Raw genomic sequence first — 57671 nt, 5'->3', positions numbered from 1 at the left:
CCGTGCCCAAAAGCTCATGCGCGGCGGAAAAGGAAACGAGCCTTGTAGAGCCATCGACAAGCTCTGCGAACTGGAATCCCGGCAATTCGCCGGTGCCAAGGTCCGGCTGCGCCCAGCGGATATCGGCGCGCACGTCAGAAAAAGCGGAATACAGCGTGGGAGGATCCAGCTTGGACAGCACCACCGAGGAATTGCTGCCCAATAGTGGGCGTGCCGCACGCGACAGGGATTGGTACAGCACGGGCAGGGATGGGCCAAGGACCACACGGTCTGCCTTGGAAGCGGTGAGATCCGCAATGGCCATGCGCGCTGCTGCATAGTTGCCATCGCCTGCCAACCGGCCCGGCTCGGGCGCGGCCGAGTGGGCGCCGCCTGGTCCCTCTTGCGTCGCTACCGCCGTCGCCATCCGGAAAGACCGGGCAACGCCGGAGGTCACGCGCTCCGAAATTTGGGGCACCGCGTGCGCATTGAGGTATGTCCAGCCATCAGATAGTCCGGTGTACAAACCTCGCGCACTAAAGACGTCATAGTGTGCCGAAGCTGCTGGCATTAGGTCCCCTTCTTCATCGCACTGAACAACTGCCACCACGTGGCGGTCGATTCCCTACTGTATACGCGTTTGCTCTCAGTTTCCCAAATCTGAATTTTCCCTGGGCATCACTGTTTTCCCAGGCTAGCGGCGTGTAGTTCCCGTTTGCCCAGCACGCGCGCTAGGGTGTTGGGCGTGCAAGATAACAATCAACTGCGCGCTGATATCGCCCGCATGACCTCCCAGCCAGAAGGCGAGGCTATCCCAGCGTCCCAGTCCATGACCCTCAAAGCTGCTTTCGCAGACCTTATGCGGGGTGCACAGCAGCGTGAGCTGTGGTTCAAGCTGGGCCTGCAAGATATCAAGCAGCGCTACCGCCGCTCCGTCCTCGGCCCATTCTGGATCACCATCGCCACCGGTGTGATGGCGCTTGCCTTGGGCCTCTTGTATTCCATGCTTTTTCAGATTCCCGTCGCGGAATTCCTTCCCCACGTCACCGTGGGCCTTATTATGTGGACCTTTATTTCGGGCTGCATTAAGGAAGGGTCCACGGTCTTTATTGATAATGAGGGACTGATTAAGCAGCTTCCCGCCCCGCTTTCGGTGCACGTGTACCGGCTGGTGTGGCGCCAAACCCTGTTTTTGGGCCATAACCTCATCATCTGGCTCTTGCTAATCATGATCTTCCCGCGCAACTTGGGCTGGGAATTCTTCCTCTTTATCCCCGGGCTACTGCTCCTGCTCATTAACGGCGTGTGGGTCACCATGTTCTTTGGCATCATCGCCACGCGCTTCCGCGATGTCGCCCCGCTGCTTGATGCCCTGACGCAGCTACTGTTCTACGTCACCCCAATCGTCTGGATGACCAATACGCTCAAGGACCAAGGCGGTGCGGTGGCGGACCGCGCCCGCATCGCGGAAATCAACCCGCTGTATCACTACTTGGAAATCGTGCGCGCCCCAATGATTGGTGAGCCCGTTGCCGCCTACCACTGGTGGATCGTCATCGGCTGCACCGCAATCGGCTTGTTCATCGCTGGGCTAGTCATGCGCAAGTGGCGCTTCCGCGTGAGCTACTGGGTATAGCTTCCCTTCCTTTACTCCCACCCCACCATGAGGCTCGTTGAAAGGATAAAAACTGATGGTCTCAATTGATACGTATAACGCGTGCGTGGACTTTCCCATCTTTGATGCCAAATCCCGCTCCCTAAAAAAGGCCATGCTTTCTACCGCGGGTGGTGCCATTGGGAAAAATGACCACAACACCGTGGTGGTTGAGGCGCTGCGAGATATTAACCTGCACCTGCGGGAAGGCGATCGCGTCGGGCTCGTTGGCCACAATGGCGCCGGCAAGTCCACGCTGTTGCGCCTGCTCTCCGGTATCTACGAGCCCACGCGCGGTACCGCCGATGTCCGCGGGCGCGTCGCCCCCGTCTTTGACTTGGGCGTGGGCATGGACCCGGAGGTATCCGGCTACGACAACATCATCATCCGCGGGCTTTTTTTGGGCCAATCCATCAAGCAGATGAAGAAAAAGATGGATGAAATCGCGGAGTTCTCCGAGCTGGGCGATTACTTGTCCATGCCCCTGCGCACCTACTCCACCGGTATGCGCGTGCGCCTAGCACTTGGCGTGGTGACCTCCATTGAGCCGGAAATCCTGCTGCTGGATGAGGGCATCGGCGCCGTCGACGCAGCCTTTATGGCCAAGGCCCGCGTGCGCCTGCAAGAGCTGGTCAAGCGCTCCGGCATCTTGGTCTTTGCCTCCCACTCCAATGACTTTTTGGCGCAGCTGTGCAATACCGCGCTGTGGATCGACCACGGCGAAATCCGCTCCGTGGGCGAGGTATCTGAAGTCGTGGGCCAGTACGAGGGCCCAGAAGTAGGCGAATACGTCCGCGATCTGCGCCAGCGCTTTGAGGGCGAAGAGGCGGCTGGGTAGAAGCTAGCGCAGCATCCCCAGCAGCTGCTGGCTCAGCCCGGAAACCTCCACGTGCAGGTCATCCGGGCGCTTGTAATTGGGGGCCTCCACGCGCGCAGTCACGTGCCGCTGCGGACTATTCTCCGGCCCCGCCTTTTCTTCTCCTTCAGAAACCACCTGGTAGCCCAGCTTCTGGCTCACCCGCGCCGAGGCCTCATTCTGTGCCACCCAGCTCGTGGTCATCGCCTGCGCGCCTAGGTAATCCAGCCCAAAGGCCACTACCGCGTGCCGGATGAGCGTGCCCACACCCTGGCCTTGGAACCGGTGAAAGACCCAGGAGCCCGTCGCAATTTCTCGCGTTGCAGCAAAGTCCTCCGCCCGCGCATCGATGGTGCCCAGGATTTCTCCCGAATCTGCGTCGCGCACGATGAAATCCAAGGACCATTTCTCTGGGCGCAGCTGCGCCCGGTTGCTCCACCGGAACTGGGCCGCCGCTGACGGAGTATTCATCCTGGGATTAAAGAGCCACGGAAAGGCGTAATCCGGAATGTCTGCGCCGTAGATATCCTCTGCCGCCACACCGGCGATTGCCGCAATATCCTCATCGCGCATTACGCGCAACTCCACGCCAGGGTGGGTTGTATTGCCCGCGCGTATCGTCAGCCCGAACGGTGGCCACATGCTTTCCATAGGCAGTCAGCTTAGCCCACGCGGAGTGTTTATCCGCGGCAGATCCATTCCCCGGTGGCAAGATGGAACGCATGACTGCCACCCTTGATTCCACCGGTACCACCGCTGCCGTCATTGTCACCCACCAGCGCGCGGACTTGCTGCGTGCCTCGCTCGAAAAGGTAGTCAACCAAACCCACCCCGTGCAGTGGGTCATCGTAGTGGATAATGGCGCCGAGGATGCGGTCCGTGACGCGGTGGAATCCCTGGCAGGCGATCGCGCGGTCTACGTGCCGTCCAAGACCAACCTAGGTGGTGCGGGCGGATTCGCCCTCGGTTTCCTTACCGCGCTATCACTCGGCGCCGACGCCGTGTGGTGCGCCGATGATGATGGCCGCCCCGCCGATTACGGCGTATTAGAAGAGCTCTACCGCGTGGCAGGGAATAATAACCTGCACGAGGTCTCACCTGCCGTGTGCAATATCGACGATCCCGGCAGCTTGGCCTTCCCGCTGCGCCAAGGGCTGGTGTGGCGCCGCCGCATGGAGGAACTCGAGGGAGACTTCCTGCCCGGCATCGCTTCTTTGTTTAATGGCGCTCTGATTTCCGCCGCGGCGATGCAGACCATTGGCGTTCCGGATTATCGCCTCTTCATCCGCGGCGATGAGGTGGAATACCACCGCCGCCTGGTCAATTCCGGGCTGTCTTTCGGCACCGCCTTGACCACCAGCTACCTGCACCCGGACGGTTCGGATGAGTTCAAGCCCATCCTGGGCGGCAAGATGCATACCCAGTACCCGGAAGGCGAGTTCAAGCGCTTTTTTACCTACCGCAACCGCGGCTACCTGCTGTGGCAGCGCGGCATGCGCAAGCTTTTGCCCCAGGAATTTGCTCGCTTTGGCTGGTTCTTCTTGGTCCAACGCCACGATCCGGCCGGCTTCCTGGAGTGGCTCAGGCTGCACAACCGCGGGCGCCGCGAGGATTTCCGCCGCCCCCGGTAATCGCTCCTAAGGCGTGCCGCTGGCCTATTTTTCCTTAAAGATAAAGACCCGCTGGATGGCAAAGTTGGTCACCGTCGCCACGCCTTGGGCAATGACGAAGGCGATGGTGTCTTTCACCGCGCCCTCAAAGCCTAGGGAAATCAGCGGCTCATTGAGTACCCAGTACAAGAAATTCTGCACGGCAAAGGTGGATACGTATAACACGCCCACCGTTGCGGCCGTGCGTCCGGACACCTTTGTGCCAAAGGTCCAGCGCGCATTGGCCAGATAGGCAGCGATGGTGCCAAAGACCCAACCAATCGCCTTCGCCCCAGAGCGGTGCAGACCTAAGTGGGTCAATAGCAGCGTCAACCCATAGTCAATGACGGCGGCAAAAACACCCACCGCAATAAATCGCACCAGCTGCTGCTTCAAAGAGCTGGAGGGGCGCTTTACTTCTGCAGCATCTTCAAGTGGATTAGTCACAGGCAGTTAGCTTACCCGCGCAGCAGCGCTCGGTACATGTCTAGGCGGTACACCGGCGCGGCGGCGTCCTTGCCGTAGGCACCAATCTGGGATAGCTGGTGCAAGGAGGCATCGCACAGCGCGCGAATCTCCGCACCTTTCAAGGTGTTGCCATCATCGTTGACCCAGCCCAAGGCATCCATGGTGGTTTCCACCACGGAATCGGTCAGCTCGTCACCGCCCATGCAGGATAGCGCCAAGGCCATGGACCAAAAGGCATCTTTTCCCTCATTGGTGACTTCACGCGGCAGGCTAGCCAGCGCCTCAGCCGTGGCCGCCGGCAGATCACTTCCGCGGTTTAAGTCCATGGCCTGTAAGAGCGGAACAAAGTCATAGAGCTTGGTGCGCTCGATGAGCGCCCTTACCTGGGGTTTAACCTGTGCCAGAACTTCATCGGTGATTTTTTCACCGGTCAATTCCCGGTTCACCGCAGTAAGTTCAAAGGGCGCGAAGAGGTTGCCCGAGCCGCCCACGCACAGCGCGCTGGGGGTGCCATTATCGCGGGGATAGATTTCTGCGACCACCAGCTCAAAGTCCCAGAGGCCCCACACAAAATCGATCTGGTCGCCCTCGCGCCAAAGGAATTCGGAGGCTTGACGCTCTGGGTCAAGGCGCGGGCCGCGGGCATCACTGTGCTCGTAAAAGTGCCACGGGGAGTTTTCATCCGGCAGACCAAAGCAGATGTGTAGTACTTTCTGCAGCTCATGTAAGGTAAGCGCATCGCTAAAGCCGATTTGACGGTGGACTTCCCCATCCGCACGGATATTGGAGGCTTGGCAGATGACGGTGAGCGGTTCCCGCTTTAGCGACAGCAGCGGGTCGGCACGGCGAGCCCGCGCCTGTGCAATATCGGTGACCCCTGCATTCATGGGCCCCACCATACGCAAATTTTAAGAAGCCAGTTTTTCTATATCGCGCGCTTCGAGCTCGCTGATGATAAACGTCGCCGCCGCGCCAATTGCTCCCAACAGCGTCCACGGGCGCTTAACGCCGCGCTTGCGCAGGAAAGACACCACCTTGCGGGATACGGCTACATCGGCCCACAAAGCAAGGCCCACCAAGATGAGCACCGCCGCCAAAATAGCCCAAAGTTTCAGGCCCTTATCCGCAAATTCCTGCGGTGAGCGCGGTTCATCGCCGTCCTCTTCGGCCTGGGCGTTGGTATAGGCCACCAATGCGCCAAAACCAATCGTGGACAAAACGTAGGCGGTAATAAGGCCCTTTGTGGATTTAATCCAGTCCGGGTAAGAGGTGACGATGCCCTGTGCGGCCGCTTGGGTGATGCGACCGGCCAAGGTGTCATCGAGGGCGTAATTATCGCGGGATTCTTCTGCTGCTTCGCGGTTGTTTGTCATAGCGACCACTCTAAGCGGCGGTAAGCTATTGCGCATGTACTCGGAAAAGACAGAGCATATGACACCCGCCCAGCAAGCCGCTCAGGATGAGCGGGCCGAGGACGATAAGCGCAACGGGCATTTTGAGGCAACAGAGCACACCAATCTGCCGCTTAGCCCCTTTATGACGCGCCTGATGGCAGAGGAAATGCCGATTTTGGATTCTACTTCGCGCCGCCGCGTGTACGAGATTTTGGACAGCTATGAAGGGCCCACCATTGAGTCCCAAGCGGACCTGCCGGAAGAAATCCGCGAGATCATGGATCTCTAAAGCGCCGCATTCGGGGCAGTCTGTGTGCCCCAAGCTGTTTTAAATATCACGAACGTCACTCCAGCCACCGCACTATGAGCTAGGTAGGCTGGTACATCGATACAATCCGTCGAGCAAAGAGTAAGAGATGGAACTACATACCACCGAAAAGTCCCTGCACGGCTGGGGCCGCACCGCCCCCACGACCGCCCATGTGCTGTCCACGGAAGACGTGGACGTCATCAAGAATGCAGTGGCACAGGTCGCGGACGATAACTCGGACAAGCCCGCCCACCTGCGCCGCGGCGTCATCGCGCGCGGCATGGGACGCTCCTATGGTGACCCCGCCCAAAATGGCGGCGGCCTGGTCATCGACATGCAAAAGCTGAACAAGATCCACTCCATTGACCCGGAGTCCGCGCTTGTTGATGTCGATGGTGGCGTCACCCTTGACCAGCTCATGAAGGCCGCGCTGCCCTATGGCCTGTGGGTTCCGGTCCTGCCGGGCACCCGCCAGGTCACCATCGGCGGCGCCATCGGCCCCGATATCCACGGCAAGAACCACCACTCCGCCGGTTCCTTTGGCAACCACGTGGTCTCCATCGAGCTGCTGGTTGCTGATGGCCGCGTTCTCCACCTCACCCCAGAGGGCAGCGAGGATGACCCGAGCGGTGACCTCTTCTGGGCCACCATCGGCGGCATGGGCCTTACCGGCATCATCCTGCGCGCTACCATCCGCATGACCAAGACGGAGACCGCCTACTTCATCGCGGATACGGATCGCACCGATAACCTGGAAGAAACCATTGCCTTCCACTCGGATGGTTCGGAGCACAACTACACGTATTCCTCCGCCTGGTTCGATGTCATCTCCCCAGAGCCGAAGCTGGGCCGCTCCACCATTTCCCGCGGCTCCCTGGCCACCTTGGCGCAGCTCGAGGAATTGGCCCCCAAGCTGGCGAAGGATCCGCTCAAGTTCAACGCTCCGCAGCTGATGACCGTGCCGGATATCTTCCCGTCTTGGACGCTGAATAAGCTCAGCCTGTCCGCTGTGGGCTTGGCCTACTACACCATGGGCGCGCCGGCGAAGAACCAGGTAAAGAACTTGACGCAGTTCTACCAGCCGCTCGATCTCATTGGCGAGTGGAACCGCGGCTACGGTTCCAAGGGCTTTTTGCAGTACCAGTTCGTCGTTCCCACGGAGGCCGTGGAGCCATTCAAGGAGATCATCCGCGATATCCAGCGCTCCGGCCACTACTCCGCGCTGAACGTATTCAAGCTCTTCGGCGAAGGAAACCGCGCGCCGCTGTCGTACCCGATGCCTGGCTGGAACGTCTGCGTGGACTTCCCCATCCGCCCGGGCTTGGGCGAGCTTCTCGATGACCTGGATCGCCGCGTCATGGAGTTTGGCGGCCGCCTGTACTTGGCAAAGGAATCGCGCACCTCTGCCGAGAACTTCCACCAGATGTACCCGGGCCTAGAAGGCTGGCTCAAGACCCGCAATGACATCGACCCCACCGGGGTCTTTGCCTCCGATATGTCCCGCCGCCTCGAGCTGCACTAATCACTGGACTCATCACCACCCCTCATGAAGGAGATTTTTTAAACCATGCTTAATGCAGTAGGCCAAGCCCAGCACATCCTGCTTTTGGGCGGTACCTCTGAAATCGGCCTCGGCGTCGTCGCCGAATTCCTCGAGCGCGGACCCGCCAAGGTCACCCTGGCCGCCCGCGCCCAGTCCCCGCGCATCGAGAAGGCACAGGCTGACCTGGAGGCCCGCGGCGCGGAAGTCGAGGTCGTGGACTTTGATGCCACCGACTTTGACTCGCACCCGGCGGTCATCGATAAGACTTGGGAGCGCGGCGATGTCGATATCGCCATCGTGGCCTTTGGCACCCTAGGTGACCAGGAAGAGCTGTGGCAAAACCACGACAAGGCCGTGGCTTCTGCCCAGACCAACTACACCGCGCCCGTCTCCGTCGGCGTGCTGTTGGGTGAAAAGTTCAGGCACCAGGGCCACGGCACCATCGTGGCGATGTCCTCGGTGGCCGGCATGCGCGTGCGCCGCTCCAACTTTGTCTACGGTGCTTCCAAGGCCGGCGTGGATGGCTTCTACATCAACTTGGATGAAGCACTGCGCGGCTCTGGCGCCAACGTGCTCGTCGTCCGCCCGGGCCAGGTTCGCACCAAGATGTCCGCTGAGGCCGGCGATGCCCCGCTGACCGTCAATGTCTCTGACGTGGCCAAGGCCACCGTGCAGGCGGTACTGGATGGCAAGCAGTCCATCTACGTCCACCCGCTGTTCAAGTACGTATCGCTGGCATTCAAGTTCATCCCGCAGCCCATCTTCCGCAAGCTGCCGTTCTAACCAGTTCCTGCGCGCAGGGTATGCCGGGCTCCTCAAGGCCCGCGGCCCTGCGCGCTTTGCTAGTTAATAAGCCAGCTCACACCGCGCCTAATCCCAGAAGAGTGATTAAGGTATGCGAAACTAAAGGGCATGACAAGCCCAGCTACGCCTTCCCAAGCAGTTCCCGTGAGCGAGGAGAAACGCACCACCGCCTACCACGCCGATGCCATGTCGCACCGCAGCACCCTGCTGGGCATTATTTTCGCAGCGCTGGGCGGCGGGGCAATTACGCTTTTCGGCTGGTATGCCTTCAAAACCGTCTCCCTGCCCTCCTTTAATACCTCCATGGTCACCCGCGCGCTGTGTACGGTCGGCGTGATCTTGACGTTGGCCTTGGCAGGTGGCTTTAGCGCGTGGTGGCTCTATGACCACTACAAGGAGAATTTCTCTCGCCCGCGCTGGCGCACGTGGGTGACCTACGCCATCACGTATCTCTCCCCCGCCTTATTGACCCTTGCCACCGTGGGCCTGCCGCTGTCTGCCTCGCGCTTATGGCTCGATGGCGTGCAGGTGGACCAGGCATTCCGCACCCAGTTCCTTACCCGGTCAGTAGATCAAATGGGCTATGCGGACATGAACTACCTAGACATGCCCACGTTTTACCCGCTGGGCTGGTTCTGGCTAGGCGGACGGCTCGGCTCCATATTGGGTATTCCCGGCTGGGAGGTTTATCAGCCGTGGGGCCTGATTTCCATCGCGGTTGCAGGCTGTATCCTCGTTCCCATTTGGCAACACCTCACTAAATCCCTGCCGGTGGGAACAGCTATTGCGCTTACCACCACCGCCATTACCTTGACCATCGCGGCGGAAGAGCCTTATTCCGCGGTCATCGCCATGGGCATGCCCGCCATCGCGGTGTTAAGCGCGCGCGCATTCAAAGGATCGTCGTTGTCTACCGCCGCGGTCGCTATCTACCTCGGAATCTCCGCTACCTTCTATACCTTGTTCACCGGCGCGGCAGCGCTGACCGTGGTCAGTCTGATCGCCGTTTTCACCGCGCTGTACGACCGGGCGTGGCGACCCATCGTGCGCCTAGTCATCATCGCGGTGGGATCGCTGGCCATCGCAGCCATCGCTTGGGCCCCATACCTCTGGCAGGTTCTGCATTCGACCGCACCCCTGCAAGCCACCGCGCAGCACTACTTGCCGGAAGAAGGCACGCAAATTCCGGTGCCGTTCCTTTCCTTGAGCATCGTGGGATTCCTCTGTCTTGCCGGTCTAATCTTTATTATCATCCGGTTGCGAGATGCGGAAGTCCGCGCGCTGGGGTTGTCCATCATAGGCATTTATGTATGGACGGTGCTGTCCATGGTGATGACCTTGGTCGGCACCACCCTACTGAGCTTCCGCCTTGAGGTCATCGTGGTGCTGTTGTTCGCGACGGCGGGTATCCTTGCCCTTGCGGAAGTCCGCACAGCCGGTATTCACCGCCTGTACCCCGCTAGTTTCTCCCACACGGCCAATAAGCGGATTACGGCGGTTTTTGGCATTTTCCTCGCCTTGGCTGGAGTCCATTATGCCCAGCAGATTCCCGAGGCAAACGAAGATGCCATCGACCACGCCTACAGTGATACCGATGGTTACGGCGAGCGCGCGGATCGCTTTACCAGCGATTCCGCTCATTATTATCTGGATATCCACAACTTCATCCAGGATCAGGGCTATACGGCCAACGAAACGGTAGTCCTCACGGATGAAAAAACCTTCATGGCTTACTACCCATACTGGGGCTTTAACGCCTTTACCAGCCACTATGCAAATCCCCTCGGGGAATTCAAACACCGCAATGACCAGATTGAAGCCTGGGCGGATGAGTCATGGGACTCTACTCCTGCAGAGTTCCAAAAATCCCTCGATTCCGCACCGTGGCGCGGGCCGGATGCCATCATCTTCCGCGGCGACCTCGACAATAAAGATGATGGGTTCAAGGTGCACTTGGCTGAGGATATCTATCCTAACCAGCCAAATATTCGCTACCGCGCAGTCTTCTTCAACCCCGAGGTCTTTGCGGAAGGCTGGGAGCTGGAGCAAACGGGTCCATTCGTAACGGCGGTGCGAACCAAGTAAGTTCACCCACACTTCCCCGGGGTTATCGGGGCGTGCACACGGGAACTTGGGCCAGACTGACGTACACTAATCGCCGTGTCAGATAGCCTTAAAACGAAATCGAAAGAAGCACGCCCCTCCGGGCTAAGTATCGCCACAGCCCCTGCCGGGTTGCGCTGGACCGCGATCATCGCCGGGTTAATTGGTTTCCTGTGTTTTATAGCCACCCCGCTATTGCCAGTGAACCAAACCCAGTCTTCCTTTGATTGGCCGCAGAATGATTCGCTGCAATCTATCAATGCACCACTTATCTCCGTGGCGCCGGAAAACTTGGAGGCCACCATCCCCATGTCCGCGGTGGATGAGCTCCGCGATGGCCAAAACATGGTCTACAGCACCGTCCCACCCGAGTCCAAGAAGGCATCGAACCGCGGCCTATTTGTCCGTTCCGGCGATGACGGCTTGTCTGTGGTCTCGCTCGATGAGGTCCTACTGACCTTAAGCGCTAAAGAAGTAGCGCAGCTTTCCGATGACGCCCAGCTGCACATCTCCGCCACCGGTGACGGCACCACCGTCAGCGTCGGCAAACACAAAAAGACCACCGAAGATGACCTGCGCCCGCAGGTCACCGGTGTGTATACCGAGCTTAAAGATGATGCCAATGTGCAGAACTTGGTCGATGACGGGCTGAATATCCACGTCGATATCAACTCGCGGTTTACTTCTTCTCCCTCGCTGATTAAGTCCATCGCGATGTGGCTCGGCGTCGCTATGGTGATTGTCTCGCTGTTCTGCCTGTGGCGCATTGACCGCCTTGATGGGCAAAAGTTGCGCTTCATGCCAGAAACGTGGAAGAAGATTCGCCCCCTCGATGGCGTCGTCGCCGCCGTCTTGGGCCTCTGGTACATCTTCGGTGCCAATACCTCTGACGATGGCTTCATCTTCTCTATGAGCCGCGTCTTCGATAACGCCACGTACATGGCCAACTACTACCGGTGGTACGGCGTGCCCGAGGCACCATTCGGCTCACCGTACTATGACCTCGTCGCGCTACTATCGCAGATTTCCACGGCGTCGGTCTTCGTCCGCCTGCCCGGACTAATTTCGGGGCTCATTATCTGGTTCATTCTTTCGCGGGAAATGCTGCCGCGCTTTGGGGACATCGTCGATGCCCGCCGCGTCAGCCACTGGACCGCCGCACTAATGTTCCTAGCCTTCTGGCTGCCGTATAACAACGGCACCCGCCCAGAACCGATCGTGGCCCTAGGCGTGATGGTGACGTGGGTATCCTTTGAGCGCGCCATTGCCACCCACCGGTTGCTGCCGGCAGCCGTAGGCACCATCGCTGCCACGATTACGCTCGCCGCCGGCCCCACTGGCCTTTTTGCGGTTGGTGTATTCCTCGTGAGCCTGCCGCACCTTTTCCGTGCGATGGCCGCGCGCGTGCCCGCCATGGGCGGTGGCGCTACCGGTTGGCTTAGCTTGGTTGCCCCATTTTTGGCTTCCGGCACTGCCATCATCGTCGCTGCCTTTGGAGATCAGACCTTGGCCAGCGTCGCTGAATCCACCCGGGTGCGCTCGGAGGTCGGCCCGTCGCTGCCGTGGTATGCCGAATACGCCCGTTATTCCACGCTCTTCCAAGAATCCGTGGATGGTTCGCTGACCCGCCGCTTCGCCGTACTCACCATGCTGTTTTGCTTGGTGCTCATCCTGGCTGCGTTTATCAAGGACCGCCGCGTTATTGGTGCCGCAGTCGGCCCCACCCAGCGTCTGCTCATCATCGTGGCGCTGTCGATGTTCTTCCTCATGTTCACCCCGACCAAGTGGACGCACCACTTTGGTATCTATGCCGGTGTCGCCGGGGTGATCGCTGCGCTGGCTGCCGTAGTGCTATCCAGGTTTGCGTTGCGCTCCCCGCGCGCCCGCACCTTTAGCATCGCCGCGGTGCTCTTCTTGCTCTCCATCTCCTTCGCGGGTTGGAATGCTTGGTGGTACGTATCCTCCTTCGGCATCCCATGGTGGGACCGCACGGTGCAGTTCAAGGGTATTGAGGCCAACTCGATCCTGCTCGCCATCTCCTTGGTCGTCCTCGCGGTCGGCGTGGTGCAATCCTTGCGCCACAGCCATCACAAATTGCAGGCCCAAGAGGAAGGCACGGAAAAAGAATTCAAGCAAGAAGCCGCCGCGAAGGTATCGCGCTCGGCCGGCATCATGTCCGCGCCCATCGCGGTAGCCTGCGCCATTGTGGTGGCTTTTTCGATGGCTTCTTTTGCCAAGGCCACCGTCGCCCAGGCGGATTCCTACTCAGTGGGCAAGGGCAACCTAGCATCCTTGCGCGGTGATACCTGCTCGCTAGCCAATGAAACCTTGGTAGAAACCAATACCAATGACTCCTTCCTCACCCCGGTGGATGGGGACTTGGGCGATTCCTTGGTAGACAAGGATGAAACCAGCAACGGATTCGGGCCGAATAATATCCCCGAATCCATCGAGCCTGAGGATCAGGATTCTGCTTCTGTGGGTGCCATTGGAGATAGCTCCCAAGATTCCGACTCCACCAGCCAAGACGATGCCACCGCTGGAACGGATAAGGAATCGGGCGGGGATTCTTCTGATGATTCGCAGGAGACCCGCCGCGCTGGGAAGAAGGCTTCAGAAAGCACCGATACGTCTGAAGGCGGTGTCCGCGGCACGAAGGGCGTCAATGGCTCGACCATGCACCTGCCCTTCAACTTGGACTACACCAGCGTGCCAGTCTTGGGCTCCTACACCGAAAGCCAAGAGTCGCTGTCCCAGGTAACCACGAAGTGGTATCACCTGCCGGAGACTACGGAAAATACCCCGGTTCTGGCTGTCAGCGCCGCGGGCAAGATTTATCACCACGATGTCAATGATGTGGAACAAGAGGGCATGGAGCTCACCTTGGAATACGGCACCATTGATGAGGATGGCAAGGTCACCGATAAGGGAGAAAAAGAGCTTTCCGATGTCGGCGCCACCCCCAAGTGGCGCAACCTGCGCCTGCCCATGGATGAATTGCCGGAAGAAGCCAATGTCGTGCGCCTAGTGGCCGAGGACGATTCCACCGATGAAGATGACTGGCTAGCCTTCACCCCGCCGCGCGTGCCGGAACTAGACAGCATCAATAACCAGTTCCCTGCGGAAAAGCCCGCGCTCTTGGACTGGGCGGTGGCTCTGCAGTTCCCCTGCCAGCGCACCTTTGACCACTACGCCGGCGTAACCGAGATTCCGGAGTATCGCATCCTCCCAGATGCGGCGGCGCAAACCTCCCTGACGGATTTCCAATCCTTCTCCGGCGGCGGTGCCATGTCCACTGCGGAAGCGGTGAACTACTCCTACGAAATCCCGAGCTACCTCAATAACGATTGGGCGCGCGACTGGGGCGCCATTGAAAAGTACGAATTGCGTACCGATTCACAGGGCAATACCCCGGCCAAGGCAGAGATCGATTATGAGGACGTTACTCGTTCTGGACTGTGGAAAGAGTCCGAGATGAAGATCCGGCCAGAGGGCGAGCAATAGCGACCGCCCCTAGCTGTGCAGCCAGCCGCAGCCGGTTTTATTGCGTCAGCTCACCGCGCAAAAATTCGGCTGCATCCTGCACCCGCTGGCGCGCCACGGCCGGGGTGGACACGCGGTGGGTCGAGACATAATCGCGCTCTTTAGCTTGGGGAATGTGGACACGATCGGCTATCTCATCCTCGGTCGCGGTCTGCACGAAGGTCTCAGGGAATTGTTTAGGCAGCTCATAGCCCACGCGGTAGTCCTCCGGCAGGTTGGCTAGGGCGCCGAAGTCGGGGAAGGTGAGCAAGAGGGCATCGGCAGGCGCGAGCGCTGCCAATGCACCGCCGGAAGAATATCCCCACGTGGTGACGTGGGAGGCGCCCTGCTCGCGGGCATAATCAATGGCGCGGTTGACCGCCGCGACCATGTCTTTGACCGTATGCTCCGGCGCGAGCGGATAATCCACGTCAATGATCGTGGTGCCGGAAAGCTGCGCGGCGGCGGCAACCTCGGGGCGCCACTGCATTTCCAGCGCCTTCCCATCGCCGCGCCACCAGCCGCCGGAGTGCAACGATACCGCCCACCGGCCAGTGGGCTCAGAGGGGCGAAAAATGGCGCCGACCTCGGCGGAGTCTACGGTAATGCCGTCCGTAAACGCCGTACCCGGAAGCGCATGATTAACGCCGGTGCCCAACACCATCATGGCGGCGTGGGTGATGCGGTCTGGCAGTAGGGCGCAATACTGGTCCGCCTCCGGCGAGCCACCGCCGACCCAAGGCGGGCGGAAATCCGGCGCCTCATAATGGGCGTCGATATAAGAAACCAGCTGCTCTAGCTGTTCTTCCTCGCTCATCTGGCGGTCTTGCCCGCCGATGCGCCATTGTTGGCCGGGCTCTAGCGGCCGGTGCGGATCTTTATCGTGTGCATCAGTCATATTTCCGAGCCTACGCGTGCACATGATGCGCACAAGGCAGGCTCGGGGAAGAACTAATTTACCAGATGGTGACGCGGTCCGCCGGGGCCAGGTACATCGGGGAGTCTTTGTCTACGTCGAAGGCCTCGTAGAATTCGGCGATATTCGCGGCGATGAGGTTGCAGCGGAACTCCGCGGGCGAGTGCGGATCAATGGCCAGGTACTGGGTCGCCATCTCCGGGCGGATGGCCGTGCGCCAGACGCGGGCCCAGGACAAGAAGAAGCGCTGCAGACCGTTGTAGGTGTGCTCGGCCAATTCCGGCTCGGCGCCGTCGACCACAAATTCTTCTTCTTGGCCCAGCAGGTCAATGCCCTTATCGGCGCAGTAATTCTTGTAGGCCACCACGGAAATGCCCAGTCCGCCTAGGTCACCAATGTTTTCACCCAAGGTGAATTTGCCGTTGACGCCGGAAGATTCGGTGCCAGCATCCTTTAGCACCGTAGGCACCTGGCCATCGAATTGCTCCACCAGCTTTGCCGTGAGCGCCTCAAAGTCCGCGCGGTCTTCATCGGACCACCAGGAGTTCAGGTTGCCCTGGCCATCGAATTGCGAGCCCTGGTCATCAAAGCCATGGCCGATTTCGTGCCCGATGACAGAACCAATGGCGCCGAAGTTCTCAGCGGCATCCGCATCCGGGTTATAGAACGGCGGGCGCAGGATGGCGGCCGGGAAGGTGATGTCATTGACCACCGGGTTATAGAAGGCGTTGACGGTCTGCGGGGTGGTGACCCACTCGTCGCGGTTGGCGGGCTTGCCAATCTTTGTCAGTTCATAGTCGTGGGAAAAGGCGGACCCGGCGCGGGCATTGGCAATCAGTTCCGCGCCCTGGTCAGAAATCTCCAGCCCGGAGTAGTCGCGCCAGGTATCGGGGAAACCAATCTTGGCCTTGAACTGGGAAAGCTTTTCTAGGGCGCGCTCGCGGGTCTGCGGGGTCATCCACTCCAGCTGGGAAATGCGCTCGCGGTAGGCAGCGATGAGATAATCCACCAGCTCATCCATCTCGCGCTTGGAGGATTCTGGGAAGTGCGCGTCCACGAACTCCTTGCCAATTTCCTCTCCTACCAGGCTTTCTGCCAGGCCCACCGCGCGCTTCCAGCGGTCGCGCTGCTGGGGCGCACCAGAGAGCCGGGTGCCGTAGAACTCGAAGTTCTTTGCGCCTACTTCTTCCGGCAAGAGGGCCGCGCGGGAGCGCAGGATGTGCCAGGTGGCCCACAGCTGCCAATCAGCCATGCGGTCAGCGGTAAAGAGCTTTTCCAGGTGCTCCAGGTAGGACGGCATCATATTGACCACGCGGTGCTCCGGCAGCTTTCCGCCGGCGAGCAAGGCTTGGGTGATGGAGGGCAGCTCAGAAAACTCGCACGGGTTATTGGTCTTTACCGCATCGCGGGTAGAAACCACGTCCCAGTGGCCCGCCGCCAGTTCTTTTTCCAAACCGACGATGCGCTCGGCGGCAACTTCGGTGCCGAGGCCAAATAGGCGGGTGGGCTCGATAAAGCCCAGCATCTCCGCCACGTGCTTCTCGTAGGCGGTCAGCGTTTCCGCGTGCGCTTCCTCGCGGTAGTAGGCCTCATCCGGCAGGCCTAGCCCGGATTGCACGATATAGGCAACGGCCTCTTCCGAGCCGGAGTCCTTTTCCACCCAGAACGTCGCCGGCGCCCCCACGCCCTCGCGCTCGAGCTCGCCCAAGCGGTGCGCCAATTCCGTGGGATCGGCGGCGCTCAAGCGGTCAAGGTCCGCATCCAATGGAGCCATGCCGGCATTGTTGACGCCCGCGGTATCCATGAAGGATGCATACAGCTTGCCGGGGCGAGCATCGTTGTCTTTGACGATGTCATGAACCAGTTCTTCTGCTTCATCGCGCAGCGCGTGGAAGGTGCCATCCACACCGCGATCATCTGGGACAACGTGATTTTCTACCCAAGGTCCGTTGACTAATTGATAAAGATCTTTCATGGTTGCCACTGTAGGCCAAACCTTCCAGTTAAGGTATGGACTATGGAAAAATTCCGCTTTCCACCAGCCCGGCCGCGCGTCCTCTTTATCGCCGTCCTTGCCTTCGTGACGGTGGTCCTCGCCTTGCCCGCCATCGTCCACGCGGTGCTACCGCCGCACCCCGCCGATGTGGAGCAAGTAACCCTGTCTGATCCCAGCCAGGACTGGGATATTACCGTGCCTGATCTGTACTGCGAGCGCGACTATACTTCGCTGGCTAGCGTTGGCTGGACCTGCGGTGACACCTCCGTGCAGGCGGTCATCGTGGAAGATACCGACGACGATGAACACACCCTGCGCCGCATGGTCCGGGCCTATGGCATGGCCCCAGGTCTTCCCGAGGGCGAGGTCTACGAAGGTAAAAATGGCGCCCTCGCGCTTGCCGATGCCCCCTCCTCCACCGCCGCCATCTCCATCAACGGCACCGGTGCGGACGAAAATAAGGACTGGGTGGTCACCGTCACCGGGGAATCCGCCGCAACGCGCACGACCACTCAACGCCTCTGGAAGGCCTTCGGGCAAGACGAACTACCAGAAGAAGTCACCGCTGATATCGAGGAGTTTTCTGGAAAGGCCTTGGTTTAAATGTCTAAGCTCTTTCGCACCGCGCTGTGGATTTTCTCCGGTCTGGGCCTTATCGGTTTTATCTCCCAGACGGTCATCACCCTATTGATCTCACCGCTGATGGGCATTATCAGCATCCTCATCGCGGCGATCCTCGTCGCGGTAGTCATCGCGCTATTGCGCCTGAGCCCTATGTGGGCGCGCCCGGCGCGCGTATGGGCACCGCTTGCCTTTTTATGGGGCTCCGGCATGGCCATTAGCTTGGCATCTATGAGCTCCCCGGCGGTCATGCAGCTCGCCATCAATTCAGGCTGGATCGATTCCTTCATGTCCTGGAGCGGCGCCTATCCCGAAGAGATTTCCAAGGCCACGGGCGTTTTATTCGTCCTGATGTCCTTCCGCCAACTCAACCGCCCCTGGCACGGGTGGATGGTCGGCGCCGTCATCGGCCTTGGATTTGAAGCCAACGAAAACATCCTTTACGGCTCCATGGGCGCTACCACCCACCCGGATAGCGATTTCACCGGGCTCATACAGATGTGGGGCCTGCGCCTTATCGCCGGCCCTGGCCTGCACGTTTTGCTCACGGCGCTGGCCGGTTGGGGCATCGGCTGGGCCCTCTACGCTGCCGCCAAGCCGCTCTGGTGGCGCATCAGCGTGGCACTCGGCTGCCTCGCGGTATCCTTCCTCCTCCACTTTGGTTGGAATTACCTGCACGATTCCGATATCGCGGCCGTTATCCAGGCCCTTGCCGTAGCTATTATCTTGTACCCGCTGAGCGTCTGGCTCATCCTGCGCGGCAATAAATACGCACACGACGATGACAGCTACAGCCACAGCACCGCAGAGGAGGCGCTATCCTTCACCCGCTAACCCCAAGCCGTGCTTGTTTCTCCCAAAATGTCCAAACCAACCGCATTCCGCCAAAACTTCTCCAGCTTTCAGAGAAACGCGGTTGCTTTAGACGCTCGAGCCTTCCGTAGATCCCCCCGGCCGCAAAAATCTGTGGTTTAAGGCACATGCGGGTAGTGACTTTCGCTACACTCTCTACAAGGCGCTTTTGCCACCTATCCTCCACTTTAAGGACTGAGGACCTTCATGAATGCCCCAACCCACGAGTCCCGCACGGATGACAGCACGGAAAGTACCGAGGGGGCAGCTCCGACAAATTCCGCAGAGGAAGCCAACCGGCAGAAGGCGGTGGGCTCCGCCCTGTCTTGGGTCATCGCGCTTTTTGGCACCGGTGTTGGTGCCGGCATCCTCTTCTTGCCGCTCAACGCCGGCGCCTTCGGATTTTGGCCGCTCGTCTTCGCCACCGTGTTCATCTTCCCGCTGGTGTATTTTTCCCACCGGACCTACGCCCGCATAGTCAGCGGCGCACCACAAGAACAACACGGGAAAGACGTCCTAGAGCTGGTGCGCTACTACCTTGGCCGCAATAGCGGCCTTTTCATCGCCGTCTTGTATTGGCTGGCCATCGTGCCAACAGTGCTCATTTATGGCATCAGCATTACCAATGTGGTCGATAGCTTCATCGTCAACCAGCTCGGCGGGCCGAGCATCAACAGGTGGATACTATCCATTGCCTGCGTAGGCGTCATGACGGGCCTTTTTGCCATCGGCCGCCGCCCCATGCTGTGGCTGGCCCAGATGCTGGTCTACCCGCTCATCGTCGCCTTGGCGGCAACCTCCATTTATTTGATCCCCAAGTGGGATTTCGAAAGCTTCCTCAACGTTGAATACGAAGGCGGTATCTGGGGAATCCTTAAGGGCATCCTGCTTATTCTTCCGGTGCTGGTCTTTTCCTTTTCCCACATGGCCGCGCTATCGCAATTCTCCGTAGACGTGCAGCCGGCCTACGGCAAAAAGACGGAGAAGTTCGTCTCCCGCGTGGAGCTCTATACCGCCGCAATGCTCGTGGTATTTACCATGTTCTTCGTCTGGTCCTGCGTCCTCGCGCTCGGAGCGGACGGATTGAAGGAGGCAGCCGATCAAAACATCCCGGTGCTGTCTTATTTCGCCAACGTCACGGGCACGCCGTTCATTGGTTATATGGCACCGCTAATTACCATGTGCGCGATCATCTCTTCCTACTTCGGGCACATGCTTGGTTCCGAGGAAGGCACCGAGTACCTCCTGCGCATTGCCGTTCCCCGCATGGCCAATAAGCTTTCGCGCCGCGCGCTGCTCAACATCATTTATGTCATCGTATTCGTGGCAACGGCCCTCGTGGCCGTCTTCAACCCCTCCATCATGGACATGATTTCAGTGGTTGGCGGCATCTTCGTGGCATTCTTGGTCTATCTGGTGCCGGTCTACATGTTTAAAAAGGTCGATGACTATTCCCAGTTCAAAAACGACATCTGGAATTACTTCGTCTTTTGCATGGGACTTGTCATCATGGCCGTGACCGTCTGGAACCTGATCTAACGGCCAGTCCCTCGGCGCTTATTGGCACACCCGCACTTGGCTTACCTGCGCCAGGGCTTGATTAGCGTTCGCGCACGCTTGGCGCTCAAGATCGGCCGCGGTGCGGGTGGCATCGCGAAGCGCCTGCTGCGCAGGTTCTGGCAGGTTGAGGTCGTTTTCGATGCGCGCGCCGATGGCCTCACTGGACCCGCCGACCGGCGCATTGTCGATGCCGCGCATGACATCCGCGGTATGGGTCTGCGCATCGCCATACGTATTGGCGGCTACGGTAAACCCATGCCCGGTAGATACGGAGGCGTGGATGGTGCGGTCATCGGACCAACCGAATTTGGTGCCCCATACTCCGGGAATGTGGTCGGTGCCGAAATCCTGGCGGTACCCATCCGCAGCCACGGGAGCAGCAGTGGCCATTCCCGCAAAAATGGGTGCTGCGATGGGGTCGTGCTGGATCTCCGCGGTAAACCGCGCGATATCTTCGGTCGAGGTCTGCGTGGTTCCCCAGTAGCCGGTGTAGTGAGTTTCACTCAGCCCGAATTCTTGGATGATGCTGGGAATGGCCTGCGGGTAGCGGCGGTCCAGGTCGCTGGCCACATTATCGTCGCTATAGCGAATCATATTTTCCACTTGGGCCTTATCGGCGGCAGAACCATACTTGAGCACCCAATATCCCAGGTAGAGCTTGCTCAAGGATAGCGCCGGGCGGGACTCGTGACTATTGGCAGTCGAGACGGTGGCGCCGGAATCGTGCCTAACGGTGATCTGCGTACGATCAGGCACTGATTGGGGATCGAGGCTGACCGCTTGGGCAGCGGGAATGGTCACGAAGGAAAGTGCGGTAACGAGAGAACCAATAGCTAATTTTTTCATAACGCATATAGCGTAGCCGTGGATGTACATCGCCGCAGGCTATAAATGCAAAAAGTTTCCCTATTGTACTATCTATCGCAGCAATACTTCTAGGTCCCGCGCATCCATGCCGTGCTTATGCATGGCGACGCGCCCGTGGGAGTGCTCGATGCCCTCGCGGTTCCAGTATTCTTCCGCGCGAACGGGATCGTGGGAGGCACCATTGGCGCGGACCACGCGCCACCAGGCGGCGTTACCGCCGTGCCTATTCATCACGGTGCCGACATTGCGGGCCCCGCACCCGGCGAGTTTTGCCACCTCCCCGTAGGAGGACACATTGCCGGGCGGGATAACGGCCACGATGGCTAGCACGCGCTGTGCCAAATCAGAGGAGCCTGTCATCAACGCCTCTCTCCCCGCGCTTAGTCCCTGGTGGGGTTGAGCACGTCGTCGGATTCGGTGGGCTCATCCTCGGGGGCGTCTTCGACCTCAGTCAGGGTGACGGTCGCGCCGGTGGAATCCGCGAGCAGGCACATGCGCCCGAAGGGGGAATCCCACGGCTCGCGGATGATTTCACCGCCGAGCTCTACCGCTTTCTTGGCGGCTTCATCGATATCGCGCACCCCTAGGTAGGTCTGCCAGAAGCTCGGCACCTGGGGTGGGAACTGGCCTTCAGCATTCCACAGGCCCGCGAACGGGGCGCCGTCTTCTTCCACGGTGGCGTAAATGAAATTCTCGTCCTCAGACTCCATGGCGCGAATCTCCCAGTTGAATAGCTCGCCATAAAAGTCCATGGCCTGCTGGAATCGCGTCGTGGCGGTCAGCTCGTGCCATACCGGGGTGCCGGGTTCGCCACCGGCGACGAAGTGCTCTGGGCCAGAGGGCTGGATGAGGCCGAACATGCCACCGGCGGCATCGGCAAGCAGGGCCATGTGGCCCAGCTGCACGGGCTGGGGCGCGGCGAGGATCCTCCCGCCGAGGTTCTCCGTGCGCTGGCAATCGCCGTCGATGTCTTTGGAGAGGAAGTAGGTCACCCAGGTATCCGGCGTGGGGGCTTCCTCCGGCTGCGGGATGAGGCCGGCGATGGGCAGGCCCTGCAGGCGCGCCATCTGATAGGGGTTGTCCTCCTGGGTCTCGGCCGAAATTTCCCAGCCCAAGACCTGCTCATAAAAGTGGGCGGACTTGCGCGGATCCGAGGTGGTCAGATCGATCCAGTAGGGCATGCCTACTTCGGCTTCAAATGCGGGCATTTATAGATTCCTCCACTTTTCCGGATCAAAGTCATCGTCTGCGGTGGCTTCATCAAAATAGTCATCATCATCGTCGGGCTCGCCCACGCGCGCGCAGGTGCCTTCGATGCACACCTCATCGCCAATCTGCAGCGTAGCGCCGCGGCGGGTCTCGGTGTCACCGTTGACCGTGACCGCGCCTTCTGCGATAAGTTCCTTGGCTTCACCACCGGTTCCGACCAAGCTGGCCAGTTTAATAAACTGGCCCAATTTGATGGACTCGCCAGAAATTGCAACCTCAAGCATGCCGCCCAGCTTACCCAGAGCCCGTTGCCGCGCGGCTATGGGTGGGGGTGGACAGGCTTAGTCACGCGCGCGCAGGGAGACCGCCGTGCCCGTGGCGGTGACCAACAGCATGTCATTATTGGTGCCCATTGGGGAATAGTCGAAGGCGATGCCCACCACGCCATCAGCACCCAATTCCTGGCCGCGGCGCCACAATTCATCCAGCGCCGCCTCGCGGGCCTTGATGGCTTCGCTTTCATAGCCTGAGGCGCGTCCACCGGTAATATTGCGTATCGATGCCCCAAAGTCTTTGAGCATATTGATGCCGGTAACGGTCTCACCAGCGATGATGCGCAGGTATTTGGTGATTTCATAACCGTCGACGGTATTTGTGGTAGTAAAAATCATAAGTTCAGCCTACATCGCAATAAGCCCACGGATGCCTTCAAAGAGGATAACCACGCCGAGGAGCAGGAAGACGATGCCACTGACGATGTCCACCCACGCCGAGTTCTTGGCCATCCACTTCGATACCGCGCGCGTGCTCAAGCCGACGCCGACGAAGAGCACCAAGCTTTCCAGCACCAGTACCGCGGCGACGACGACGTTTCCGCCCACGCCCATTCCTGGGTCGATGAAATTGGCAAAGATGGCGCCAAAAAAGATGACCACCTTGGGGTTGGAAAGATCGCAGACCAACCCCATGCGGTAGGCCGTCTTTGCCTTAATAATTCCGTCCGGGGTAAACCCTCGCGGTTGGGGTGCCTGCTTTTCCGTGCCCACGACGGTGGCGGGTGCGCGCCGTTCCCGCAGGCCGGAGGAAATCGCGCTATAGGCCATCCACAGCAGATAGCTGCCGCCGAGGACCTGCAGGAGCACCAGGATGCCCTCATGCGTAGAGATCAATGCCGAAAGCCCGGCGAGCGAAGCGATGGTCCACAGGGCAAGGCCCGTCGTGCTGCCAATGGCCACCCACACCGCCGCGCGGGTGGACCGCGCACCCAGGCGGATAATCTGCACCACATCCGGCCCCGGCGAAGCCATGGCCGCGAACCATACGCCCATCAGGGTCACAAGGGCACCTATAGCCACCTAACACCTCCACATTCGTATGCATTTTTACTAACGCATTCAACTGTAGGAAGTGTCTCACCTGCAGCGAAACAGGTAACTACTGTGATTTCAGCAGCGCGGTGGCACCCTCCCCGGCCATCACCACACCGAGCAGGCCAAAGACGAGGCCTGAGACCATATCGATGCCGGCGGAATACCGCGCCGTCCACCGCGCGGCCGCGCGCACGAGCAGCGCAAAGGCGGAAAACCACACAAAGGACATGGCCGCGAGGATTAACGCCACCGCGATAGTCCACCCCACGGACATATCCGGGCGGATGAATTGGGCGAATACCGCACCGAAAAACACCAATGCCTTGGGGTTCGACAGGTTAGTCACCAGCCCCAGCTTGAAGGCCCGCCAGTTGGTCATGTCTTCGACGTCGGCATCGCCAGCCGCCCGTGCCTGGTCCGCATAGTCTTCCGTGTCCACCTCGTGAGCGGGCGCGCGCCGCGCGGCTAACCCGCTGCGCAGGGACGATACACCCATGTACAGCAAGAAAAGCCCACCGAGCAATTGCAAGATGCTCAGCACGCCCGGCCGCGCCGTAATTAGCGCCGATAAACCGGCCAGGGAGGCGACAATCCAAAAGACCGTCCCGCTAAATACCCCCACCGCGCACAATAGCCCGGCGCATGTGGATCGTGGGGCCACGCGAATGACCTGCACGATATCCGGGCCCGGAGACACCAAAGCCGCGAGCCAAATTCCCATCAAGGTAAGAAGAGAGGAAATGGTCACGGCTTTGTCTCCTTAATGTAAGCGGGCGTTAGTAAGCACCCTTCGGTGCCTCTTTGTGGTCACGGATTGCCTCGCCTTCGGCGTAGAGCGGCATATCCTCGTGTGCCTTGTACCACGGAGTGTAGTTGGGCTCGAGCGGCGTGCGGCCGGCAATGAGGTCAGCAGCCTTCTCGCCCACCATCATAGTCGGGGAGTAGATATTGCCGTTGGGAACCGAGGGGAATACGGAAGCATCGGCAATATACAGGCCATCGATGCCCCATACTCCCATGGTTTCTGGGTTCACCACGGCCATGGGATCGGACTCATCGCCCATCTTGGCGGTGCAGGATGGGTGCAGTGCGGTTTCGCCGTCATTGCGGACCCACTCCAAGATTTCCTCATCGCTCTGGACCTCTGGGCCCGGGCTGAACTCGCGGGCGCCAACTTCCTCCATTGCCTTGGTATCCAGCAAGGAGCGGGCGACGCGGACGGCTTCTACCCATTCGCGGCGGTCCTGCTCAGTGCGCAGGTAGTTAAAGAGGATGGAGGGCTTTTGCCGGATATCGGAGCTCTTGATGTGCACGTGGCCCTTGGTATCGGAGAACATCGGGCCGACGTGCCACTGGAAGCCGTGCTTAACGTCGGCCTTTTGGCCGTCATAGCGCACCGCCATGGGCAGGAAGTGGAACATCAAGTTCGGGTAGGCCTCATCCTCGTTGGAGCGCACGAAACCGCCGCCCTCAAAGTGCGAGGTGGCCACTGGACCCTTCTTCGTCAGCAGCCACTGCAGGCCCATGAACGGCCAGCGCCACTTATCCAGGTAGGGCTGGGAGGAAGCGGTGGACTTGGTGGTCTCGTACTGGATGTAGACCTCGAGGTGGTCCTGCAGGTTCTCACCCACGCCGGGCAGGTGCTTGACGACGTCGATGCCGTGCTTTTCCAAGATCTCGCGGTCACCCACGCCAGAGACCTCAAGCAGCTGCGGGGTATTGATGGCACCGGCAGACAAGACGATCTTTTCTGCGAAGACGCGGTGGGTGCCACCCTGCCACTCGTATTCCACGCCCACTGCCTTGGTGCCTTCAAAGAGGATCTTGGTGGTAAATGCGCGGGTCCGCACCTCGAGGTTGTCGCGGTCCTGGTTAGGGTACAGGTAGGCGCGGGCAGCGGACCAGCGCTTGCCGTGCTTGATATTGCGATCGAAGGGGGCAAAACCTTCTTGGCGGTAACCGTTGACGTCATTGGTCAGGTTATAGCCAGCCTCTTGTACCGACTTAAATAGCGCCTGGAACAGCGGCGAGGTAGCAGGACCGCGGGACAGGTAGAGCGGGCCATCGTGGCCGCGGCGCGGATCATCGTCTTCTGCGGCAGCGGTGGTTTCCATGCGGTTGAAATACGGCAAGCAGTGGGCAAAATCCCAGTTATCCATGCCCGGGTTCTGGCCCCACTTTTCGTAGTCCATGGGGTTGCCGCGCTGGTAGATCATGCCGTTGATGGAAGAGGAACCGCCAAGCACCTTGCCGCGCGCATGGTAGATGCGGCGACCATTCATCTCCGGTTCCGGATCGGATTCATACATCCAGTCATAGTTCTTTGCCCCGATGGGGAAAGAGAAACCGGAAGGCATGTGGATGAATAGGTCCCACAGGGAATCCGGGCGGCCGGCCTCAAGAACGAGCACGCGGGTGTCTTTATCCTCGGTCAGGCGAGCGGCGATGACGGAGCCGGCAGAGCCACCGCCGACGACGACCACATCGCTGACCTCATCCGTCGCCCTCTTTGTCGAGCGCTTCTTAGTCAACTTGTCCACAATACCCATAAATCCCCTTCCTTCTGTGAGCCATCTCACGCGTAGTTCTCGCCGTATTTCGGGCGGATCCATTGTATCCTGCGCAAAAAATCTATACTTTTCCGCTTTCATTTATGCGCAATAGCGCCCCCAGAATACACATCTGGTGGACGTTTTCCCAGATTAATGTATATTTACGGTGTTCGGGTATGCATCTGAGTAGATGAAATCCGGGGTCTTTACGCATAGATTGCTCGCATATGATTTATGCCACCAACCTATCTCTTACCCCTCTTTTCGGGGAATTGCGGGGCAGTCTTGCGAAAGATTCGACACTTAATCGATCAAGACTAGGAGAAGTAGATGGCAAACCGTGGTCCGCACGACCATGAAGAGTCCCACACAGGGGATTCCGACACCTCTCTCGCTCACTCCACTGGGGAAACTCACCCAACTGGGGACAAGGGCCATAAACCGCGCAACCAAGTCCGCGCCATCGTCGGCAGCTACAAGGCCGAAACCGGCGACGATGTCGGCGCAGACGAGGTGGCCGCGCCCAAGCCCAATTGGCCGGTCTTTATCATTTCCGGTGTCCTGATTATCGCCATGGCCCTGTATGCGGGCTTTGGCAAAGAATCCGCGGCGAATACCCTCGCCAGCGTCACCGGATGGATCGGCACGAACCTGGGATGGTTCTACGTCCTGACCGCCACCATCGCCGTGGTCTTCGTCCTCTACATCGCCTTTTCCAATACCGGCAGCATCCGCATGGGCCCGGACCACTCCCGGCCCAAATTCAATACCTTCTCGTGGGTATCCATGCTCTTTGCCGCCGGCATCGGCGTGGACCTCATGTTCTTCGCCGTGGCCGAGCCGGTCACGATGTACATGGACCCGCCGGTGGGCGATGGCGAAACCATGGAGGCCGCAAAAGAAGCCGTGGTCTATGCCATGTTCCACTACGGCCTTACCGGCTGGGCGCTCTATGCGCTAATGGGCATGGCCTTTGGTTACTTCGCCTACCGCCTGAATATGCCGTTGGCTATCCGCTCGGCGCTGTACCCGCTCATCGGCAAGCGCGTGCATGGGCCCATTGGTTCGGCGGTGGACATTGCCGCCATGCTGGGCACCGTCTTTGGCGTTACCGCATCCCTGGGCATCGGCGTGGTGCAGCTGTCCTACGGGTTCCACCTCATCTTCGGCATCGAGCAAGGACTGGGGCTGCAATCAGGGCTCATCATTATCGCGGTCGCCATTGCGACGTTGTCTGCCGTATCCGGTGTGGATAAAGGCATTCGCTTCCTCTCCGAGCTCAATGTCTACCTGGCCATCGCGCTGATGATCTACGTCGTGGTCTTTGGCAAGACCGCCTACCTTTTCGACGCCATCGTCACCAATATCGGTGACTACGTCTCCAAGTTCCCCTCCTGGACGCTGGAGACCTTCGCCTTTGCTGAGGACCAAGCCAGCGTGGATACCTGGATGCAGTCCTGGACCCTCTTCTTCTGGGCCTGGTGGATTGCCTGGGCAACCTTCGTCGGCCTATTCCTGGCCCGCATTTCCCGCGGCCGCACGCTGCGCCAGTTCATCCTGGGCACGCTGACCTTCCCCTTCCTGTTCATCTTGATGTGGATGTCCTTCTTTGGCAATACCGCCCTGGACATGGTGCGCTCCGGTGACTATCCGGAATTTGCAGAAAACGCCATCAACGTTCCGGAGCAGGGTTTCTACGACATGCTCCAGGAATTCCCTGGCTCCGCCATCGTCATCTTCCTGACCACCTTCATCGGCCTGCTGCTGTATATCACCTCGGCCGACTCCGGTGCGCTGGTCATGTCGAACTTCACTTCCCGCATCACGGATAACCGGCAAGATGGCGCCCGGTGGCTGCGCATTTTCTGGTCCATCACCGTCGGCGCGCTCACCTTGGCGTTGCTACAGCTCGATGGCATTGCCACCGTGCAGTCTGCAACCGTGGTCATGGGCCTACCCTTCGCGTTCGTGGTCTACCTCATCATGTTCTCGCTCTGGAAGTCGCTGCGCCTGGAAATCCTCCAGCGTGAGGCCCGGAAAACCGCGTTGCACGGCGCCATCAGCAGCCGCACCGAGCGCGAGCCGAGCGATTCCAACCTGTGGAAGAACCGCCTGGACCGCGCCAATTCCTTCCCCACCAAACAGGACATGGATGACTACCTGCGGGGAACCGCCACCTACGCCCTCGAGCAGGTGGCCACGCAAATGCGCACCCGCGGCTATGACGCCATCTTGCTCACCAGTGAGCTTCCCGATGCCGAATTGCCCCAGCTCGATCTCGAAGTCCGGCTGCACAACGAGCGCCAATTCCGCTACCAGCTCTTCCCTGTTTCCGCGGAGCGCCCGGACTTCTGCGAGGGCGACGGCGAGTACTACCGCCTTGAGGTCTACGACATGACCGGTTCGCTGGGCTATGACGTCTACGGCTACTCCGAAAACCAGATCATCAATAACGTGCTGGACCTGTACGAGCGCCACCTGGCATTCCTCTACATGCAGCAAAGCCAGCCGGGCGATTCCGATGTCTCCGATGGCGCCGAGCCGGAACGCACCTGGCGCGAAGATAGTTAAACTGGCGGGCGATACCGCCGCAATTAGAGAAAGGTTGCTTGCACTTTGAGCACCCAGAACACCTTGTTCGATCCCACGACCACCGAATTGCTCCAGGGCGTGCACTCCGGTGATGCCCCGAAGTCGCTCTTCATCAACGGCCAGTGGGAGGCCGCCCAGGATGGCGAGACCCGCACCATTGTCTGCCCTGCCGATGGCTCTACCGTCGGCGTCGTCTCCGAGGCATCCGAGGCAGATACCCTGCGTGCCATCCAGGTTGCACGTGAAACATTCGATAAGGGCGAGTGGGCCGCAACGCCGTCCGCCGAGCGCGGCAAGATTGTCATCCGCCTGGCGGATTTCATCCGGGAACACAAGGAACTTTTTGCCCAAGCCGAATCCGCGGATACCGGCAAGCGCTACGAGGAATCCCTGGGCGATATGGACGATATTGCCAATGCTTTCGAGTACTTCGGCACCTTGGCCCAGCACCAAGCCGGCCGCGTGGTCGACCCGCAAGATCCCAACCTGCGCTCGCGCATCGACGCCGAGCCGGTGGGCGTCTGCGGCCTGATTACCCCGTGGAACTACCCGCTGCTGCAGGTGTCCTGGAAGGTGGGCCCAGCCCTTGCTGCCGGCAATACCTTCGTGCTCAAGCAGGCGGAGCTGACTCCGCACACCGCCATGCTGCTCATGGCGGCGCTGAAGGAATGCGGCCTGCCGGATGGCGTGGGCAACCTCATCACCGGCGCCGGCGCCAACTGCGGCAATCCGCTCTCCCAGCACCCCGACGTGGACATGGTCTCCTTCACCGGCGGCCTTATCACCGGCAAGCTGATTGCAAAGAACGCGGCAGAGACCGTCAAGCGCACCGCGCTGGAGCTCGGCGGCAAGAACCCGAACGTCATCTTCGCCGATGCCAACTTCGACGTCGCCGTGGATAACGCGCTCAACGGCGCCTTCTTCCACTCCGGCCAGGTCTGCTCCGCTGGCTCGCGCATCGTAGTGGAAGAGTCCCTGCACGATAAATTCGTTGCCGCACTGGTCGAGCGCGCCGAGAAGATCAAGATCGGTGGCCCCACCGATGAGAAGGCCGAGACCGGCCCGCTCATTTCGGCCGATCACCGCGAGAAGGTAGCAGCCTACGTGGACAAGGCCCGCGAACAAGGCGCCAAGATCCTCACCGGCGGCCGCGCCGCCACCAGCGAGGACACCAACGGCCAGCACGGCACCGGCACCACGGATCTGGGCCAGGGCGTGTACTACCTGCCCACGATTATCGATGGCGCTACCCGCGAGATGGACTGCGTCCACGACGAGGCCTTCGGTCCGACCGTGACCATCGAGACCTTCACCACTGAGGAGGAGGCCATCGAGATCGCAAACGATACCGAGTATGGCCTGGCCGGCGCGGTGTACACCTCCGATGCCGGCCGCGCCGAGCGCGTTGCCCGCGCCCTGCGCCACGGCACCATTTGGATCAATGATTTCCACCCGTACCTGCCGCAGGCGGAATGGGGCGGCTACAAGCAGTCCGGTAATGGCCGCGAGCTGGGCCCCACCGGCCTTGCCGAATACCAAGAGCACAAGCACGTGTACCAGAACCTGGCCCCTGCCGCATGGGATCAGTTCGGTCTGCAATAAGGCGCAAAAAATTATAAAGCCTAAGGCCCCTCGCTCATTGATGAGCCTGCGGGGCCTTAAAAACTATTCATTAACCCATTTTGCTGCTGTGTAATTCATCTCGATCACCGCGTTGGCAACTATAATCATGGCCTGTACTTGGCCAAATCTATTTTTTAGGATCTCTAATGAAAGATCTCAGCACCCTCGAATTAGAAATAGAGAACCCCAAAACACGAGCACTCCTCTCCGAAGTTATTAATTGCTATCATGCAGGCGCCCACCGTGCCTCACTAGTTTCGCTGTGGATCACAGTTGCCGTAGACCTTATCCATAAACTTCGATATCTGGCAGATACTGGCGATAATGAAGTGCGCAAGCACTTGGAAGGCTATGACACTGCTATTAGAGATAAAAACGTCACCCGAGCTCAAGAGTTCGAAAGGACACTCCTCAAGAAGTGCGAAGAAGAATTTAATCTTCTAACCCACCGGGAAAGAGAGGAACTCCAAAGGCTTAAGACAGATCGAGATTTGTGCGCTCATCCTGGCTTCATCGAGAATGATAAACTGTTTGAACCCGACGGAGAACTAGTACGCTCTCATATTATCGCCGCACATCGTGCAACATTCTCTCATCCACCGATAGCGGGTAAGGCTCAACTCGAACTATTCAAAAAAGAAATCTTAAGCGACGGTTGGCCCGACGATGAAGACTACTTTGTTGACCGTTTCTACCGGCATTCCACAAAATCGACACAACTGAATCTTTGCAAGCTCTTGATCAAGTGGAGCTTAAAATCCACTGCGGAGCTACCAGAGAAAGATCCGAGGGTAGGTTCACGGGCACGGTCATCAGCTTGTAGCCTGAGCACTGCAGCACCCGGTGATTTCGAAAGAGCTCTTAACAGCGTTCTTGCTAACTGGGAGAAAAGCGGAAAGCTAGATGACGCCACTCTTATTCGTGCTGTCGGGGCATACGGCTCACAGCAGACTTTTTGGGATACTATCCCCGGAACCGCCGAAAAACGTCTATCAACGGTAATCTCCGCAGCTAAAGACTCCGATCTCTTTTCAAAAGGTTACTTAGCTGGCGACCCTCCGCTCAAACAGAAATTTAGGGACCGCAGATCTCAACTAATCGACAATCTGGAAGCAAAGCAACTAGCTACATTACATAATTTAACTTCCGATCGTGAATCTTTAATTCAACGGGCTTTAGTGCTGGTCAGGGAATCTTGCAGTTTTCGTGATGCCGAGGCGAATCTTCGCGCTTTGGAACTTTTTGCTAAAGATTTAAAAAAGGATCATATAGAGACACTATTTCAGGCAATAAAGAACAATAAATACGATCAGGTTCGTCTAGCGGCGAGAACCGAAACAATTCTTATCAGCATCATTAAACAACAAGAAAATATAGATGCGTCACTGGATAATTGGAAGTCAATTGTCAACTGGCTTAGCGAACGTGGCTCAGAAGATTCAAATGATGACTACTTGTACTTAGATCTGTCAAAAGCCCTCAAGGATTTGAGTCACTAGTGACCGAGCATAACAGGCAGAGTAGTTTTGAAGTGAAACTCATCTAAACTCAGAAAACTTCACAAGCTTAATCATCCAAGCTTGGTTCCATGTACTAAGTAAAATTTGAGGCTTCGTAATTTATTTGAAAATCGCGAGCGCTTAATCCGTTTTCGCGATGTTCATCCTCGCATGTCACTCCAAGTCGACGGAACACATCAGCTAAGTAATTTTCGTTGTTCAAATCCTATTTGACTGCTTCTCGTGCAAGTTTGCACTGCTACTTAAACGCTCCAAACCTTTGGTGAACTTTCAAGAAAATTTTCAAAACTCTATAAATATTTGTCGCACAATATCGAGAACTCAGGTTCCTTTTCTCTCTTCTTCTAACTTACTTGTCGTTACAAAGGGATCGTCATTTACACTCCGGAGTATCAAAGGTTCGATGCTCGAAAGCAAGGCAGCCTAGCTTTGCGTGCGCGGCTTGATGGTCATCGTATCCACGTTGACGTGGGCCGGTTGGGCAGCAACCCAGCGGATGGCCTCGGCAATATCCTCTGCCACGAGGTTGAGCTGGCCGTCATACACCTTGGCCGCGCGTTTCTCATCGCCCTTGAAGCGCACCAAGGAAAAGTCCGTGGCCACGCGGCCAGGATCGATCTCGGTAACGCGCACATCGTGGTTTTCTAGGCGCAGCGCGCGAGAAATCACGCGCACGCCGTGCTTCGCGGTGTTATAGCCTGAACCGCCTTCGTACACCGTCCAGCCGGCAATGGAACCGACATTAATAATCAGCCCGGAAAGATCCGGCACCCGCTCTAACTTGGGCATGAGCGCCTGAATCATGCGCACGGTGCCGAGCACGTTGGTCTCGTACATCCACTGCCAGTCCTCAATGGAGGTATCGACAAGCGGCTCCAAGCCCTTGGCACCGCCGGCGTTATTGACCAAAAGATCTACGCGGTCGAGGTGGGAGACGAACTTGGAAACAGAAACATCGGAGGTAACGTCCAGCTCATAGGCCTCGCCACCGATTTCATTGGCAAGCTGCTGCAGGCGGTCTGTGCGGCGAGCTCCCACCACGACGTGCCAACCGTCCTTGGCCAAAGAGCGCGCGGTGGCCTCCCCAATACCAGAGGAGGCACCGGTTACTACTGCTACTTTCTTTTCAGTCATGCACCCCATGCTACGCAGCGCGCAGCACGGTGCAGGGCTTTTTCTACTGGAGTGCGTCCTCGAGCTCAGAAAGCAGGGAATTTGCGCGCTCGTAGGAGTCATCGCTGGGGCGGAATTCGCCGTCGTTCCAATCGGTAAAGATATTAAAGTCCAGCTGGTTGCGCAGCTGTGGCATGGAGAAGTTAGCCACGACATTGCGCCATGCCTCGACCGCGCGCACGCCGCCGACGGAACCATAGCCCACGAAGGCCACCGGCTTGCCCGCCCATTCCGCGCCGAGCGAGTCGTAAGCATTCTTGAACGCACCGGGCACGGAGTGGTTGTACTCCGGGGTCACGAAGACGAAGCCATCGCAGGCATCGACGGCCTTGGACCATTCCTGCACGTTGGCGTCATCGTACTGCTTATTCGCCGCACCCGGAACAACCTCGCTGGTGAGGATGGGGATATTGAACTTCTTGAGCTCCAACAGCTGGTACTCCACGCCATTCTCACGGCCTTGGGCGAGGTCGTTGACCCACTCGCCTACTGCCTGGCCTGCCGCCTTATCGCGGGTGGAACCGATGATGATGCCAATTCGGGACATAAGAAAAACCTCTTTTCTTCAACCTTTATGTAACCCGCCCTAGCCTACCGCGCTCGCCGAAACTTGTCTGATGGTGATATTGATTCTGCCTTCTTGCAGCCCGCATCCCTCCGGCAGCGTGCCATCATTTACCCGCACCACCCCGTGGTAGGCAAAGCGCTTCGGCCCGCCAAAGACCACCAAATCACCCGAGCACAGGGTCACATCGTCCCAGGGCTTGGTGCGATTTTCGGTATGGCCTATGCGGAAGAGGGCCTCATCCCCAATCGAAAGCGAAATCACGGGCGCGGGCGATTCCTCAGAGTCATCTACGTGCATGCCCATCGCCGAGCCGGGCGGATAATAATTCACCAGCGCCATCTCCGGCACGAAGTTATCCACCCATGGTTCAAGCTCCGGGGCAACCTGGGCCGCCTGCCGCAGCGCCGCCGGGGCCAATTCCCGCAGGCTATCCGGTACCGGCGGCACCACCGTGCCTTCCATATTGTCCACGTACCGGTAACTGGGGTAATGCCAATACCGGCCAAGATGCAGCTGAAATACGCTCATCTGCCCGCCCGATTTCAGCCGCGGCTGCACCATCGCCATCGGCGTATGCGCATACGCGCGAGCAATCTCCCGCGTCTCTTCTACAAGGGCCTTTTGCTTGCCGATGCCCACCCATCCCGGCACGTGCCCCACGCCCGGCGCGACGTACGCATTCGGCCGCGGCAGCGAATCAAAAAGCATTCCTCCACCCTAACCGCTAATCGGTTAGGCCACGCTCCTTCTACAATGGCCACCATGGATGAACAGAAGCTGCACGACCTGCAACGCTACGGCACTTGGGAGCGAATGACCGGTGGGCAGTGGCACCTGCCGGGCATGGGGGACATCGATAAGGAGCACCAGCGCACCTTTGGGCTGATTGGGCAGTTCAACGATCTGCACAACACCGATAAGGAGCAGGCGAAGGAAATCTTGCGGGAGATCCTGCCGAAGGAATCACACGTGCCGGGGGCGCACGCGCCGCTGAATATGGAATACGGTTGCAATATCGTCTGTGGGGAAGGCGTCTTCATCAACTTTGGCAGCAGCATTTTGGCCCAAGCCAAGGTCACATTCGGTGACCGCGTGCTGATTGGACCCAATTGCTCGTTCATTACGGTGGGCCACCCCGTTAACGATCACGCGATGCGCGAGGGCGGGTGGGAAATCGCCCAACCCATCACCGTGGGGCGCAATACCTGGTTTGGGGCCAATGCCACCGTCATGCCGGGGGTTACCATTGGTGAAAACTGCGTTATTGGCGCCGGCACGCTGGTGACCAAGGATATTCCGGATAATTCGCTGGTCCTGGGCACGCCCGGCTGCGTGGTGCGCACGCTGGACGGCGATGAGGATTCGTGGGAGCGCAAGGATTTGGACGGCCCCGTGGAAGGTTTTGGGGCCGCCAACTAAATGTTCGATCTTGCCAGCATCGGCGCGGGGCTGCCCGTAGCCGAGACCATCGATTCGCTGCCTCGCACCGGAAACGTCGTCATTCAGGCACCGCCCGGCACGGGTAAAACCACGCTCGTGCCACCAGCACTAGCCAATCATTCCGCAGGGCGCGGCAAGGTCATCGTCACCGCCCCGCGCCGCGTGGCCGTGCGCGCGGCCGCCCAGCGCTTGAGCACCCTCAGCGGCACCCCGGAGAAGGTCGGTTTCGCCATCCGCGGCGAATCCCGCACGGGAAGCGAGGTCGAATTCGTCACCCCGGGCGTGCTGCTGCGCCGCCTGCTAAAGGATCCGGAGCTCGAGGGCGTGGCCGCCGTGGCCATCGATGAGGTTCACGAGCGCCAGCTGGATACGGATCTGGTGCTCGGCATGTGCCTAGAACTGGCCGAGCTGCGCGAGGACTTCCGCGTCATCGCCATGTCCGCCACGGTAGACGCACAGCGCTTTTCCCAGCTCATGGGCGCGCCCGTCCACACCACCGAGGCGGTGACCTATCCCCTGGATATCCAGTACGCGCCGCAGCCGGGGCGCGCGGCGGGATCGCGGGAGTTTTACGGGGGCATCGCCAAGCAAGCGGCCCGCCAACACGAATCCACGCTGGTCTTCGTGCCCGGCGTGCGCGAGGTCAACCTGGTGTGCGAGGAGCTGCAGGGCCATAATGTTTTCCCGCTGCACGGCAAGCAGACCACCGCGGAGCAGGATGCCGCGCTTTATACCGATGAGCAGCGCATTGTGGTGGCGACATCCATCGCAGAGTCTTCGCTGACGGTGCCTGGCGTGCGCGTGGTGGTAGATGCGGGGCTGGCCCGCGTTCCCCGGCGCGATGCGCAGCGCGGTATGTCTGGCCTGGTGACGGTCTCCACGTCGAAATCGAGCGCGGACCAGCGCGCGGGCCGTGCCGGCCGTGAGGCGCCAGGTACGGTCATTCGTTGCTATTCCCAGGACGATTACCAGCACTTTTCCCCGCACACCACGCCGGAGATCCTGTCCGCGGATCTCACCCAGGCCGCGCTGTTTCTGGATTGTTGGGGCGCGGGCCCGGATTTCCCGCTGCTCGATCCGCCGCCCGCCCAGGTACTTGCGGCCGCGCGCGCCACCCTCGAGCGCATTGGCGCGACGCAGGAGCTCGCCCTGCTGCCCACCGATCCCCGCCTCGGCGCGGCCCTTATCCGGCACGGCAGCCAGGCGGCCCCCACCATCGCCGCGCTTGCCGATGCCCCCACCAACACCACCGATCTCACCCGTCGCCCCGCACCGCAGAAGGAAGTCAAGCGCCTGTCCCGCCTGGTGGAGGATCTCGGCCCCGCAGACCCCGGCGAAGTCGTCGCCACCGCCTATCCCGAGCAGGTGGCCAAGCGCGTGGGTGAAGACTACCTGCTGGCCAGCGGCACCCGCGCACGGCTGCTGGATAACTCCGGGCTGGCCGGCTCGCCGTGGCTCGCCATCGCGGAGGTCACCCTCTCCAATGCCGGAAACCCCATCATCCGCACCGCCGCGCGCATCGAAGAGTCCGCCGCGCTGGATGCCATCGGCGTGACCGAAGAAACTCGCGCCTTCCTGCGTGGGGGCCGCGTGCGCGGGGTCAAGGTCCGGGCGGCCGGGGCGATTGTGTTGTCCGAAACCCCGGTCAAGGTCACTGGCGATGCCGCTGCGCAAGCCCTAGCCGCCGGCATCCGCGAAGAGGGCCTGGGCTTATTTACCTTCAGCGAGAAGGCCCAGAGCTTAAAAGATAGGCTCCGCCACCTGCACGCGCACTACGGCGATCCGTGGCCGGATGTCGATACCGCCGATCCCGCCGAGTGGCTCGGGCCCGAGCTGCACCAGATTGCCGCGGGAACCCCCACCGCCAAGATAGACATGTACCCCGCCCTGCAGCGCCTGCTTCCCTGGCCCGAAGCCACCCGCTTAGACGAGCTCGCACCTCAGCGCCTCCCAGTGCCCTCCGGCCGCGATGCCAAAATCGACTGGTCGGGCGAGCGCCCCGTGGTCCACATCAAGTTGCAGGAGTGCTTCGGCCTGGCCGAATCTCCGGAGTACTGCGGCAACCGCGTGCAATTTCACTTGCTCTCCCCCGCCGGCCGCCCGCTGGCGGTCACCGATGATCTTGCTAGCTTCTGGTCCGGCCCCTACGCCGGGGTGCGCGCCGATATGCGCGGACGCTACCCCAAGCACCCGTGGCCCGAGGATCCGTGGAATGCCATCGCCACCGCGCGGACCAAGAACCGGATGTAGCCTAACCCCACTGCTGCCAGGATAAATAGCAGCTCATGACCACGACCAAGGTAAGCAGGGCGTAGCGGATAAACTTCGTCCCGCCGCTGAGCACCGTCCGCGCGCCCACCTGCGCGCCGAGGATATTGGCGGCGGCCAACGCGATGCCAAGGGTCCACCACACGTGGCCGCCAAGGATGAAGGTCACCAGCGCACCGAGGTTCGTGGCGGTATTGACCACCTTGGCCATCGCCGCGGATTTTAAGAAGTTCTGGGAGAAGATGAAGGTAAAGGCCATAATCAGGAACATGCCGGTACCCGGGCCAAAGATGCCGTCATAAAAGGAAATCACCGCGACCGCCGCAATCCCCGCCCAGGTGCGCCATCCGCCGCGGATCCCGGGTGACTCGGTGGTACCAAAGCTCGGCTTAAAGGTCACGAAAAAGCCCACCACCACTAACAACACGATGATGAGCGGGCGCATGATGTCACTATTTAGATTCGCCGCCACACTCGCGCCCAGCCCGGCGCACACGAGGGCGATGAGGGCATAGCGAACGAGCTCCCCTGCGGGCGGACGCACCTTGCGCACCAAGGTCACGGCCGCCGATGCCGTGCCGGATACCGCCGCGAGCTTGTTGGTGGCCAGCGCCGTTGCCGGCGCAAGCCCCGGAATCACGGCAAGCAATAGCGGAATTAGCACGAGGCCTCCCCCGCCGATGACCGCGTCGATCCAGCCTGCCCCCGCCGCTCCCACAAGGAGCACCGCCCACTGCGCCACGTCGATATCCATGAGGAGATCATAAACCCCGCGGCGGGGAGGTCTAGACTCGATCGAGGACGAGCAGAAGATGGGAGAACGCGTGGCTAAACGGCACTGGGGAATAAGCGTAGACACCCACACCATCCTGCGGTGGGGCATCGTGGTCCCCGTCTCCATCCTCTTGGGCTGGCTTTTTAGCATGTGGCACGTGCCGGCCGCGTGGATTTTGGCCGCGATCATTGCCTCCGGCGCCATGGCGCTTATCACCGGCGAAGACCTCAAGGTCAACCGCAAATTTTATGGGCTATCGCGCGGATTCATCGGCATCATGGCCGCGCTGCCGCTAACGGTGGTCTCCTTTGGCCAATTGGTGGGATACCTGCCGGCGGCCATAACCATGTCCTTTGTCACCATCGCGCTGGGCATCTTCTGCGGCGTCATGCTGCACCGCCAGCAGCCACGGGACGTCTCCTCCGAAACCGGCATCCTGTCCATGCTTCCCGGGGGTGCCTCGCTCATGCCCGCGCTTGCCGATGAACTCGGTGCCGACTACCGCTACGTCGCGCTCACCCAATACCTGCGGTTATTGATCGTCTCCGTATCCCTTCCCGCCGTCGTGACCTTCCTCGATACGCCTGCCGGAAGGGGCGGTGACTTAAGGCTCGAGGCGGAAACCACCTGGTGGATCATCGCGTTGGTGCTCGTTATCGCGCTGGTCGGTGAAAGCCTTGGCAAATTCCTGCACCTGCCCGCCGCTGCGGTGCTCGGCCCGCTGATCTTGACGGTGCTGGCCTCGTTCTTCCTGCCGGAGGGGCATACGCTGGAGCCGATCTATGCCTTTAAGGTTATTGCCTTTTTGGCCATCGGGTGGGTCTGCGGCGGCGGGCTGTCTCTCCCCTCGCTCAAGGCCTTTGCCAAGCAGCTTCCCGCGACGATTCTTTCCATCGCGGCGGTCCTCGGCCTGTGCGCGGCAACGGCGTGGCCGCTGATGCACTGGCTCAATATCAGCTACTTCGAGGCCTACCTAGCCACCAGCCCCGGCGCGCTAGAGACCGTGCTCGCGCTCTCTGCGGAAGGCGGAGCTGGCCCGGTGGTTATCGCGGTGCAGCTTACCCGCCTCATCGCGGTGCTAGTCATTGCGGGGTACCTGCCGCAGCTCATTAGGGCCGTCGGCAAGTTTGCTAAAAGGCTCTAGCCGACGCGCTTAGTTATTGAGCACGGCCTCGCGCAGCACCGACATAGGCACCGAGCCAAGAGCCAGGGCCTCGGAGTGGAATTCGCGGGCGCTCATGCCCTGCTCCTCGGCGGCGGCGCGGGTTTCTTGCCACAGGCGCTGGCCCAAGGCATAGGACGGCGCCTGGCCCGGCCAACCCAGGTAGCGGTTGACCTCAAAGTTGAGGTTCGCATCATCCATGGCGGTATTTTCGCGCATGTAGGTCTTCACGTGGGCCTTATCCCATACGCCAGATACGGTGCAGTCCGGCAGCTTCTTGCCCAGGTGCAATCCGATGTCCACCACGACGCGAGCCGCGCGCAGGCGCTGGGCATCGAGCAGCCCCATCCGCACGCCGGGATCGTCCATGTAGCCCAGCTCGGCCATAAGCTGCTCAGCGTACAAGGCCCAGCCCTCGCCGTGGCCGGAGTTCCAGGTCACCGCGCGGCGCCACAGGTTCAAATCCTCTTGCACCAGGGCAGAACCCAGCTGCAGGTGGTGGCCCGGTACACCCTCATGGTGCACAGTGGTCAGCTCCTGCCAGGTGTGGAAGGTATCTTGGCCCTCCGGCACGGACCACCACATGCGGCCCGGGCGCGAAAAGTCATCGCTGGGAGGGGTGTAGAAGATGCCACCGGTGCCCGCTGGGTCGATGCGGCACTCGATCTCTTCGACTTCTTCCGGAATGTCGAATTCCTTGCCATTGAGCTCGGCGATGACCGCATCGGCCTTGCTCTGCATCCACTCCACCAAGGCATCGGTACCGCGCAGGGTATAACGCTCCTCGTGGTTCAGCTTGCGCATGGCAGAGCGCACCGAGCATTCCGAGCCATAAAGATCGTGCGCAATCTTTTCCTGCTCCCCGCGCAGGTAGCGCACCTGGTCAAGGCCCCATTCATAGGCCTCATCCAAGTCCACGGAATCGCCGACGAAAAGCTTGGAAAAACGCTCGTAGCGTTCGCGGCCCACCGCGTCCTTATTGGAGGACTGCGGCTGCAGGTCATTAGACAACCAATCCGAGAACTCGCCAAAGGCCTCCTTGGCCTTCTTCACCTCGGCGGAGTCGGGGTCGAGGCCGAGGCCCTCGAGCATAGAGTCGGCATCGGCAAGCCGCTCGCACTGCACAATGACCTCAGAGATCTGGCGGTGCGGTGCCACCATGCCGTGGGAGGCCGCTTCCTTCAGGGAATCGCGGTAGCCATCAAGGGAGCTTTTGACCTTGGACAGGCGGGAGCGAATGGCCTCGCGATCCTCCTCGGTATCCTGCGGCATAAGCAACAGCGAATCCCGGATGGTCTGGACGGGCGAGGCAATATTATTAAGGCTGCGAATATCCTCGCCGTGATGGTGCAAATCCAGATCTAAACAGAGCCGATCCCGCAAGACGGCTGCGGTGACGTAATCCACGTCATCGAAGTCATCCTCATCATCGGATTCATCGGTGGTGTCATCCAAGGCATCTAGATCCGCAACCATGTCGCGGGTGCGATCAGCGACCGCCTCAAAATAGTCAGGGGAAAAATCCTGCAATTCGCCTTCAAAACCGTCAATTCCCCACGCGGTTGCATCTGTTGGGGATAGCTCGGCTAGGTCGTGAACGAAGTTATCGCACGAAGCGTCCAGTAGAGAGGGCTGGCGCTTAGCGGTCTGCTCAGAACTCATAAGAGGGAAGTCTAACCCTTTATCTTGTTGATAAGCCACCCAGGCTCACCCAAATGTTGCAAACTTGTTAGCTAATCGTTGTTCCACTTCGTGCCCGGGTAGTGCCACTGGGCAAAACCATCCAGCACGGCCGCGGGATTTTCTTCTATGACCAGCGATTTTACAAAGCGGGGCAGGATGAAGCCCGCCTCAGCCATGGCGGCATACATGTCATAAAAGGGCTGCCAAAAACCTTCCACGTCAACCAAGCCAACGGGCCCGCGAATGCTGCCCAGCTGTTGTTGGGTCAGTACCTCTGTCACTTCCTCCAACGTGCCCACGCCGCCGGGCAAACAGATAAAGGCATCCGCCAGCTGCTCCATCCGGGTTTTCCGCTCGGCCATAGAATCCACGACCTCGAGGCGGGTCAAGCCTGGGTGGGAGATCTCTAAATCCACCAGGGATTGCGGCATGACGCCAGTGACGGTGCCGCCAGCCTGCAGGCAGGAATTGGCAACCTCACGCATGAGGCCGATATTTCCGCCGCCATAGACCAAGTTCAGCCCGCGACGGGCAAGCTCGCCGCCCAAGTGTTGTGCCGCTGCGCTATAGGCGGGCGAATTGCCCACGGCAGAGCCGCAATAAACCGCTACTGATCTCATGCGCCCCAGCATAGGGAATTTTTGGCCTACCTCCACCTTTAGACCATTCGGTACATACACCTATGAATAGATTAGACAAAGCAGTCTGTGACACATATACTTTCTTTCATGATCAAACCTGGCCCCGTGTTCACCCGCCCCCGTACACCGGCTGCTAAGTGCCTTCACCTGGTGCGCCTGAACCCGATCATTACCCGTAGTGAGCTGGTAGAAGCCACCGGACTCTCCCAGCCCACCATTACCCGCGCTACCACCGCGCTCCTAAACGCAGGACTCATCCAAGAGCGCACCGACCTCACCCAATCCCAGGGCCGGGGCCGCCCTACAGTTCCCCTCGAGGCCGCGGATAATAACTGGGTACTCGGCGGGATCGCCGTCGGCACCTCTGAGACCTATATCGGCCTCTATGACATCAAGGGCCGCACCATTTCGGAGGAAGAGATTGCCACTCCTGTCGCCCGCCTGACGGAGGAAGACTTTCTTGAACACATCATGGCCGGCATCAACCGCATGATGACGGGCCTGGATCGCCGCCTCGTGGCCTTGGGGATTACCACCTCGGGCACCGTGGACGAAGAGGGCCTGGTCACCGCGGATAATCTGGGCTGGCACGGCGTCGATATCGCGGCGCGCCTGCGCTTCCAATTTAGCGTCCCCGTGGTGGTGACCTCCGCCATTTCCGCCATTTTGGGCTCGGAGACGCAGGCCGCCGAAATTGGCACGAACGAGCGCGTGCTCCTGCTCTTCGCAGATGATTCTTTAGGATCCGCGCTATCCGCCGATGACGAGGTTAATTCCATCATCCCGCTGCCGCAGACCCGCTCTGATCTACTGGGGCATGGCGCTTCCGAACACCTCTTGGCCACCCAGTCCATCCTGGAGGCCGTGCGCCGCCACGGTATCCAGGCCAATACCCTGCCCGAGGTCGCGACCATCGCCGAGTCCAATTCAGCCGTGCGCGCCATCTTGGACGAGCGCGCCCGCCAGCTGGGCCAGATTACGGCGGAGATGGTCAACGAATACTCACCGAAAACCGTGGTCATTGCAGGCGGGGCCTTTACCGGCGATTCCCGCGCGCCCCAGCTGTTCGCCTCCACCGTGCGCGATTCTGCCTCGGAAGATCTGGAGCTGCGCATGATTCCAAGCCACAAAGAAATCGTGCGCGCCGTCGCCCGCACCGTGGCCACCGATCAGCTATTGCGCGAGCCATTGGAGCTCGGCCGCTCACTCCAGACCGCGTAAAACCTCGCGCGCGGAGTCGATGCCGGTAAACAAGTGGGATTGCAACCCGCAATAGGTAGCGCCCTCGATGTAGTCGATGCGGTCATCAAAGAAGTGCGTGTCCTTGGGCTGCGCCGCGAGCGCGTCCACCGCCACTCGGTAGGCCTCTGGGTGCGGCTTGGCCACCCCGATATCGCAGCTCAGCGTTACCGCCGCACACTCTGCCAACCACGGGTGCTGCGCGCGCACCTGTTCCGCCAGGGTCGTAGGGATATTGGATAAAATCCCCACACTAAAGCCCTCCCCGATGAGCCCTTTAACCAGCGCCACCATCTCTGGGTCCGCCTCGAGCAGGTACTGATTCTCGCAGGCCACGGCCCCAGTGCAATCAATGGGCGCCATCCCCGCGCGGGCGGCTATCTCGTTCCAGTAGTGGCTATCGCTGAAAATTCCGGCATCGTAATCCGGCCGGAAATACTTATAGGCCTCCCAGAAGGCCTCCGGATTCGCAGGCGCGAGGAAGCGCTCCAGTTCAGCGTGCGCTTCCGGCGTGGCGGGGCGCAGCAGCACGCCGTACAGATCAAACAGCAACTTCGGCATAATGCATCCAGTTTATGCGCGCCTAGTAGCTTGGGTCTGCACTGCCACGATCCCCACCGCTATACCGGCGATAAAAATCACCAGCACTAGCGTCGCCTGCGCCATCGGCAAGGCGATGAGCACGGCCAGCGAAGCCAGAATCAGCATTCCACTCAGGGAATATAAGGAGCGGTTGACCAGCCCGCGCTTGCCGATGACCCCACACGCCAGCATCACCACCCCCGCAAACGGGCTCAGCATGAGCGCCGCGGTGGTCAAAAAGATGCCGAGGGTGACGTGGCTTGAGATGACCGCAGCCCCAATGATGAGACTTAATGCCAATACCGCCAGGGTGGCGGAGAGGGTTGTTTTGAGGTGTGCAGACATACGTCAATCCTCCCACAGCAGCGCAGTGCCATGGGAGGATTGAATTAAATCTTGATGTGTTTGTTATTCACAACTTAGGAGTTGCGATTAGCCAAACGGGAATCGATGCGCAGCAAGCCAGCGCCATCGTTGCCCACCAGCTTGATCTGGTCGATGATCTCAGAAACGGTGTCCTCTTCCTCGATCTGCTCAGCCAGGAACCAGTCAATGAGCTGACGGGAGTCCAGGTCCTGGATGTCAAGGGCAACGCGGGCGATCTCGCGGATCTGCTCGGAGACCTTCTGCTCGTGTGCCAAGGAAGCCTCGAACGCATCCAGCGGGGTGGCAGCCTTGATGGAGCCAACCGGGATATCGTTGAGCTCTACGCGGTAGCCGCGTGCCAAGAGGTGATCCGCAAGCTTCTGTGCGTGAACGCGCTCTTCGCCAGCCTGAGCCATGAACCAATCGCGCATGCCCGGGAAGGACAGGTTGTCCATCTCGTAGGCCAGCTGGGTGTAGACCATAGCGGCGCCGTGCTCGTTAATGACCTGATTGTTTAGCAGGGTTTGCAGCTTCTCATCCATTGCTAAATCCTTTCTGTAGGAATCAATTAATTGGTTGTAGGCACTACAATACCCAAATAAAATCTCCCGTCTAGCAAGGTATGCTTAATCAAACCCGCACCTCAGGGGCGTTTTTCAGGTTGGATCACCTAAGTTAGTTAAGACAAAGCTGCTCCACGGCACGAAGTTAATATCGCCTAATAGTTCGAGGTCATTGCCCTAAACGGTCAATCTCGCCACACTAGGTCGCTCCATTTACCGCCTTGCGGCCAGTACGCCCCCGCACATCAGATTTGCAATGTGATATTAATCACCCAGTTGCCCACTCAGGCGCTCCAGGCGCTGCGCGCTCGCCCCATCGAGGCCCCGAAACTCCACCTCAATGCCGCGATCCGCGTACTTTTTCTGCACCGCATCCAGCGTCGCCACCGTCGAGGCATCCCAAACCTCGGCATCGGAAAGGTCCACCACCACGAAGTCCGTATCGAGCGTGTAATCAAAGGCGTAGACCAAATCATTCGAGGAGGCGAAAAAGAGCTGGCCATGCACCACGTAGGTGTATCCATCAACCAACTCAACCTCCACGAGGTGTGCCACCCGGCGGGCAAAGCCAATCGATGCAGCCACCACGCCTAATACCACTCCTACTGCGAGGTTATGCGTGGCCAGCGTGCCCGCAACCGTCAGCAGCATGACGAGGATTTCAGAAAGCGGCATCAGCTTCAGCGTGCGCGGGCGAACGGAATGCCAATTGACCGTCGTCGCCGCCACGAGGATCATCACCGCGACCAGCGCGGCCATCGGAATGCGGCCTACGGCCTCGCCAAAAAGCAGGCATAGCACGAGGAGGAAGGCGCCGGCGAGGAACGTCGACAAGCGCGTGCGCGCCTGGGATACCTTGACGCCGATCATCGTCTGGCCAATCATCGCGCACACGCCCATGCCACCAATGGCTGCGGCCAATATATTGCCAATGCCCTGGCCAAAGGACTCGCGGGTCTTATCGGAATGGGTATCCGTGATGTCATCGACAAGCTTTGCCGTTAGCAGCGATTCCATCAGGCCCACCAGCGCCATCCCAAAGGCGTAGGGCGCAATTACCTGCAGGGTCTCCAGGTTCCACGGAATATCCGGAATGAAAAGCCCCGGCAGCGTCGTGGGCAGCTCGCCCTGGTCCGCCACATCCGGCACCTTCCACCCCGCCGCGACGGCGATGAGGCTTACCACCACGATGGTCACCAACGGCGCCGGAATTGCCTGGGTAAACCGCGGCAAAACGATCATGATGGCCAGGCCTATGGCCACCAGCACATAGACCATCCAGGGGACATCGATAAGGTGCGGCAGCTGCGCGGTAAACATCATAATTCCCAGCGCATTGACGAATCCCGTCATCACCGAACGCGGGATAAAGCGCATGAGCTTGGCGATGCCCACCCACGCCAACAGCACCTGGATGATACCGGCCGCAAGCACCGCCGCCATCACATAATCATGCCCATACTCGTGCGCGAGCGGGGCCACCACCAGGGCTACCGCGCCCGCCGCCGCGGAAATCATGGCAGGCCGCCCGCCGGTAAAGGCGATGGCCATCGCCATAATCACCGAGGAATACAGCCCCACCCGCGGGTCGAGGCCAGCGAGAATGGAAAAGCTTAAAACTTCCGGGATCAAAGCAAGCGCCACCGCCAGTCCGCCGAGCACTTCCTTGCGCAAACGCGCAGGTGAGGAAAATGCAAAGCGGAAACTGGCGATGACGCCGGTGGGTGCAGGCTGCTCGTTAATCACGCCTGCACATACTAGTAGCTACTACGAGCCTTCCTGAAAGGAGCCATCCGCCGTGATCACCGGCAGCACCGACCAGGCAAAGTTGATCCACTTATCCGTCTTCTTCCACGAATAATCCGGCTCAAAGATGGTCTTCGGCTTGGTATAGACCACAGCGGAACGCACTTCATCGGCGGTTTCTTCCAAGAAGTTCACCACCAGATCCAGGGTCTTGCCGGAATCGGCCACGTCATCAACGACGAGCACCTTCTTACCCTTAAGGGAATCCGTATCCAATTGCGGGGACAAGATGATCGGCTCGTCCAAGGTCTGGCCAATATCGGTGTAGAACTCCACGTTGATAGCGCCCATGGCCTTGACCCCGATGGCATAACCAATGGCACCGGCTGGGATCAGTCCGCCGCGGGCAACACCCACGATCAAGTCAGGAAACCAACCGGATTCCACGATTTGCTCCGAAAGATTCCGGCTCGCTTCGCCGAAGACTTCCCAGGTGAGGTTCTCCCGGTCCGGGTGGATCCAATTCTCAGTCACGATTGCGCGGCTCCTTTTGCGTCATGGGCTTTCTTTGTAGTTTAACTAGCGATACCTACCAAGGGAAAGCAGCTACCGGAAAGGAACCTCTCCCAACGTGCGGCGCAGCTTGCGCGTGCGCAGGCGCTCCGGGTTTTCAGCCAGCTGTTCCACCGCGCGCACCGCGCACATGACGTGGGCTTCCTTGGAGTTGGAATAAAACGCCTGGGCCTGCGCCGGCAGCTTCGGCACGGCGTGCAGTGGCAGATCCGATACGGATAGCAGCGTGCCATAGGGCACGCGGTAGCGGTACCCATTTGCCGCCAAGGCGCACGATTCCATGTCCACCGCTACCGCGGTAGAAGTGCGCAACCACTCCCACAGATCCCGGCTGGTGCGCCACTCCCAATCGCGGTCATCGGTCGATAGCACCGTGCCGGTGCGCATGAGCGAATTATCGCTGCCGTAGACCTCATCCACGGCCGCCTCCAGCATGCGCTGGACCTCTGGAATGGCCGGAATCGGTGTGGAAGAAACCACCTGCCGGTCCAAGATGTGGTCGTGGCGCTCGTAGGCATTGCCCAAGATCAGGTCACCGATGCGCATGCGCCCATCCATGCCGGCGCAGTGGCCAATCATGATCCAGGCCTCCGGCCGCAGCACGGCCAAGCAGTCCGTAATGGTCTTCGCATTCGAAGGCCCCACGCCGATGTTGATCATCGTGATGCCATCGCCCCCTGCGGTGATGAGATCGAACCGGGGCATCTGGAAGCGCGAGGTTAACGTCAGCCCATCTAGGTCGAGGTCCACCGCATCATTGGGGTGAATGGTCTCCCCATTGGGCAATACGAGCGCCGTATATCGCGAATCTTCCTTGGTCAGCTCGCGCAGACCAAATTTCACAAACTCCGTGGTGTGCATCGCGTAATTGGTAAACAGGATGTATTTCTGCACCGTATCGACCTCGATGCCGGTGTAGTGCTCGATGCGCGCACAGGCAATATCGAAGCGCTGCGCCCCGAAGTGAAAGAGCGGCTTTCCCCGCCGTGAAAGGCATCCCACTCGCCATCAATAATCGCATCGTTGACCTCATCCAAGGTCGGGCGCGGGATGGGGCCGCGCTCCTGCGGGGCCGCCGGGGCATCCTTGATGTATTCCGGCGGGATGCGCTCATCCGATTGGCCGACGAAGATATCGCACGGATAGTTATTGGTCAGCCGCGTCAGCTGCTCGTGCAAGTATTCCCGGATGATGTGCGGCTTGGAGACGACCGCAGAATACTTGCCAGCCTCGTCCACATAGCCAAAGGGCTCGGAGCGGTCAATCGGCTGCCATTTACGGATCTCCACTGTCACCTTGGGATAGACCACGTGGCGATAATCATCGAGGGTGCCGGAGGCAAGGGCCTCGCGCCCCAACTCACATGAAGTTTCATAATGCTCAATTAAGCGAGTCACCGCTTCATCTACGGAGTGGACATGCTGCAGATCGGTCATACCGGCGAGTTTAGCGGGGACCGAGCAGCACGGCAGCGGAGTCTTTTCTACCCTGAATCCTAAACGCCCACTTGGTATCGTTAGCTCTATGCCTGCCACTAATATTGGGGTGGAGCTTTTTGCCGCCACCCGTGAATTTCCCGTTGATCTTCCCATTCCCCCGCATGAGGATGAAGCACCCGCCGCCTGCTTCGACGACTAACCCTCCCGAGGCATAAACGAAGGCCCGCCGACTGCGCATCGGCGGGCCCTCTCCCCATGACTAATCTCTGGCACTTAGCGGCAAGGAGTGGAGCGCCCTACGCCGTAAGCACCGCCCGTGATTAGGCAAGCCTAAGTTTACAAAGATTGTGGCGCGAGGTCAAGGCTTTGCCCATAAAATTCTTCAACCTTTTCAAAAATGCCATTTACCTGCATCAACGCGTATGATTTAAAGCATGGCTGTCGAATCTCTTGCAGAGTTGAAAAGCATTATTTCTGAACAACTCCTCAAGTTCGGGCGCGTCAACGAGGAAGATGCACCCGAAGAAAAAGATTCGCCTCGCCTTGGTATCGCCTCCCCGGCTGCGGCCAGTTCTTTGCAGGATGACGTCGCCAATGAGATCGTTGACCGCCTCAAGGCCGAAAAGGATAAGTCCAGTCCCGGCGATTCCGCCCTCGACGCCGATGCCGCCAGGACCCTGCCCCTCGGCGCACGCACGAAGCCACGCGGCGTTTTCGAAGACGATTGGGGCGCCCGCCCGAGCGACGAGCGCCCCTGGCCGGTCATCCTGGTCCACGGCACCTGCGATACCAAGGGCGCCTGGCAGATTATGGGCAATATCTTGCGCCAAGACGGCTGGGCGGTCTTTGCCCCTGACTACGGCCACCGCGCCACGCAGACCATCCCAGAATCATCGCAGCAGCTCGGCGCGTATATCGATACCGTGCTCGCCGTCACCGGGGCAGAAAAGGTCATCTTAGTAGGCCACTCCCAGGGCGGACTGCTCGCGCGGTACTGGATGCGCATGGACGGCGGCGCCGAAAAGGTCATCCACCTCATGAGCATCAGCGCGCCTAATCATGGGACGACCCACGGGGGCATCGCCAGTCGCCTCATTCGCACCCAACGCCAAGAGGCGGTGATCCGCTCCATTATCGATGGCTGGTTTGGTCCCGCCGGCATGGATCAGGTGGTAGGCAGCGAGGTGCTTCGCGATGTCAACCGCGACGGCGACCTCGAATCCGGCGTGAGCTACACCTGCATCGCCACGCGTTCCGATGCCGTCGTCGTCCCGCCCGAGACCTGCTTCCTCGACCCCGAGGGCGCGCCTGAGGGTGCGGTGCGCAATATCTATATCCAAGATTTTGACCGCCACGCCGTGGTCATGCACGAAGATATGCCCATGGATAAGCGCGTGCACGCCATCGTACGCACGCTGCTCAGGATGGTCGAGCACACGCCGCGATAATTAAATCTCCAGCTCATCGAGCAGGGCATCAAAGGCCGGGCCCACCTGCGTGCGCCACAGCGTATCCACCTTCTTGTCCCCGCGGCCAGGCCCACCGTTAATAACGGCCACGCGCTTGCCCTGCTTCTTTGCCTCAAGCACAAAGCGATATCCACTCATCACCGCCAGCGAAGAACCGGCCACCAGCAGCGAATTAGCCTCGTTCAAGAGCGCAAAGGCCGCATCCCGCCGCGTGGCTGGCACGGGCTCGCCAAAATACACCACGTCAGGCTTGAGCAACTCCGATCCGCAACGCTCGCAGCCAGCCATTCGAAACGCCGCGACGTCTTTCTCATCCAGCGTCACGTCACCATCCGGGTTAACTTGGTCCCTTTCCACCACTAGGCGCTCCAGGTAGCCCGGGTTCGCGGCCGCCAGGCGTGCATCGAAGTGCCCACGATCCTCATAGTGACCACACAACAGGCACACCACGGTTTCCATATCGCCGTGCAGCGTGACCAGCCTGTCCGTACCCGCCCGTTTATGCAGACCATCCACGTTTTGGGTCACCACGCCATTGACCAGCCCGGCGCGCTCCAACTCCACGAGCGCATAATGCGTGCGATTGGGTGCCGCAGAATCCATCACACGCCAGCCCACGAAACTGCGCGCCCAATACCTATGGCTAGCGGCCGGATCGTGGCGAAATTCCTGATACGTCATCGGCCGGTGCCTGCTCAGCGAGCCCCGCGGGCCCCGATAATCCGGCACCCCCGATTCCGTCGATACCCCCGCCCCCGTCAGCACCATCACCGGCCCTTCTCGCAGCTGCTTGGCGATGTCCCCCAAAGCCTTCCCCGCCTCCGTATGCGGCGCCGTCTCCTCCACGACGCGCGCAATCGATCGCAGCGCGGACTGATGTGCGTGGGCTACGGCGGGATCCATACCCACCAATCTAATCAAGCGATTGCGAGTTTTTACCAAATTTCGCAAGTAGGACGTACCAAATCTCTAAAGTAGAGCGCACAAAATTTCGAGAGTAGATTTACCTATCCCCAGCTCACGGGTATTTTTTAATAGGAAAAGGAGCCGCCTGCCATGCGGCAGCGGCTCCTTATCTTGGTAGTGCTAACTCTCTGGTAGCTGCTCTACGTATAACCACTCAGAATCTAGCTCCCCGTGGCGCGAGCACTTGGTGTGCCAGCCATCGGGGCGCACCTGGGCCACCATGCGGCGGCCACAGATCTGGCAGTAGCGCGGCACGTCGAGGCCGGCGGCTGCAGCAGGGTGCAGCGTGAAGACCTCTTCGATCGGCTTGCCGGTATTGGGGTGGAAAATTGGCTCGTCCCCGGCCAGGACGGCGGTTGCCAACTCAGAGTTCGGCTCGGACACTACAGAGCCTTGATCGGGAGATCGATGCGGCCCAGCATATCCACATCCTTTTCGATTTCCTGACCCAGAGTGGTCAAGTAGTTACCGGCAATGATGGCGTTGATGCCACCGAGCAAACCGCGCTCGGTGCCGTCATCGCCAAGCGAAAGCTCGCGGCCGCCGGCGAAGCGGAGGGTGGTGGAGGGCATCGCCAAGCGGAATGCAGCAACGGCACGCAGGCCCTCACCCAGCGGAACCAGCGGGCGATCAGCGAACGGGGTGCCCGGGCGAGGGTCGAGGAAGTTCATCGGAACCTCGCACGGATCGATCTCTGCCAGCTGGGCTGCGAACTCGGCGCGCTGCTCCAGGGACTCGCCCATGCCGATGATGCCGCCACAGCAGACTTCCATGCCTACCTCGCGCACGTAGTCCAGGGTCTTCTTGCGCTCTTCCCAGGTGTGGGTGGTGACCACGTTGGGGAAGTAGGAGCGGGAGGTCTCCAGGTTGTGGTTGTAGCGCTGTGCGCCCATGTCCTTCAGGCGCTGTGCCTGCTCGCGGGTCAGGGTGCCCAGGGAGCAGGAAATCTCGATGTCAACGGCATCATTAATGGCGGCGATGGCCTCGCCCACCTGGTCCAGCAGGCGGTCATCCGGGGACTTCACCGCAGCGACGATGCAGAACTCGGTAGCGCCGGTCTTGGCGGTCTTCTGCGCCGCCTCCACCAGCTCAGGGATGTTCAGGCGCACTGCGCGCACTGGGGACTCGAAGAGGCCGGACTGGGAGCAGAAGTGGCAATCTTCTGGGCAACCACCAGTCTTGATGGAGATAATGCCTTCCACCGATACGTCCGGGCCGCACCACTTCAGGCGGGTCTGGTGGGCGATATCAGCAATTTCTTCCAGCTGGGAATCTGGAACCTGCAGTACTTGTAGTAGTTCTTCCTGGTTAAGGCCTTTGCCTTGCTCCAGAGCTTTCTCACGGGCGATGTCGATGATGCTCATGCAGTGAACCATACTTGAACGCCGTTCAACTTTGGCCAAAATCACAAAATTTTTTTCGCGGGATTACCCTAAGGGGCATGACGCTTTACAATGACACCCTCGAACTCCTCCAAGAACTCATCCGCAATGCTTGCGTGAACGACCTCACCCCGGATTCCGGCTTTGAGGTGCGCAATGCCGATACGCTAGAGAACTTTTTTGCCGGCGAAGACGTCTCCATCGAGCGCTTTGAATCCCACCCGGGCCGCGTCTCCATCGTGGTGACCGTCCCCGGCGATCCCGCCAAGGAACCACTCACTCTTATGGGGCATACCGATGTCGTGCCCGTCGACGAACCCAAGTGGACCAAGCCGCCCTTCGAGGCACTCATTGAAGACGGCAAGCTATACGGCCGCGGTTCCGTAGATATGCTCTTTATTACCGCCACCATGGCCGCCGTCACCCGCGAGGTAGCGCGCGCCGGCAACCCCGGCGGAACGCTTGCCTTCGTGGGCATGGCCGATGAAGAGGCCCGCGGTGGCCTGGGCGTGCGGTGGATGGCAGAAAACCACCCCGATGCCTTCTCCTGGAAGAACTGCCTCTCCGAGACCGGCGGTAGCCACCTGCCCGGCGCGGTGGGCTTCAACGTGGGAGAAAAGGGCGCTGGCCAGCGCCGCCTCCACGTCACTGGCGATGCCGGACACGGCTCGACGCCCTACGGCAAGGACTTTGCCATCGTAAAGATTGGCGAGGTCGCCCGCCGCATCGCCGAGGCCGAGCCACCCACAGCCTCCAACGAGATCTGGGAGGGCTTCGTCCGCACCTTCAAGTTCGATCCTGAGACCGAAAAAGAGCTTATCGATGGCACCGGTGACTACACCAAGTTCGGCAACCTCGATGCCTACGCCCACGCCTTTAGCCACACCACCATCGCCGAGACCGTCCTGCGTGCCGGCGGGGCCATCAATGTGCTGCCTTCCCACGCCTACCTTGAGATGGATATCCGCCCCTTCCCTGGGCAAACCCAGGAAGACTTGGACGATTTCCTCCGCAGCGCACTGGGCGATCTTGCCGATGAGGTAGAAATCGAACACCTCATTACCGAAAACGCCACCCAGTCCTCCACCGATACCGAGCTCTGGCGCACCATTGAGGCCACCGCCAAAGAGTTCTTCCCCAATAAAGACGTCGTCCCCGTCCACGCCACCGGTGGTTCCGACCTCCGCTTCGCCCGCCGCAAGGGCGGCAATGCCTATGGCTTTGCGATGCACGCCGAGGGCCGCGATATGGCCAGCGCCAACTCGCAATTACACAGCCACGATGAGCACCTCTACCTCGAGGACCTAGATCTCACCGTGCGCGCCTACCACAGCTTGGTCAACCGCTTTTTGGGTCTGAACCAGTAGCACTCTCCCCTCGCTTTTACGCGGTGACCTGAAAATAGATCCCGGCATGCGCACTGCAGCCGGGATTAAACATATGCCCACACTTCGGGCATGCCTCGACAGAGGAATACAGCCGGTAATCCATCTCGAGGCCACAGGAACCGCAGAGGGCAGCGGGGGCATCGACAAGCATGGGCCCAAACTCATGATCCGTCAGCTCCGCATGGCACAGCGCGCACGCGAAGTACTCGCCGCAGGTCGCGCACTTATTGGCCACCACGTCGAGCGGGGAATGCCAATGCTTGCACCGGCCCTCCGCATCAATCGCGCCGCGAATCTTCATGGTTCTGCCACTCCTTCTTCTTCGCCTCCGACTTCTTTGCATTGCGCACCGCCATCACCCCAAAGGCAATGGCAATAACTATAGGCATCCACACCCTGCTGTAATCCATAAGGAAAACCACCCATTCCGGAGGTACAAAGTGCACCGCAAACTGCGGCGCGGGCAAGGTAATCTGCGGTGGCTCCGGCAGGTTCGGCAAATTTGGCAGCGGAAGGTAAATCTCTGGGAAATCTACATCTGGCAGCTCCCAATCCGGCAGCAAGCGCGAGAGGATGCGGCTAATAATAGGAGCCAAAACAATCATCGCGATGGCCCACCCGGACTTCCCCAGCCCACCGAGCAGTGGATACAGCACGCGCTTGAAGGGGCTTTCTTCCATTGCCCGGCGCCGCTTTTCACCCAAGGAGCCCGGCGGCGGATCAAAGGCCACGGCCTCCTCCCCATCGCGGTAGTAGACATCCTGTATCTCCCCGAAGGGCGTGGCTTGGATATCTACATAAGGCTTAGTCAGCGGCGCACTATTCTCACTGAATGAGAGATCGTTTTCCAGATTCTTCTGCAATGAATAACGGCCGCCACGCGGCTTGTCGTGCCGGCTGCGAACCTCGCCATTGACCACGATCTGCATGCGGGGTGCAGGATTCTTGCGCCAGAGCTGGATGCGGTGGATAAAGGGGGCATCGCCAAGCACCGGCGTAAATTCCTTCGACTCCTTTGGCCATTCACCCTGTTCAGCGAACTCGGCATCGTAGCCGCGCTCAACCTCGAGCAGGCCAGCCTCAGGGTGGTCCAACCGCCAGATTTCCATCAGCGCTTCCTCACCTTGGCGCCCAATTTGCTAGCACCCCACGCCAAAAGGACCACTACCGGCAGGTAAATCCATGTCCCCTCGTTGAAGTACATCGCCATGGCTGCGAAATAGGCAATGCCAGCAACCCAGAAGATGGTCCATGAGTAGCGGAATGTGGTGGCATCGATAAGAGCAATAAGCGCGGTAAGCCCACCCATGATGCCGAGCAGCGCCGTGCCGGAAACCGCCTGGTAAATCGCCGGCGGGAGCACCAAGAAGACGGCGATCATCGCCAAGGGCGCCCACCACTGCCACCACGCGCGGCCGGGTTCTTCCTGCGTTTCCTGCTCCTGACTCATACCTTCCTCAAGCTAGCACATAATTTTGCTTTTTGAGCTGGTTATCCTGACGGAAGAATATGCATTCCTACCTGCGAAAACGCGTTAAAACAGGCGAATGTCCGGCGGGTGTTCTATAGTGTTTTTCGTACACACGTTCACAATACAAATTTAGGTTTTAAGCGCCATGGAAGATCCCTACTTTTCCACGACCAACACCAAAGACCCCACTACACGCTTAGCTTTTGAAATGCGGAAGACTGAATACGAGTTCTGGACTGAACAGATCCCCGATCTCGATTCTGATTTCGAATTAGTCACCCAATCCCTCTACCGCACCACCGGAGTTAATGAAGGGCGAATCGGCCATATCCTGATGGCCCTGTACCGCCTGGAAGAGCTCCCCCAGCTAAAAGAACTGCAGCACCAGCTCTATCACCTAGATTTAGACCGCCTCATTGCCATCAATAAATCCCTCAACCGCCTGGGCAACCCGACCCCGGAGGTAGTCGCGCGCATCGATGAGCAGCTCACCGCCTACCTCACTCCCACCCGCGCCAACCAGTCCATGCGGACGCAAGCGCAGATTAAAAGGAAGATGAATGAGCTCATCAACCTCGAAGATGACACCCTTGCGGTCAAAAAGGGGCCGACCCAGCCGCGCTACACCGTGGAAAATTGGGGAAACAATACCTCGGCGATGACGCTGAGCGCGGACCCCTCGGTGATGGCGTGCGTAGATAAGTGCATCAAGGAGACTGCGCTCAAGCTGGATTGCTCGCTTGCCGATGCCGCCATTTCCCTCCTCACCGGCAATACCGAAGCACCCCAAGTCATCCTGAATGCTTACAAGGCAACCGATGTCCCCAACTCCCCCGCATTCATTGAATCCGTTGGGTGGCTCGACCCAGCGCGCTCCAACGCGCTGCCCTACTCCAAGATCCGGGACATGAACCCGGATAAGGAGGTTAAGGGATACGTCACCCCGCCGGATATGGCAGCCTACCTCGAAGGATTCGACGGCACCTGCCGCTACCCTGGCTGCAACCGCCCTGCCACGGTGTGCCAGAAGGATCACCGCATCAACCACGCGGATGGCGGGCCGACGACGCCCGCAAACCTTGCCTGCCTGTGCCAGCACCACCACAACATAAAGACCGATGGCCGCGTCTTCTACGTCATGGACCCACACACCCGGGACATTATTTGGCTCTTCGAGGACGGCACCTGGACCGTCACCGAGCCTTCCGGCCCACTGGCAGAAAAGAATAAGAATTGGGTGCAAACTTTTGCACAAACCATGACCGCCCACCGCGCGCGAGCCTACGAGGAGGCCCACCAAGCACAGGAAGAAGCAAAAACCACCCCTAGGGAGGAGGATTAAATTCGCCGGTTGGAATACATTGGCTGGCATGATGCAAAAATTATTCACGCTCGACGAGCTGGTTATTTCCCAGACCAAGTCCCTCCTCAAGGATCGATTCATGATATCTGATGTCAACGGGACCCCAGTGGGCACCATCGTGCAATCCACCAGCCTTAAGGAAATGGTGTTTAAACCCTCCCGTAGCTTGGAGGTCGCACTCACGGATGCCGAAGGCAACCCCCAACAAACAGTCATGACGATCTCGGATCCGCCGAATTTTTTGCGGGATACCTACGAAGTACACCTACCGGGAATTGAACAGCCCATGGCCGTTATCACCAAGCGCTTCTCCATGTTCAAAACCAAGATGAAATTAACAATGGAGGGCTTTGCCGACGTCGAAGTGCACGGCGATTTCTGGGATTGGAACCTCACCATCACCTCCCAGGATCGCCAGCTTGCCGATGTCTCCCATAAGTGGACCGGCATGGGCAACTACTTCATGGGTAAAAACACGTATCTCCTGCGGATCGCGCCAGACCTCAACGAGCAACAGCACGCAGCCATCATCGGCGCCGTAATGAGCATGGATATGCTGCGCACGAAAAAGCAGAAAAACAGCAACTAGGTGAATACATGGTCATTGTTGCAAACGGTGTTTCAGGACTGGTCCCACTGTGAGCACGGAGGTTCCAATTCCGGATACGGCAAGTGCCGCTGCTGGGCCGATGGCGCTTACGACAGGCGCCCCGATGATGTATCCGATAAGCATCGCAGAGCTATTTATCGATCCCATCGTAGAAAGGGCTTTGGGCTTAACCCCATCAGGTACGGTTCCCACCACGATGATTCGCAGTGCGGCCACTTGAATGGCATTGCATACTCCGCCAAGGAATGAAGTGCCCCGAGTTTTGTTCCTAGGCATTTGCCTTGATTTCTATTATTGCCTGTGGCGGGTTCTGCTTCCAAAACTCGGTTTCCACCTCGGCTGGGGTTCGGTATCCCAAGCTTTGGTGGAGCCTTACCTCGTTCCACCATGACACCCACTCGAACGTCGCAATTTCTACCTCGATAACATCATTCCACCTGCGAGTATGGATGAGTTCGTTCTTATGAGGGGCCGTTAACGTTTTCAGCCAGTGCATTGTCATATAAGTCACCACACTTCCGGTGGAAGCAGTGATCCCGTGTTGGGCAAGTCGCTGGTTGTAGACCACGCTGACATACTGCGATCCGTGATCCGAATGGTGAATGAGACCTGTTGTTTCCTCAGCACACACGATTGCCTGGTTGAGAGCTTGCAGCGGCAGTGCTTCGGTGCGCATCGAGTCTGATAACGCCCACCCAACGATCCGTCGGGAGTAAACGTCGGTGACAAACGCGGCATACACAAAGCCTTTCTTCGTGCGCACGTAGGTAATGTCGGCCACCCACAGCTTATTCGGGCCCCGGGCTTTAAATTCACGCTCGACCAAATCCGGGCGCAGATCCGG

55 protein-coding genes and 1 pseudogene (1 of these 56 running past the window's edge) are annotated in these 57671 nt (G+C 59.5%); 22 read left to right on the top strand and 34 right to left on the bottom strand.

Going from position 1 to position 57671, the window contains the following annotated elements; all coding sequences use genetic code 11:
• Positions 1-550, bottom strand: partial view of an aminotransferase class V-fold PLP-dependent enzyme gene (locus QP908_RS09435; protein ID WP_284772158.1) — the 5' end (the start) only. The gene continues 704 nt to the left of window position 1, outside the view; 550 of the gene's 1254 nt are visible here — the first part of the coding sequence; the start codon lies at positions 548-550; its stop codon lies beyond the left edge, outside the window.
• A 213-nt stretch (positions 551-763) separates the two neighbouring features.
• On the opposite strand from QP908_RS09435, the gene wzm reads away from it, so the two are divergent.
• Complete coding sequence (wzm, locus tag QP908_RS09430; RefSeq protein WP_051138399.1) at positions 764-1615, top strand: galactan export ABC transporter permease subunit Wzm/RfbD; 852 nt, start codon at positions 764-766, stop codon at positions 1613-1615.
• Positions 1616-1670: 55 nt separating this feature from the next.
• Positions 1671-2471, top strand: coding sequence for a galactan export ABC transporter ATP-binding subunit Wzt/RfbE (gene wzt / locus QP908_RS09425; RefSeq protein WP_237792304.1), 801 nt, complete (start codon positions 1671-1673; stop codon positions 2469-2471).
• A gap of 3 nt (positions 2472-2474) precedes the next feature.
• On the opposite strand, the gene QP908_RS09420 is transcribed toward wzt, so the two are convergent.
• Complete coding sequence (locus tag QP908_RS09420) at positions 2475-3140, bottom strand: GNAT family N-acetyltransferase (protein WP_284772157.1); 666 nt, start codon at positions 3138-3140, stop codon at positions 2475-2477.
• A 62-nt stretch (positions 3141-3202) separates the two neighbouring features.
• Between QP908_RS09420 and glfT1 the strand changes: the two genes are divergently transcribed.
• Positions 3203-4120 carry a galactofuranosyltransferase GlfT1 gene (gene glfT1 / locus QP908_RS09415; protein ID WP_284772156.1) on the top strand — a complete coding sequence of 306 codons (918 nt, stop codon included), beginning with the start codon at positions 3203-3205 and terminating at the stop codon, positions 4118-4120.
• Positions 4121-4144: 24 nt separating this feature from the next.
• Here the strand turns inward: glfT1 and QP908_RS09410 are convergent, their stop codons facing one another.
• From QP908_RS09410 to QP908_RS09400, 3 genes are read right to left on the bottom strand one after another with little or no spacing between them, the layout of a single operon-like run.
• The gene (locus tag QP908_RS09410; RefSeq protein WP_005280656.1) at positions 4145-4585 is read right to left on the bottom strand and encodes a GtrA family protein; all 441 of its coding nucleotides are present in this window, start codon (positions 4583-4585) and stop codon (positions 4145-4147) included.
• 11 nt (positions 4586-4596) lie between these two features.
• Positions 4597-5505, bottom strand: a complete 909-nt coding sequence (locus QP908_RS09405) for a plasmid pRiA4b ORF-3 family protein (RefSeq protein WP_284772155.1) — start codon at positions 5503-5505, stop codon at positions 4597-4599.
• Positions 5506-5514: 9 nt separating this feature from the next.
• Positions 5515-5979 carry a hypothetical protein gene (locus tag QP908_RS09400; RefSeq protein ID WP_284772154.1) on the bottom strand — a complete coding sequence of 155 codons (465 nt, stop codon included), beginning with the start codon at positions 5977-5979 and terminating at the stop codon, positions 5515-5517.
• Positions 5980-6013: 34 nt separating this feature from the next.
• Between QP908_RS09400 and QP908_RS09395 the strand changes: the two genes are divergently transcribed.
• From QP908_RS09395 to QP908_RS09375, 5 genes are all read left to right on the top strand, one after another.
• Positions 6014-6289: a hypothetical protein gene (locus tag QP908_RS09395; RefSeq protein WP_284772153.1), complete on the top strand. Its 276-nt coding sequence runs from the start codon at positions 6014-6016 to the stop codon at positions 6287-6289.
• Positions 6290-6416: 127 nt separating this feature from the next.
• Entirely contained in the window at positions 6417-7832 is a 1416-nt protein-coding gene (gene dprE1, locus QP908_RS09390; protein WP_239269651.1) for a decaprenylphosphoryl-beta-D-ribose oxidase, read from the top strand.
• A gap of 45 nt (positions 7833-7877) precedes the next feature.
• Positions 7878-8636, top strand: coding sequence for a decaprenylphospho-beta-D-erythro-pentofuranosid-2-ulose 2-reductase (gene dprE2, locus QP908_RS09385; protein WP_239269652.1), 759 nt, complete (start codon positions 7878-7880; stop codon positions 8634-8636).
• 129 nt (positions 8637-8765) lie between these two features.
• On the top strand, positions 8766-10742 hold the full coding sequence (locus QP908_RS09380) for a galactan 5-O-arabinofuranosyltransferase (RefSeq protein ID WP_239269653.1): 1977 nt from the start codon (positions 8766-8768) through the stop codon (positions 10740-10742).
• Positions 10743-10817: 75 nt separating this feature from the next.
• On the top strand, positions 10818-14264 hold the full coding sequence (locus tag QP908_RS09375) for an arabinosyltransferase domain-containing protein (protein ID WP_284772152.1): 3447 nt from the start codon (positions 10818-10820) through the stop codon (positions 14262-14264).
• A gap of 37 nt (positions 14265-14301) precedes the next feature.
• Here the strand turns inward: QP908_RS09375 and QP908_RS09370 are convergent, their stop codons facing one another.
• Positions 14302-15180 carry an alpha/beta hydrolase gene (locus QP908_RS09370; protein WP_239269655.1) on the bottom strand — a complete coding sequence of 293 codons (879 nt, stop codon included), beginning with the start codon at positions 15178-15180 and terminating at the stop codon, positions 14302-14304.
• Between the two features lie 58 nt (positions 15181-15238).
• On the bottom strand, positions 15239-17173 hold the full coding sequence (locus QP908_RS09365; protein WP_284772151.1) for a M13 family metallopeptidase: 1935 nt from the start codon (positions 17171-17173) through the stop codon (positions 15239-15241).
• Positions 17174-17215: 42 nt separating this feature from the next.
• Here QP908_RS09365 and QP908_RS09360 point away from each other — a divergent pair, with 42 nt between their 5' ends.
• The 3 genes from QP908_RS09360 (at position 17216) to QP908_RS09350 (ending at position 20206) form a co-directional block, all read left to right on the top strand.
• A complete protein-coding gene (locus tag QP908_RS09360; protein WP_239269657.1) occupies positions 17216-17797 on the top strand; it encodes a hypothetical protein in 582 nt (193 codons plus the stop codon).
• Positions 17798-18649 carry a PrsW family intramembrane metalloprotease gene (locus QP908_RS09355; RefSeq protein WP_239269658.1) on the top strand — a complete coding sequence of 284 codons (852 nt, stop codon included), beginning with the start codon at positions 17798-17800 and terminating at the stop codon, positions 18647-18649.
• A 225-nt stretch (positions 18650-18874) separates the two neighbouring features.
• Positions 18875-20206 (top strand): SLC5/6 family protein, encoded by a 1332-nt coding sequence (locus tag QP908_RS09350; RefSeq protein WP_239302394.1) that lies wholly within the window; start codon positions 18875-18877, stop codon positions 20204-20206.
• Positions 20207-20224: 18 nt separating this feature from the next.
• Here QP908_RS09350 and QP908_RS09345 read toward each other — a convergent pair whose 3' ends face one another.
• The 8 genes from QP908_RS09345 to betA all read right to left on the bottom strand — a co-directional run bounded on the left by QP908_RS09345 (position 20225) and on the right by betA (position 26222).
• Positions 20225-21073, bottom strand: a complete 849-nt coding sequence (locus QP908_RS09345) for a hypothetical protein (RefSeq protein ID WP_239269660.1) — start codon at positions 21071-21073, stop codon at positions 20225-20227.
• Positions 21074-21145: 72 nt separating this feature from the next.
• On the bottom strand, positions 21146-21454 hold the full coding sequence (locus QP908_RS09340) for an MGMT family protein (RefSeq protein ID WP_239269661.1): 309 nt from the start codon (positions 21452-21454) through the stop codon (positions 21146-21148).
• 20 nt (positions 21455-21474) lie between these two features.
• The gene (locus QP908_RS09335) at positions 21475-22302 is read right to left on the bottom strand and encodes a VOC family protein (protein WP_284772150.1); all 828 of its coding nucleotides are present in this window, start codon (positions 22300-22302) and stop codon (positions 21475-21477) included.
• Positions 22303-22587, bottom strand: a complete 285-nt coding sequence (locus QP908_RS09330; protein ID WP_023016489.1) for an RNA-binding S4 domain-containing protein — start codon at positions 22585-22587, stop codon at positions 22303-22305.
• Positions 22588-22644: 57 nt separating this feature from the next.
• Positions 22645-22974, bottom strand: coding sequence for a YbjQ family protein (locus tag QP908_RS09325; RefSeq protein ID WP_005276253.1), 330 nt, complete (start codon positions 22972-22974; stop codon positions 22645-22647).
• A gap of 9 nt (positions 22975-22983) precedes the next feature.
• Positions 22984-23631, bottom strand: a complete 648-nt coding sequence (locus tag QP908_RS09320; RefSeq protein ID WP_005276251.1) for a LysE family translocator — start codon at positions 23629-23631, stop codon at positions 22984-22986.
• 106 nt (positions 23632-23737) lie between these two features.
• Positions 23738-24421 carry a LysE family translocator gene (locus tag QP908_RS09315; protein ID WP_239269663.1) on the bottom strand — a complete coding sequence of 228 codons (684 nt, stop codon included), beginning with the start codon at positions 24419-24421 and terminating at the stop codon, positions 23738-23740.
• A 28-nt stretch (positions 24422-24449) separates the two neighbouring features.
• Complete coding sequence (gene betA / locus QP908_RS09310; RefSeq protein WP_239269664.1) at positions 24450-26222, bottom strand: choline dehydrogenase; 1773 nt, start codon at positions 26220-26222, stop codon at positions 24450-24452.
• Between the two features lie 333 nt (positions 26223-26555).
• Between betA and betT the strand changes: the two genes are divergently transcribed.
• The 3 genes from betT (at position 26556) to QP908_RS09295 (ending at position 31939) form a co-directional block, all read left to right on the top strand.
• Complete coding sequence (gene betT / locus QP908_RS09305) at positions 26556-28796, top strand: choline BCCT transporter BetT (protein ID WP_239275737.1); 2241 nt, start codon at positions 26556-26558, stop codon at positions 28794-28796.
• A gap of 45 nt (positions 28797-28841) precedes the next feature.
• The gene (locus tag QP908_RS09300; protein ID WP_239269666.1) at positions 28842-30419 is read left to right on the top strand and encodes an aldehyde dehydrogenase family protein; all 1578 of its coding nucleotides are present in this window, start codon (positions 28842-28844) and stop codon (positions 30417-30419) included.
• Between the two features lie 167 nt (positions 30420-30586).
• The gene (locus QP908_RS09295; protein WP_284772149.1) at positions 30587-31939 is read left to right on the top strand and encodes a hypothetical protein; all 1353 of its coding nucleotides are present in this window, start codon (positions 30587-30589) and stop codon (positions 31937-31939) included.
• A gap of 444 nt (positions 31940-32383) precedes the next feature.
• On the opposite strand, the gene QP908_RS09290 is transcribed toward QP908_RS09295, so the two are convergent.
• From QP908_RS09290 to QP908_RS09280, 3 genes are read right to left on the bottom strand one after another with little or no spacing between them, the layout of a single operon-like run.
• Entirely contained in the window at positions 32384-33103 is a 720-nt protein-coding gene (locus QP908_RS09290; RefSeq protein WP_237792272.1) for an SDR family oxidoreductase, read from the bottom strand.
• 34 nt (positions 33104-33137) lie between these two features.
• Positions 33138-33680 carry an NADPH-dependent FMN reductase gene (locus tag QP908_RS09285; protein WP_284772148.1) on the bottom strand — a complete coding sequence of 181 codons (543 nt, stop codon included), beginning with the start codon at positions 33678-33680 and terminating at the stop codon, positions 33138-33140.
• Between the two features lie 39 nt (positions 33681-33719).
• A complete protein-coding gene (locus tag QP908_RS09280; RefSeq protein ID WP_284772147.1) occupies positions 33720-34409 on the bottom strand; it encodes an alpha-ketoglutarate-dependent dioxygenase AlkB family protein in 690 nt (229 codons plus the stop codon).
• 45 nt (positions 34410-34454) lie between these two features.
• Between QP908_RS09280 and QP908_RS09275 the strand changes: the two genes are divergently transcribed.
• Complete coding sequence (locus tag QP908_RS09275) at positions 34455-35120, top strand: sugar O-acetyltransferase (RefSeq protein WP_284772146.1); 666 nt, start codon at positions 34455-34457, stop codon at positions 35118-35120.
• Positions 35121-37391 carry an ATP-dependent helicase HrpB gene (gene hrpB / locus QP908_RS09270; RefSeq protein ID WP_284772145.1) on the top strand — a complete coding sequence of 757 codons (2271 nt, stop codon included), beginning with the start codon at positions 35121-35123 and terminating at the stop codon, positions 37389-37391.
• A 1-nt stretch (position 37392) separates the two neighbouring features.
• Here the strand turns inward: hrpB and QP908_RS09265 are convergent, their stop codons facing one another.
• Positions 37393-38163 carry a TSUP family transporter gene (locus QP908_RS09265; protein WP_284772144.1) on the bottom strand — a complete coding sequence of 257 codons (771 nt, stop codon included), beginning with the start codon at positions 38161-38163 and terminating at the stop codon, positions 37393-37395.
• Positions 38164-38221: 58 nt separating this feature from the next.
• On the opposite strand from QP908_RS09265, the gene QP908_RS09260 reads away from it, so the two are divergent.
• Complete coding sequence (locus QP908_RS09260) at positions 38222-39328, top strand: AbrB family transcriptional regulator (RefSeq protein ID WP_284772143.1); 1107 nt, start codon at positions 38222-38224, stop codon at positions 39326-39328.
• A 9-nt stretch (positions 39329-39337) separates the two neighbouring features.
• Here QP908_RS09260 and QP908_RS09255 read toward each other — a convergent pair whose 3' ends face one another.
• Entirely contained in the window at positions 39338-41008 is a 1671-nt protein-coding gene (locus tag QP908_RS09255) for a DUF885 domain-containing protein (protein WP_023024803.1), read from the bottom strand.
• Positions 41009-41079: 71 nt separating this feature from the next.
• The gene (locus QP908_RS09250; protein WP_284772142.1) at positions 41080-41649 is read right to left on the bottom strand and encodes an LOG family protein; all 570 of its coding nucleotides are present in this window, start codon (positions 41647-41649) and stop codon (positions 41080-41082) included.
• A gap of 108 nt (positions 41650-41757) precedes the next feature.
• Here QP908_RS09250 and QP908_RS09245 point away from each other — a divergent pair, with 108 nt between their 5' ends.
• Entirely contained in the window at positions 41758-42891 is a 1134-nt protein-coding gene (locus QP908_RS09245) for an ROK family transcriptional regulator (protein ID WP_284772141.1), read from the top strand.
• Here QP908_RS09245 and QP908_RS09240 read toward each other — a convergent pair.
• From QP908_RS09240 to amn, 6 genes and pseudogenes are all read right to left on the bottom strand, one after another.
• Positions 42874-43470: an HAD-IA family hydrolase gene (locus QP908_RS09240; RefSeq protein ID WP_284772140.1), complete on the bottom strand. Its 597-nt coding sequence runs from the start codon at positions 43468-43470 to the stop codon at positions 42874-42876. The genes QP908_RS09245 and QP908_RS09240 overlap by 18 nt on opposite strands.
• Before the next feature lie 12 nt (positions 43471-43482).
• Positions 43483-43836, bottom strand: coding sequence for a hypothetical protein (locus tag QP908_RS09235; RefSeq protein ID WP_284772139.1), 354 nt, complete (start codon positions 43834-43836; stop codon positions 43483-43485).
• A 74-nt stretch (positions 43837-43910) separates the two neighbouring features.
• A complete protein-coding gene (locus QP908_RS09230) occupies positions 43911-44399 on the bottom strand; it encodes a ferritin (RefSeq protein WP_023016464.1) in 489 nt (162 codons plus the stop codon).
• 285 nt (positions 44400-44684) lie between these two features.
• Positions 44685-46166, bottom strand: a complete 1482-nt coding sequence (locus QP908_RS09225; protein WP_284772138.1) for a SulP family inorganic anion transporter — start codon at positions 46164-46166, stop codon at positions 44685-44687.
• Positions 46167-46187: 21 nt separating this feature from the next.
• Positions 46188-46700 (bottom strand): phosphoribosyltransferase, encoded by a 513-nt coding sequence (locus tag QP908_RS09220; protein WP_005276176.1) that lies wholly within the window; start codon positions 46698-46700, stop codon positions 46188-46190.
• 72 nt (positions 46701-46772) lie between these two features.
• A pseudogene (gene amn / locus QP908_RS09215) lies at positions 46773-48175 on the bottom strand (AMP nucleosidase).
• A 437-nt stretch (positions 48176-48612) separates the two neighbouring features.
• Between amn and QP908_RS09210 the strand changes: the two are divergent.
• Complete coding sequence (locus QP908_RS09210; RefSeq protein WP_284772137.1) at positions 48613-49626, top strand: esterase/lipase family protein; 1014 nt, start codon at positions 48613-48615, stop codon at positions 49624-49626.
• Here QP908_RS09210 and QP908_RS09205 read toward each other — a convergent pair whose 3' ends face one another.
• The 3 genes from QP908_RS09205 to bioB all read right to left on the bottom strand — a co-directional run bounded on the left by QP908_RS09205 (position 49627) and on the right by bioB (position 51977).
• Positions 49627-50550, bottom strand: coding sequence for a Sir2 family NAD-dependent protein deacetylase (locus QP908_RS09205; protein WP_284772136.1), 924 nt, complete (start codon positions 50548-50550; stop codon positions 49627-49629). It lies immediately after the preceding gene.
• 183 nt (positions 50551-50733) lie between these two features.
• A complete protein-coding gene (gene bsaP, locus QP908_RS09200) occupies positions 50734-50997 on the bottom strand; it encodes a biotin synthase auxiliary protein BsaP (RefSeq protein WP_023024778.1) in 264 nt (87 codons plus the stop codon).
• Positions 50997-51977: a biotin synthase BioB gene (bioB, locus tag QP908_RS09195; protein WP_005276160.1), complete on the bottom strand. Its 981-nt coding sequence runs from the start codon at positions 51975-51977 to the stop codon at positions 50997-50999. Before bioB ends, bsaP begins: the two co-directional genes overlap by 1 nt.
• Before the next feature lie 77 nt (positions 51978-52054).
• Between bioB and QP908_RS09190 the strand changes: the two genes are divergently transcribed.
• Positions 52055-53362: a M20/M25/M40 family metallo-hydrolase gene (locus QP908_RS09190; RefSeq protein ID WP_239269683.1), complete on the top strand. Its 1308-nt coding sequence runs from the start codon at positions 52055-52057 to the stop codon at positions 53360-53362.
• 16 nt (positions 53363-53378) lie between these two features.
• On the opposite strand, the gene QP908_RS09185 is transcribed toward QP908_RS09190, so the two are convergent.
• From QP908_RS09185 to QP908_RS09175, 3 genes are read right to left on the bottom strand one after another with little or no spacing between them, the layout of a single operon-like run.
• On the bottom strand, positions 53379-53684 hold the full coding sequence (locus QP908_RS09185) for a CHY zinc finger protein (RefSeq protein WP_239269684.1): 306 nt from the start codon (positions 53682-53684) through the stop codon (positions 53379-53381).
• Positions 53662-54492 (bottom strand): hypothetical protein, encoded by an 831-nt coding sequence (locus tag QP908_RS09180; RefSeq protein WP_284772135.1) that lies wholly within the window; start codon positions 54490-54492, stop codon positions 53662-53664. Before QP908_RS09180 ends, QP908_RS09185 begins: the two co-directional genes overlap by 23 nt.
• The gene (locus QP908_RS09175; RefSeq protein ID WP_284772134.1) at positions 54492-54833 is read right to left on the bottom strand and encodes a heme transporter; all 342 of its coding nucleotides are present in this window, start codon (positions 54831-54833) and stop codon (positions 54492-54494) included. Before QP908_RS09175 ends, QP908_RS09180 begins: the two co-directional genes overlap by 1 nt.
• A 229-nt stretch (positions 54834-55062) precedes the next feature.
• Here QP908_RS09175 and QP908_RS09170 point away from each other — a divergent pair, with 229 nt between their 5' ends.
• Together QP908_RS09170 and QP908_RS09165 are read left to right on the top strand one after the other, a co-directional pair.
• On the top strand, positions 55063-56196 hold the full coding sequence (locus tag QP908_RS09170; protein WP_284772133.1) for an HNH endonuclease signature motif containing protein: 1134 nt from the start codon (positions 55063-55065) through the stop codon (positions 56194-56196).
• Between the two features lie 28 nt (positions 56197-56224).
• Entirely contained in the window at positions 56225-56806 is a 582-nt protein-coding gene (locus QP908_RS09165) for an LURP-one-related/scramblase family protein (protein ID WP_284772132.1), read from the top strand.
• Positions 56807-57095: 289 nt separating this feature from the next.
• Here QP908_RS09165 and QP908_RS09160 read toward each other — a convergent pair.
• A partial coding sequence (locus tag QP908_RS09160; RefSeq protein WP_284772131.1) for an IS3 family transposase occupies positions 57096-57671 on the bottom strand: 576 nt, incomplete at its 5' end.

It is taken from the genome of Corynebacterium sp. MSK204, assembly GCF_030229885.1.
Taxonomy (GTDB): domain Bacteria; phylum Actinomycetota; class Actinomycetes; order Mycobacteriales; family Mycobacteriaceae; genus Corynebacterium.
This window is presented reverse-complemented; position numbering and strand designations above follow the sequence as displayed.

Bases quoted from the DNA above. Each gene is read 5' to 3' on its own strand.
- wzm (WP_051138399.1), top strand. From the start codon at position 764: ATGACCTCCCAGCCAGAAGGCGAGGCTATCCCAGCGTCCCAGTCCATG.
- wzt (WP_237792304.1), top strand. From the start codon at position 1,671: ATGGTCTCAATTGATACGTATAACGCGTGCGTGGACTTTCCCATCTTT.
- QP908_RS09420 (WP_284772157.1), bottom strand. From the start codon at position 3,140: ATGGAAAGCATGTGGCCACCGTTCGGGCTGACGATACGCGCGGGCAAT.
- glfT1 (WP_284772156.1), top strand. From the start codon at position 3,203: ATGGAACGCATGACTGCCACCCTTGATTCCACCGGTACCACCGCTGCC.
- QP908_RS09405 (WP_284772155.1), bottom strand. From the start codon at position 5,505: ATGGTGGGGCCCATGAATGCAGGGGTCACCGATATTGCACAGGCGCGG.
- QP908_RS09400 (WP_284772154.1), bottom strand. From the start codon at position 5,979: ATGACAAACAACCGCGAAGCAGCAGAAGAATCCCGCGATAATTACGCC.
- QP908_RS09395 (WP_284772153.1), top strand. From the start codon at position 6,014: ATGTACTCGGAAAAGACAGAGCATATGACACCCGCCCAGCAAGCCGCT.
- dprE1 (WP_239269651.1), top strand. From the start codon at position 6,417: ATGGAACTACATACCACCGAAAAGTCCCTGCACGGCTGGGGCCGCACC.
- dprE2 (WP_239269652.1), top strand. From the start codon at position 7,878: ATGCTTAATGCAGTAGGCCAAGCCCAGCACATCCTGCTTTTGGGCGGT.
- QP908_RS09380 (WP_239269653.1), top strand. From the start codon at position 8,766: ATGACAAGCCCAGCTACGCCTTCCCAAGCAGTTCCCGTGAGCGAGGAG.
- QP908_RS09370 (WP_239269655.1), bottom strand. From the start codon at position 15,180: ATGACTGATGCACACGATAAAGATCCGCACCGGCCGCTAGAGCCCGGC.
- QP908_RS09365 (WP_284772151.1), bottom strand. From the start codon at position 17,173: ATGAAAGATCTTTATCAATTAGTCAACGGACCTTGGGTAGAAAATCAC.
- QP908_RS09360 (WP_239269657.1), top strand. From the start codon at position 17,216: ATGGAAAAATTCCGCTTTCCACCAGCCCGGCCGCGCGTCCTCTTTATC.
- QP908_RS09355 (WP_239269658.1), top strand. From the start codon at position 17,798: ATGTCTAAGCTCTTTCGCACCGCGCTGTGGATTTTCTCCGGTCTGGGC.
- QP908_RS09350 (WP_239302394.1), top strand. From the start codon at position 18,875: ATGAATGCCCCAACCCACGAGTCCCGCACGGATGACAGCACGGAAAGT.
- QP908_RS09345 (WP_239269660.1), bottom strand. From the start codon at position 21,073: ATGAAAAAATTAGCTATTGGTTCTCTCGTTACCGCACTTTCCTTCGTG.
- QP908_RS09340 (WP_239269661.1), bottom strand. From the start codon at position 21,454: ATGACAGGCTCCTCTGATTTGGCACAGCGCGTGCTAGCCATCGTGGCC.
- QP908_RS09335 (WP_284772150.1), bottom strand. From the start codon at position 22,302: ATGCCCGCATTTGAAGCCGAAGTAGGCATGCCCTACTGGATCGATCTG.
- QP908_RS09330 (WP_023016489.1), bottom strand. From the start codon at position 22,587: ATGCTTGAGGTTGCAATTTCTGGCGAGTCCATCAAATTGGGCCAGTTT.
- QP908_RS09325 (WP_005276253.1), bottom strand. From the start codon at position 22,974: ATGATTTTTACTACCACAAATACCGTCGACGGTTATGAAATCACCAAA.
- QP908_RS09320 (WP_005276251.1), bottom strand. From the start codon at position 23,631: ATGGGCGTATGGTTCGCGGCCATGGCTTCGCCGGGGCCGGATGTGGTG.
- betA (WP_239269664.1), bottom strand. From the start codon at position 26,222: ATGGGTATTGTGGACAAGTTGACTAAGAAGCGCTCGACAAAGAGGGCG.
- betT (WP_239275737.1), top strand. From the start codon at position 26,556: ATGGCAAACCGTGGTCCGCACGACCATGAAGAGTCCCACACAGGGGAT.
- QP908_RS09295 (WP_284772149.1), top strand. From the start codon at position 30,587: ATGAAAGATCTCAGCACCCTCGAATTAGAAATAGAGAACCCCAAAACA.
- QP908_RS09290 (WP_237792272.1), bottom strand. From the start codon at position 33,103: ATGGGGTGCATGACTGAAAAGAAAGTAGCAGTAGTAACCGGTGCCTCC.
- QP908_RS09285 (WP_284772148.1), bottom strand. From the start codon at position 33,680: ATGTCCCGAATTGGCATCATCATCGGTTCCACCCGCGATAAGGCGGCA.
- QP908_RS09280 (WP_284772147.1), bottom strand. From the start codon at position 34,409: ATGCTTTTTGATTCGCTGCCGCGGCCGAATGCGTACGTCGCGCCGGGC.
- QP908_RS09275 (WP_284772146.1), top strand. From the start codon at position 34,455: ATGGCCACCATGGATGAACAGAAGCTGCACGACCTGCAACGCTACGGC.
- hrpB (WP_284772145.1), top strand. From the start codon at position 35,121: ATGTTCGATCTTGCCAGCATCGGCGCGGGGCTGCCCGTAGCCGAGACC.
- QP908_RS09265 (WP_284772144.1), bottom strand. From the start codon at position 38,163: ATGGATATCGACGTGGCGCAGTGGGCGGTGCTCCTTGTGGGAGCGGCG.
- QP908_RS09260 (WP_284772143.1), top strand. From the start codon at position 38,222: ATGGGAGAACGCGTGGCTAAACGGCACTGGGGAATAAGCGTAGACACC.
- QP908_RS09255 (WP_023024803.1), bottom strand. From the start codon at position 41,008: ATGAGTTCTGAGCAGACCGCTAAGCGCCAGCCCTCTCTACTGGACGCT.
- QP908_RS09250 (WP_284772142.1), bottom strand. From the start codon at position 41,649: ATGAGATCAGTAGCGGTTTATTGCGGCTCTGCCGTGGGCAATTCGCCC.
- QP908_RS09245 (WP_284772141.1), top strand. From the start codon at position 41,758: ATGATCAAACCTGGCCCCGTGTTCACCCGCCCCCGTACACCGGCTGCT.
- QP908_RS09240 (WP_284772140.1), bottom strand. From the start codon at position 43,470: ATGCCGAAGTTGCTGTTTGATCTGTACGGCGTGCTGCTGCGCCCCGCC.
- QP908_RS09235 (WP_284772139.1), bottom strand. From the start codon at position 43,836: ATGTCTGCACACCTCAAAACAACCCTCTCCGCCACCCTGGCGGTATTG.
- QP908_RS09230 (WP_023016464.1), bottom strand. From the start codon at position 44,399: ATGGATGAGAAGCTGCAAACCCTGCTAAACAATCAGGTCATTAACGAG.
- QP908_RS09210 (WP_284772137.1), top strand. From the start codon at position 48,613: ATGGCTGTCGAATCTCTTGCAGAGTTGAAAAGCATTATTTCTGAACAA.
- QP908_RS09205 (WP_284772136.1), bottom strand. From the start codon at position 50,550: ATGGATCCCGCCGTAGCCCACGCACATCAGTCCGCGCTGCGATCGATT.
- bioB (WP_005276160.1), bottom strand. From the start codon at position 51,977: ATGAGCATCATCGACATCGCCCGTGAGAAAGCTCTGGAGCAAGGCAAA.
- QP908_RS09190 (WP_239269683.1), top strand. From the start codon at position 52,055: ATGACGCTTTACAATGACACCCTCGAACTCCTCCAAGAACTCATCCGC.
- QP908_RS09185 (WP_239269684.1), bottom strand. From the start codon at position 53,684: ATGAAGATTCGCGGCGCGATTGATGCGGAGGGCCGGTGCAAGCATTGG.
- QP908_RS09180 (WP_284772135.1), bottom strand. From the start codon at position 54,492: ATGGAAATCTGGCGGTTGGACCACCCTGAGGCTGGCCTGCTCGAGGTT.
- QP908_RS09175 (WP_284772134.1), bottom strand. From the start codon at position 54,833: ATGAGTCAGGAGCAGGAAACGCAGGAAGAACCCGGCCGCGCGTGGTGG.
- QP908_RS09170 (WP_284772133.1), top strand. From the start codon at position 55,063: ATGCGGAAGACTGAATACGAGTTCTGGACTGAACAGATCCCCGATCTC.
- QP908_RS09165 (WP_284772132.1), top strand. From the start codon at position 56,225: ATGATGCAAAAATTATTCACGCTCGACGAGCTGGTTATTTCCCAGACC.